Annotated in this window: 53 protein-coding genes (1 of these 53 running past the window's edge); 24 read left to right on the top strand and 29 right to left on the bottom strand. The window is 65.2% G+C overall.

Going from position 1 to position 56,853, the window contains the following annotated elements:
- From HG262_RS00535 to HG262_RS00485, 11 genes are all read left to right on the top strand, one after another.
- Positions 1-2 carry a 2-nt sliver of an AAA family ATPase gene (locus HG262_RS00535; RefSeq protein ID WP_169269161.1) on the top strand. Its footprint begins 1,135 nt before the window's first position, so just 2 of its 1,137 coding nucleotides fall inside the window; its start codon lies beyond the left edge, outside the window; the stop codon is cut by the window's left edge — 2 of its three bases fall inside, at positions 1-2.
- Between the two features lie 104 nt (positions 3-106).
- The gene (locus HG262_RS00530) at positions 107-1,546 is read left to right on the top strand and encodes an NAD-dependent succinate-semialdehyde dehydrogenase (protein ID WP_169269160.1); all 1,440 of its coding nucleotides are present in this window, start codon (positions 107-109) and stop codon (positions 1,544-1,546) included.
- A gap of 377 nt (positions 1,547-1,923) precedes the next feature.
- Positions 1,924-3,441 (top strand): amidohydrolase family protein, encoded by a 1,518-nt coding sequence (locus HG262_RS00525; protein WP_169269159.1) that lies wholly within the window; start codon positions 1,924-1,926, stop codon positions 3,439-3,441.
- A gap of 110 nt (positions 3,442-3,551) precedes the next feature.
- A complete protein-coding gene (locus HG262_RS00520) occupies positions 3,552-4,658 on the top strand; it encodes an ABC transporter substrate-binding protein (RefSeq protein WP_169269158.1) in 1,107 nt (368 codons plus the stop codon).
- 10 nt (positions 4,659-4,668) lie between these two features.
- On the top strand, positions 4,669-5,544 hold the full coding sequence (locus HG262_RS00515) for an ABC transporter permease (protein WP_169269157.1): 876 nt from the start codon (positions 4,669-4,671) through the stop codon (positions 5,542-5,544).
- Positions 5,541-6,359, top strand: a complete 819-nt coding sequence (locus HG262_RS00510) for an ABC transporter permease (RefSeq protein ID WP_248293181.1) — start codon at positions 5,541-5,543, stop codon at positions 6,357-6,359. Before HG262_RS00515 ends, HG262_RS00510 begins: the two co-directional genes overlap by 4 nt.
- Positions 6,360-6,375: 16 nt before the next feature.
- Positions 6,376-7,245: an ABC transporter ATP-binding protein gene (locus HG262_RS00505; protein ID WP_169269156.1), complete on the top strand. Its 870-nt coding sequence runs from the start codon at positions 6,376-6,378 to the stop codon at positions 7,243-7,245.
- Between the two features lie 34 nt (positions 7,246-7,279).
- Positions 7,280-8,638, top strand: coding sequence for an LLM class flavin-dependent oxidoreductase (locus HG262_RS00500; protein WP_169269155.1), 1,359 nt, complete (start codon positions 7,280-7,282; stop codon positions 8,636-8,638).
- 121 nt (positions 8,639-8,759) lie between these two features.
- Positions 8,760-9,581 (top strand): hydroxyethylthiazole kinase, encoded by an 822-nt coding sequence (gene thiM / locus HG262_RS00495; protein ID WP_169269154.1) that lies wholly within the window; start codon positions 8,760-8,762, stop codon positions 9,579-9,581.
- A gap of 135 nt (positions 9,582-9,716) precedes the next feature.
- Positions 9,717-11,837, top strand: coding sequence for a 5'-nucleotidase C-terminal domain-containing protein (locus HG262_RS00490; RefSeq protein ID WP_169269153.1), 2,121 nt, complete (start codon positions 9,717-9,719; stop codon positions 11,835-11,837).
- 138 nt (positions 11,838-11,975) lie between these two features.
- Positions 11,976-13,196 (top strand): MFS transporter, encoded by a 1,221-nt coding sequence (locus tag HG262_RS00485; RefSeq protein ID WP_169269152.1) that lies wholly within the window; start codon positions 11,976-11,978, stop codon positions 13,194-13,196.
- A gap of 40 nt (positions 13,197-13,236) precedes the next feature.
- Here the strand turns inward: HG262_RS00485 and HG262_RS00480 are convergent, their stop codons facing one another.
- From HG262_RS00480 to HG262_RS00460, 5 genes are read right to left on the bottom strand one after another with little or no spacing between them, the layout of a single operon-like run.
- Positions 13,237-13,995, bottom strand: coding sequence for an ABC transporter ATP-binding protein (locus HG262_RS00480; protein ID WP_169269151.1), 759 nt, complete (start codon positions 13,993-13,995; stop codon positions 13,237-13,239).
- On the bottom strand, positions 13,992-14,918 hold the full coding sequence (locus HG262_RS00475; protein ID WP_169269320.1) for an iron chelate uptake ABC transporter family permease subunit: 927 nt from the start codon (positions 14,916-14,918) through the stop codon (positions 13,992-13,994). Before HG262_RS00475 ends, HG262_RS00480 begins: the two co-directional genes overlap by 4 nt.
- A 58-nt stretch (positions 14,919-14,976) precedes the next feature.
- Positions 14,977-15,969, bottom strand: coding sequence for an iron chelate uptake ABC transporter family permease subunit (locus tag HG262_RS00470; RefSeq protein WP_169269150.1), 993 nt, complete (start codon positions 15,967-15,969; stop codon positions 14,977-14,979).
- 31 nt (positions 15,970-16,000) lie between these two features.
- Entirely contained in the window at positions 16,001-16,951 is a 951-nt protein-coding gene (locus tag HG262_RS00465) for a siderophore ABC transporter substrate-binding protein (RefSeq protein ID WP_169269149.1), read from the bottom strand.
- A 50-nt stretch (positions 16,952-17,001) separates the two neighbouring features.
- Positions 17,002-19,023 (bottom strand): ligand-gated channel protein, encoded by a 2,022-nt coding sequence (locus HG262_RS00460; protein ID WP_169269148.1) that lies wholly within the window; start codon positions 19,021-19,023, stop codon positions 17,002-17,004.
- Between the two features lie 212 nt (positions 19,024-19,235).
- On the opposite strand from HG262_RS00460, the gene HG262_RS00455 reads away from it, so the two are divergent.
- Together HG262_RS00455 and HG262_RS00450 are read left to right on the top strand one after the other, a co-directional pair.
- Positions 19,236-19,949, top strand: a complete 714-nt coding sequence (locus tag HG262_RS00455; RefSeq protein ID WP_169269147.1) for a response regulator transcription factor — start codon at positions 19,236-19,238, stop codon at positions 19,947-19,949.
- Positions 19,949-21,340: a HAMP domain-containing sensor histidine kinase gene (locus HG262_RS00450; protein WP_169269146.1), complete on the top strand. Its 1,392-nt coding sequence runs from the start codon at positions 19,949-19,951 to the stop codon at positions 21,338-21,340. Before HG262_RS00455 ends, HG262_RS00450 begins: the two co-directional genes overlap by 1 nt.
- A 76-nt stretch (positions 21,341-21,416) precedes the next feature.
- On the opposite strand, the gene HG262_RS00445 is transcribed toward HG262_RS00450, so the two are convergent.
- The 4 genes from HG262_RS00445 to HG262_RS00430 form a co-directional block, all read right to left on the bottom strand.
- Positions 21,417-23,669, bottom strand: coding sequence for a TonB-dependent receptor (locus HG262_RS00445; RefSeq protein WP_169269145.1), 2,253 nt, complete (start codon positions 23,667-23,669; stop codon positions 21,417-21,419).
- Positions 23,670-23,880: 211 nt separating this feature from the next.
- Positions 23,881-24,699 carry a TatD family hydrolase gene (locus tag HG262_RS00440; protein WP_169269144.1) on the bottom strand — a complete coding sequence of 273 codons (819 nt, stop codon included), beginning with the start codon at positions 24,697-24,699 and terminating at the stop codon, positions 23,881-23,883.
- Between the two features lie 40 nt (positions 24,700-24,739).
- The gene (locus HG262_RS00435; RefSeq protein WP_169269143.1) at positions 24,740-25,444 is read right to left on the bottom strand and encodes an ATP-binding cassette domain-containing protein; all 705 of its coding nucleotides are present in this window, start codon (positions 25,442-25,444) and stop codon (positions 24,740-24,742) included.
- On the bottom strand, positions 25,437-26,669 hold the full coding sequence (locus HG262_RS00430; protein ID WP_248293188.1) for a lipoprotein-releasing ABC transporter permease subunit: 1,233 nt from the start codon (positions 26,667-26,669) through the stop codon (positions 25,437-25,439). The genes HG262_RS00435 and HG262_RS00430 overlap by 8 nt, the downstream gene beginning before the upstream one ends.
- A 177-nt stretch (positions 26,670-26,846) precedes the next feature.
- Here HG262_RS00430 and HG262_RS00425 point away from each other — a divergent pair, with 177 nt between their 5' ends.
- Together HG262_RS00425 and recJ are read left to right on the top strand one after the other, a co-directional pair.
- Positions 26,847-27,791, top strand: coding sequence for a hypothetical protein (locus tag HG262_RS00425; protein WP_169269141.1), 945 nt, complete (start codon positions 26,847-26,849; stop codon positions 27,789-27,791).
- The gene (gene recJ / locus HG262_RS00420) at positions 27,773-29,473 is read left to right on the top strand and encodes a single-stranded-DNA-specific exonuclease RecJ (RefSeq protein WP_169269140.1); all 1,701 of its coding nucleotides are present in this window, start codon (positions 27,773-27,775) and stop codon (positions 29,471-29,473) included. The genes HG262_RS00425 and recJ overlap by 19 nt, the downstream gene beginning before the upstream one ends.
- 63 nt (positions 29,474-29,536) lie before the next feature.
- Here the strand turns inward: recJ and HG262_RS00415 are convergent, their stop codons facing one another.
- Positions 29,537-30,847, bottom strand: a complete 1,311-nt coding sequence (locus HG262_RS00415) for an MFS transporter (RefSeq protein ID WP_169269139.1) — start codon at positions 30,845-30,847, stop codon at positions 29,537-29,539.
- A gap of 253 nt (positions 30,848-31,100) precedes the next feature.
- On the opposite strand from HG262_RS00415, the gene prfB reads away from it, so the two are divergent.
- From prfB to HG262_RS00395, 4 genes are all read left to right on the top strand, one after another.
- Positions 31,101-32,205, top strand: a protein-coding gene (prfB, locus tag HG262_RS00410) for a peptide chain release factor 2 (RefSeq protein WP_100220410.1) whose coding sequence is annotated in 2 segments (ribosomal slippage) — positions 31,101-31,181 and positions 31,183-32,205 — 1,104 coding nt in all. Because the reading frame shifts where the segments join, the coding sequence is not laid out codon by codon here.
- Positions 32,206-32,249: 44 nt separating this feature from the next.
- The gene (locus tag HG262_RS00405) at positions 32,250-33,005 is read left to right on the top strand and encodes an SDR family oxidoreductase (RefSeq protein WP_169269138.1); all 756 of its coding nucleotides are present in this window, start codon (positions 32,250-32,252) and stop codon (positions 33,003-33,005) included.
- A gap of 10 nt (positions 33,006-33,015) precedes the next feature.
- Positions 33,016-34,539 carry a lysine--tRNA ligase gene (gene lysS / locus HG262_RS00400; RefSeq protein ID WP_169269137.1) on the top strand — a complete coding sequence of 508 codons (1,524 nt, stop codon included), beginning with the start codon at positions 33,016-33,018 and terminating at the stop codon, positions 34,537-34,539.
- A gap of 15 nt (positions 34,540-34,554) precedes the next feature.
- Complete coding sequence (locus HG262_RS00395; protein ID WP_169269136.1) at positions 34,555-34,875, top strand: preprotein translocase subunit TatB; 321 nt, start codon at positions 34,555-34,557, stop codon at positions 34,873-34,875.
- On the opposite strand, the gene HG262_RS00390 is transcribed toward HG262_RS00395, so the two are convergent.
- From HG262_RS00390 to HG262_RS00355, 8 genes are read right to left on the bottom strand one after another with little or no spacing between them, the layout of a single operon-like run.
- Positions 34,859-35,512, bottom strand: a complete 654-nt coding sequence (locus HG262_RS00390; protein ID WP_169269135.1) for a TetR/AcrR family transcriptional regulator — start codon at positions 35,510-35,512, stop codon at positions 34,859-34,861. The genes HG262_RS00395 and HG262_RS00390 overlap by 17 nt on opposite strands.
- Positions 35,513-35,518: 6 nt before the next feature.
- The gene (locus HG262_RS00385; protein ID WP_169269134.1) at positions 35,519-36,673 is read right to left on the bottom strand and encodes a thiolase family protein; all 1,155 of its coding nucleotides are present in this window, start codon (positions 36,671-36,673) and stop codon (positions 35,519-35,521) included.
- Entirely contained in the window at positions 36,670-38,526 is a 1,857-nt protein-coding gene (locus HG262_RS00380) for an AMP-binding protein (protein ID WP_169269133.1), read from the bottom strand. The genes HG262_RS00385 and HG262_RS00380 overlap by 4 nt, the downstream gene beginning before the upstream one ends.
- The gene (locus HG262_RS00375) at positions 38,523-39,341 is read right to left on the bottom strand and encodes an ABC transporter ATP-binding protein (protein WP_169269319.1); all 819 of its coding nucleotides are present in this window, start codon (positions 39,339-39,341) and stop codon (positions 38,523-38,525) included. The genes HG262_RS00380 and HG262_RS00375 overlap by 4 nt, the downstream gene beginning before the upstream one ends.
- A 34-nt stretch (positions 39,342-39,375) precedes the next feature.
- A complete protein-coding gene (locus tag HG262_RS00370) occupies positions 39,376-40,554 on the bottom strand; it encodes an ABC transporter substrate-binding protein (RefSeq protein ID WP_169269132.1) in 1,179 nt (392 codons plus the stop codon).
- Positions 40,555-40,602: 48 nt separating this feature from the next.
- Positions 40,603-41,640: a branched-chain amino acid ABC transporter permease gene (locus HG262_RS00365; RefSeq protein ID WP_169269131.1), complete on the bottom strand. Its 1,038-nt coding sequence runs from the start codon at positions 41,638-41,640 to the stop codon at positions 40,603-40,605.
- Positions 41,641-41,643: 3 nt separating this feature from the next.
- The gene (locus tag HG262_RS00360) at positions 41,644-42,522 is read right to left on the bottom strand and encodes a branched-chain amino acid ABC transporter permease (protein WP_169269130.1); all 879 of its coding nucleotides are present in this window, start codon (positions 42,520-42,522) and stop codon (positions 41,644-41,646) included.
- On the bottom strand, positions 42,522-43,346 hold the full coding sequence (locus HG262_RS00355; RefSeq protein ID WP_169269129.1) for an ABC transporter ATP-binding protein: 825 nt from the start codon (positions 43,344-43,346) through the stop codon (positions 42,522-42,524). Before HG262_RS00355 ends, HG262_RS00360 begins: the two co-directional genes overlap by 1 nt.
- 278 nt (positions 43,347-43,624) lie before the next feature.
- Between HG262_RS00355 and HG262_RS00350 the strand changes: the two genes are divergently transcribed.
- The 3 genes from HG262_RS00350 (at position 43,625) to HG262_RS30895 (ending at position 44,988) form a co-directional block, all read left to right on the top strand.
- Complete coding sequence (locus HG262_RS00350) at positions 43,625-44,428, top strand: enoyl-CoA hydratase-related protein (protein ID WP_169269128.1); 804 nt, start codon at positions 43,625-43,627, stop codon at positions 44,426-44,428.
- An 87-nt stretch (positions 44,429-44,515) separates the two neighbouring features.
- Positions 44,516-44,767 (top strand): hypothetical protein, encoded by a 252-nt coding sequence (locus HG262_RS30900; RefSeq protein WP_248293180.1) that lies wholly within the window; start codon positions 44,516-44,518, stop codon positions 44,765-44,767.
- Positions 44,764-44,988: a hypothetical protein gene (locus HG262_RS30895; protein ID WP_248293179.1), complete on the top strand. Its 225-nt coding sequence runs from the start codon at positions 44,764-44,766 to the stop codon at positions 44,986-44,988. The genes HG262_RS30900 and HG262_RS30895 overlap by 4 nt, the downstream gene beginning before the upstream one ends.
- 6 nt (positions 44,989-44,994) lie before the next feature.
- Here HG262_RS30895 and HG262_RS00340 read toward each other — a convergent pair whose 3' ends face one another.
- The 11 genes from HG262_RS00340 to uvrB form a co-directional block, all read right to left on the bottom strand.
- Positions 44,995-45,885 carry a methylglyoxal synthase gene (locus HG262_RS00340; protein ID WP_169269127.1) on the bottom strand — a complete coding sequence of 297 codons (891 nt, stop codon included), beginning with the start codon at positions 45,883-45,885 and terminating at the stop codon, positions 44,995-44,997.
- Between the two features lie 165 nt (positions 45,886-46,050).
- Positions 46,051-46,245 (bottom strand): Fe-S cluster assembly protein IscX, encoded by a 195-nt coding sequence (gene iscX / locus HG262_RS00335; RefSeq protein WP_006225292.1) that lies wholly within the window; start codon positions 46,243-46,245, stop codon positions 46,051-46,053.
- Positions 46,245-46,586 carry an ISC system 2Fe-2S type ferredoxin gene (gene fdx, locus HG262_RS00330; protein ID WP_006225293.1) on the bottom strand — a complete coding sequence of 114 codons (342 nt, stop codon included), beginning with the start codon at positions 46,584-46,586 and terminating at the stop codon, positions 46,245-46,247. The genes iscX and fdx overlap by 1 nt, the downstream gene beginning before the upstream one ends.
- Positions 46,587-46,594: 8 nt before the next feature.
- A complete protein-coding gene (gene hscA / locus HG262_RS00325) occupies positions 46,595-48,457 on the bottom strand; it encodes a Fe-S protein assembly chaperone HscA (RefSeq protein WP_169269126.1) in 1,863 nt (620 codons plus the stop codon).
- A gap of 72 nt (positions 48,458-48,529) precedes the next feature.
- A complete protein-coding gene (gene hscB / locus HG262_RS00320) occupies positions 48,530-49,042 on the bottom strand; it encodes a Fe-S protein assembly co-chaperone HscB (RefSeq protein ID WP_169269125.1) in 513 nt (170 codons plus the stop codon).
- Between the two features lie 3 nt (positions 49,043-49,045).
- Positions 49,046-49,369, bottom strand: a complete 324-nt coding sequence (iscA, locus tag HG262_RS00315) for an iron-sulfur cluster assembly protein IscA (RefSeq protein ID WP_006225296.1) — start codon at positions 49,367-49,369, stop codon at positions 49,046-49,048.
- Positions 49,370-49,371: 2 nt separating this feature from the next.
- The gene (iscU, locus tag HG262_RS00310; protein WP_169269124.1) at positions 49,372-49,776 is read right to left on the bottom strand and encodes a Fe-S cluster assembly scaffold IscU; all 405 of its coding nucleotides are present in this window, start codon (positions 49,774-49,776) and stop codon (positions 49,372-49,374) included.
- A 33-nt stretch (positions 49,777-49,809) separates the two neighbouring features.
- Positions 49,810-51,021 (bottom strand): IscS subfamily cysteine desulfurase, encoded by a 1,212-nt coding sequence (locus HG262_RS00305; RefSeq protein ID WP_169269123.1) that lies wholly within the window; start codon positions 51,019-51,021, stop codon positions 49,810-49,812.
- Positions 51,022-51,042: 21 nt separating this feature from the next.
- Entirely contained in the window at positions 51,043-51,585 is a 543-nt protein-coding gene (gene iscR, locus HG262_RS00300; RefSeq protein WP_035213312.1) for a Fe-S cluster assembly transcriptional regulator IscR, read from the bottom strand.
- 193 nt (positions 51,586-51,778) lie between these two features.
- A complete protein-coding gene (locus HG262_RS00295; RefSeq protein WP_006225301.1) occupies positions 51,779-52,270 on the bottom strand; it encodes a low molecular weight protein-tyrosine-phosphatase in 492 nt (163 codons plus the stop codon).
- Between the two features lie 245 nt (positions 52,271-52,515).
- On the bottom strand, positions 52,516-54,648 hold the full coding sequence (gene uvrB / locus HG262_RS00290; RefSeq protein ID WP_248293178.1) for an excinuclease ABC subunit UvrB: 2,133 nt from the start codon (positions 54,646-54,648) through the stop codon (positions 52,516-52,518).
- Positions 54,649-54,724: 76 nt separating this feature from the next.
- On the opposite strand from uvrB, the gene HG262_RS00285 reads away from it, so the two are divergent.
- Positions 54,725-55,924 (top strand): amino acid aminotransferase, encoded by a 1,200-nt coding sequence (locus HG262_RS00285; protein WP_169269122.1) that lies wholly within the window; start codon positions 54,725-54,727, stop codon positions 55,922-55,924.
- Between the two features lie 159 nt (positions 55,925-56,083).
- Positions 56,084-56,734: a transcriptional repressor LexA gene (gene lexA, locus HG262_RS00280; RefSeq protein WP_169269121.1), complete on the top strand. Its 651-nt coding sequence runs from the start codon at positions 56,084-56,086 to the stop codon at positions 56,732-56,734.
- The last annotated feature ends 119 nt before the right edge of the window (positions 56,735-56,853 follow it).

The raw sequence follows: 56,853 nt of genomic DNA, 5'->3' as shown, positions 1-56,853 counted from the left end.
AACCACCCGCCCAGGCGCCCGCCCCCCCCCCGGGGCGGTGGATTCGTCCGGAATTTCGGCGTAGAGTCATTGTTTCCCTACTGACCGGACGCGTTACGGAGACCCCATGGCCGATTACCCCAATACCCTTCTTTTGATCGACAACGAATGGCGCGAAGCGAAAGGCGGCGCGCGCATCGACGTCGTGAACCCCGCCACCGGCCAGAAGATCGGCCAGGTCGCCCACGCCAAGCGCGAAGACCTGGACCTGGCGCTGGCCGCCGCGCAGCGCGGGTTCGAGACCTGGCGCGACACCTCGGCCCATGAACGTTGCGCCGTCATGCGCCGCGCCGCCGCCCTGTTGCGCGAACGCGCCGACTCGGTGGCCCGCCTGCTGACCCAGGAACAGGGCAAGCCCCTGGCCGAAGCGCGTGGCGAAGTGCTGGCCGGCGCCGAAATCATCGACTGGTTCGCCAACGAAGCGCTGCGCGTCTATGGCCGCATTGTGCCGTCGCGCAACCCGCTGGCGCAGCAATTGGTCATCAAGGAGCCGGTCGGTCCGGTTGCCGCGTTCACGCCGTGGAACTTCCCGGTCAACCAGATCGTCCGCAAGCTGGGCGCCGCGCTGGCCACCGGTTGCTCCTTCCTGGTGAAGGCGCCCGAAGAAACCCCCGCGTCCCCCGCCGCCCTGCTCAACTGCTTTGTCGACGCCGGCATCCCCAAGGGCGTGCTGGGCCTGGTCTTCGGATCGCCCGCCGAGATTTCCAGCTACCTGATCCCGCATCCGGTGATCCGCAAGGTCACGTTCACCGGTTCGACCCCGGTCGGCAAGGAACTGGCCGCGCTGGCCGGCCTGCATATGAAGCGCGTCACGATGGAATTGGGCGGCCACGCCCCGGTGATCGTGGCCGAGGACGCCGACGTCGAACTGGCCGTCAAGGCTTCGGGCGGCGCCAAGTTCCGCAACGCGGGCCAAGTCTGCATTTCGCCCACGCGCTTCCTGGTCCACAAGAGCGTCAAGGCCGCATTCGAGAAGGCCTTCGTCGCCCACGCCGAAAAGCTCAAGCTGGGCGACGGCCTGACCGAAGGCACAACGCTTGGGCCCCTGGCCAACGACCGCCGCCTGACGGCGATGGACAAGATCGTCAAGAACGCCAGCGAAAAGGGCGCGCGCATCGCCACCGGTGGCGCACGGATCGGCGGCGCCGGCAATTTCTTTGCGCCCACCATCCTGACCGACGTCCCGCTTGACGCCGACATCTTCAATGAAGAACCGTTCGGCCCGATCGCGGCGATCCGCAGCTTCGAAACGCTGGACGAGGCCATCCGCGAAGCCAACCGCCTGCCGTTCGGCCTGTCCGCTTATGGCTTCACCAAGTCGATCAAGACGGTGCACGAGCTGTCGCGCCGCCTTGAAGTGGGCATGCTCTGGATCAACCAGCCCGCCACCCCGTCCGCCGAACTCCCGTTCGGCGGCGTGAAAGATTCGGGCTACGGCTCCGAAGGCGGCCCGGAAGCGCTGGAAGCCTATCTGGTGACGAAGGCGGTCTCCGTCGTCGGCGTCTGATACGGCCTGCGTGCCACCGGTTCGGCGCTGCGCCGGCCGGTGGTACGCGATCACCCATTCTTACCGGCCCGCAGGGCTGAGTAACGCACCATCAAGGACAAGCCCCGCATCGCGGGCCTTTCCCATTCCCTCCAGGCATTCGCCTACCTGTTCGGCCCACTGACGGCGCGCTGCCGCTGCTCACGCAAGCTGGGCGGGCCGCTTCGGCAGCCACGCTGCGCCTATTGCGCCCACGCCATAAGCACATCACTCAGAACGACATTTCGAATTCGTCGTTTGGCTGCACCCATCCCTCCCGTACTGTGATGTGTCCGTGCCGACCTTGCCGTTGTCGCAACGCGCAAGGCGCCGCTTTCGCTTCATTTTCGGAGACCTCCATGAATGACCGGCTGCACCGTACCCAGGCATCCCGCTCCGCCGCCATCAAGGCGAATCTGGACTACCCGGTGATCGATACCGATGTCCACGTGAACGACTACGCGCCCATCCTGGAGGACTACATCCAGCACTACGGCGGCGCCAAGCTGGTGGACATCCTGCGCAAGACCCAGGGGTCGCGCTTCGCCACCAAGGCCGAAGGCAAAGACTGGTACCAGCAGACGCCCGACGAAAGGCAGTACCACCGCACACTGCGTGCGCCGTGGTGGGCGCGCGTCACGCGCAACACGCTGGACCTGGCCACCGTCACCTTGCCGGAGTTGCTGTATGAACGCCTGGAAGAGCAAGGCTCGGACTACTCCATCCTGTTTCCAAACGATGTGCTGGCCCCGCTGGGCGCCGGCAATGAATTCCGCCAGCCGCTGCACCGCGCGATCAACCACTTCCACGCGGACCAATACCGCAAGTACAGCGACCGCCTGACGCCTGTCGCCGGCATCCCCATGTACAACCCTCAGGAAGCCATCGAAGAGCTCGAATTTGCAGTCAACACCTTGGGCTTGAAGGTGGCGAACATCCCCGGTGGCGTGCGCCGTCCGATCAAGGCCATCGCCGACAAGTATCCGCCCGCGCAATACCCCGACATTGCGCGCCATGCGTCGTACGTGGACTTCTTCGGTTTGGACAGCGAGTACGACTACGACCCGTTCTGGGCCAAGGCGGTGGAGCTGGGCGTGCCGCTGGCCACACACTACGGCAGCCAGGGCTGGACGGGGCGGCATTCCATCAGCAACTACATGTTCAATCACATCGGCCACTTTGCCGACGGCTCGCAGGCCTTTGCCAAAGCGCTGTTCTTCGGCGGCGTCACCCGGCGCTTTCCCGGCCTGCGCGTGGCGCTGCTGGAGGGCGGCGCGGACTGGGGCGCCCATGTGTACGCGCATCTGGTGGACCGCTGGGAAAAGCGCAACCGCAACGCCGTACAGAACTACAACCCCGCCAACGCGGACATCGACCTGCTGGCGGACCTGTTCGAACGGTATGGCGCCGAACTCCTCCAGGGGCGTCGCGTAGACAAGGCCACCCTGTTGCAGGATAGCCTTGGCGTCTCTGCCCTGCCCCACAGCCGCGATCCGCAGGGCGATGAGCTTGACGACTTCGCCGCCGCCGGCATCGAAAGCGTCGAGGACATCCGCGCGCGCTGGGTCGATAGCTTCTACTTCGGTTCCGAAGCCGATGACCGGACCGTCGGCGCCGCGTTCAACGACCGCGTGAATCCGCTGAATGTGAAGCTCAATGCCATCTGGTCATCCGATGTGGGCCACTGGGACGTTCCCGACCTGACCGAACCGCTGGCCGAAAGCTGGGACCTGGTCGAGCAAGGCGTGATCACGCAGGCGGACTTCAAAGCCCTGGTCTTCGATAACCCTCACCGCTTCTACACCCAGGCCCATCCGCAGTTCCTCAAGGGCACCCGCATCGAGAAGACACTGCAAAAGCAGGCACTCGCGGCCTGAGCCCCCCCTTTTCCGCTTTCCCGTCCGCTCCGGCGGGCGGCGGTCTGCGCGTTTCCGGCGCGGACCGGCTTCGCTCATCCCTGCTATTTCTCTCCCTCTACGGAACGACCATGTCTACCCTGCCTTACGCCCGTTTGATTTCACGCCTGTTGCTGGGCGTCGCCTTGTGCGCAGCCAGTGCCGTTGCGTCGGCCGCGCCCGATGTGATCCGGATCGGCGTGGCCACCGCCGGCGGCGGCGACCCGATCACCTGGGGCGGTTCTCCCGGCGGCGTCGCGCGCGCCAACAATTGGCTGGAAGACGCCTTCAAGGGCACGTCCACGCAGGTGCAATGGCTGTTCTTCAAGGGCGCAGGCCCCGCCGTCAACGAGGCCTTGTCGAACAAGCAGATCGACTTTGCCTACCAGGGCGACCTGCCTGCGGTGGTGGGTCGCTCCAACGGCCTGAAAACCCGCATCCTGCTTGGCAGCGGCGTGCGCAACAACCTGTACGTCTCCACGCCCAAGGACTCCACGCTCAACGGCCTGGAAGACTTGAAGAACCGCAAAGTCTCGATCTTCCGCGGCACGAACGGACACCTGGTGGCCATCAATGTGCTGGCCTCGAAGCACCTGACCGAACGCGACATCAAAGGCGTGAACCTGGACGGGGGTAGCGCGCAGGCCGCGCTGGTGTCCAACGGCGTGGACGCGGCGTTCGGCGGCTATGAATACTTCAAGCTGCGGGACCAGGGCCTGGCGCGCATCATCTACTCGACCAAGGGCCAGGATCCCTCTTTCACGCGCCAGGCAGCCTTGCTGGTCCGCGAAGACTTCGAAAAGGAAAACCCCGACGCAGTGCAACGGGTGGTCGACGTGTTCGTGCGCGCGGCACAGTGGTCATCGGACGAACAGAACCGCGACGCCCTGTTCAATATCTGGGCGCGCAGCGGGACGCCGTACGCCTCCTGGCAGGCGGAGTTCGACGGCGACACGCTGGCCGTGCGCAATTCGCCGCTGCTGGATGGATTCCTCACGGCGCGCTACCAGGCCGTGGCCGACGATGCGCTGAAGTTGAAGTTGATCCGCCGGCCGGTCAGCGTAGACGGCTGGTTCGAACCGCGCTACCTGAACGCCGCATTGCAGAAGGCCAACCTGACCGGCCGCTGGACCGCGTTCAACGCTCAGGGAGAACCGGCGACGGGCGAGCGCCAGGCCGCGGCCGCACCGGCGCGATAAGGAAAGTTCCATGGCAGAAAACACCCTGGACGCCCACGTCTCACCCTCGCCCGCCCCCGCGCTGCGCCACGCACGCCAGGGTCCGCAAGCCTGGCTGCGTCAAGCCGGCGGCAGCCTGCTGCCCTGGCTGCTGCCCGTCTCATTGCTCGCCTTATGGCAACTGGGCGCATCCCAGGGCTGGATTTCCGAGCAAGTGCTGCCGTCACCCCGCTTTGTCTGGCTGACGCTGCAGGACCTCTACACCAGCGGCGACCTCTGGTTGAACGTGCACGCCAGCCTGCAACGGGTGCTGGTCGGCTTCGCGGCAGGCAGCGTCCTGGGCCTGGCGCTGGGCGCCGCCATGGGGCTATGGCGTCCGCTGGAAGCCTATGTGCTGCCCACGTTCAACGCGCTGGTGCAGATCCCCGTGCTGGCCTGGTTGCCCTTCGTGCTCTTGCTGGTGGGCATCGGCGAACCGCTGAAATACATCCTCATCGCCAAGGCCGCGTTGGTACCGGTGACGCTTAACACGCTGCAAGGTTTCCGCCAGACGCCGGCAAGCCTGCTGGAAGTCGCCCGCGTCTATGGTTACACGCGCCGCCAGCAAGTGCTGGAAGTGGTGTTGCCGTATGCATTGCCGACGCTGTTCACCGGACTGCGGCTGGGCTTCACCAAGGCTTGGCTGTCGCTGGTCGTGGTCGAGCTGGTGGCATCCAGCGAGGGGCTGGGCTACCTGATCGTCTACGGCCGCCAACTGTTCCAGCTGGATCTGGTCATGGCCGCGGTGATCGTGGTGGGCGCCATCGGCTACGCCATCGACAAACTGCTGGATCTTGCCGAAACCCGCGTCGGGGCCGGCCAGGCCGCCACCCGCCTGGGTGCATCGAACGCCGGAGCCCGCTCATGACGGCCGCACCGAGCAGCCCAAACCGGCCACAACGCCGGCCCGCCGCATGGCGCACGTGGCTGGGCACCCGCTGGCGGGGTCTGGTGCTGCCCGCCGTGGCCATCGCGGCATGGTGGGCGCTTGCAAACCTGGGTTGGGTCTCGACGCCGCTGTTGGTGTCTCCGGCAAAAGTCCTGGACACCGCTGCCAGCCAGATCGCGTCGGGCCAGCTGTGGCGGGCGCTACGCGCAAGCCTGGCGCGTGAGCTGACGGGCTTTGCGATCGGCACCACGCTGGGCCTGGCGCTAGGCGCGCTGCTAGGCCTGTTGCCGCTGTTCAACCGGATCGTGGGCCCCAGCTTCAACACTTTCAAGCAGATATCGCTATTTGCCTGGATCCCGCTGATCTCCGTGTGGTTCGGCCTGGGCGACGTCGCCAAAGTGACGTTCCTGTCTCTGGCGGCGCTGGTGCCTGTCGTCGTCAATACCTGCGACGGCATCCGCAATACGCCGGCCTCGCTGCTGGAAGTGGCCCGCGTATTCGGCTATTCACGCTGGCAGACGCTGTGGCACGTCGTACTGCCGGCCGCGGCGCCGTCGATTTTCACCGGTGTGTATCTGGCGCTGATCTATTCCTGGCTGGCCACGATCGGCGCGGAGTATCTGCTGGTCGCGGGCCACGGCATCGGCAACACGCTGATCGAAGGCAGCGAGCATTTCCAGATGGACCTCGTGATCTTCGGCATGTTCGTGATCGGCGTGGTGGGATGGTCCATGAACGCATTGGCCCGCGCGCTGGAGCGCCGGGTGGCGCGGCACCGCTTCGGCGCCGCATGACATGACAAGGAAAGGAATGGCTGACACTTTCGGCAAGCAATTGAGTATCCGCGGCGTGGGCAAGCGCTATGCAGGCAGCGACGACGGCGCGCAGGCGTTGCAGGTCCTGCAGGACATCAACCTGGATGTGCCTGCCGGCCGCTTCGTCAGCATCGTGGGCGCCAGCGGCTGCGGCAAGTCCACCTTGCTGCGCCTGATCCTGGGGCTGGACGACGATTACTCGGGCCAGATCCTGCTGGATGGCGTCCCGGTGCAGGGCGCGGGGCTGGACCGCGGCATCGTCTTCCAGGACCACCGGCTTTTTCCCTGGCTCAACGTCGAGCGCAACATCGCGACAGGCCTGCGCAATGCGCCGCTTTCCAAGGCTGAGAAAAAAGAACTGGTGGCCGAGCATATCGCGCTGGTCGGATTGCAAGGCTTCGAAAAATCGTTCCCGCACCAGATCTCGGGCGGCATGGCGCAGCGCGTGGCCATCGCGCGAGGCCTGGTGAACCGGCCGCGCGTGCTGCTGCTTGACGAGCCGCTGGGCGCGCTGGACGCGTTGACCCGTTCGCGGCTGCAGAACGAGTTGCAACGCATCTGGGAAAAAGAACAGATCACGATGATCCTCGTCACCCATGACGTCGAAGAAGCCGTGTTCCTGGGAGACCGCGTGGTGGTGATGCAGCCGCGCCCGGGACGCATCCGCCGCATCGTGGATGTCGACCTGCCGCACCCGCGCAACCGCAGCGACCTGCGCTTCATCCGGCTGCGCGACGACGTCCTGGGCGACTTTCTCGACTCCGACGGCCGCATCGCTGACAGCGCCCCCCTGCCGCCTCCCGGCGCGCTGACGGCCACGGTGGGCACGCTGCCCGCGCTGGATCGCCTGCGCATGGCCTGGTAGTACCTCCCTCTTCTCGCATTGACCTGGAAACCCGATGAGCCATTCCTCCCGCCAAATCAAGCTGGGCGCCTTTCTGATGCAGACCGGCCACCACATCGCCGCGTGGCGCCACCCCGACGCCTTGGCCGACGCCGGCCAGAACTTCCGACACTACGTCGACCTGGCGCGCAAAGCCGAGGCCGCCAAATTCGATGCGGTCTTCTTCGCCGACTCGGTCGGCGTGCGCAACACGCACAGCGCTTCGCTCTCGCGCACCGCCCGCGCCGAGCATTTCGAGCCGCTCACGCTCCTGTCCGCGCTGGCCGCCGTCACGGAGCGCATCGGGTTGATCGCTACCGTCTCCACGACCTATAACGAGCCCTACCATGTAGCCCGCAAGTTCGCGTCGCTGGACCTGATCAGCGGCGGCCGATCCGGTTGGAACCTGGTGACATCCAGCGGCGAAGGCGAGGCGCAGAACTTCAATCTGGACACGCACGTGGCGCACCCGTTGCGCTACCAGCGCGCCGAGGAGTTCCACGACGTCGTGACGGGCTTGTGGGACACCTGGGAAGACGACGCGTTCATCCGGGACAAAGACACCGGCGAATTCTTTGATGCCGGCAAACACCACGCGCTTCATCACAAAGGCAAGCACTTCGCGGTCCGCGGCCCCTTGAACGTGGGGCGCTCGCCCCAAGGCCGCCCAGTCGTGGTGCAGGCTGGCGCGTCCGAGGCCGGCCGCGACCTGGCGGCGCGCACAGCCGAAGTCATCTTCGTGGCGCATCAAACGTTCGACCAGGCGCGCGAGTTCTACGGCGACATCCGGCATCGCGCGGCGCAACACGGCCGAGACCCCGACGGCATCAAGATCATGCCGGGCATCTTCCCCGTCGTCGGGCGCACGCAGGAAGAAGCCGAAGAGAAATTCCAGGCGCTCCAGGATCTGATCCATCCCGTCGTGGGCGTGTCGCTGCTGTCGAACATGATCGGGGGCATCGACCTGTCTTCCTACCCCGTGGATAAACCGCTCCCGCCCCTGCCCGAGACGAACGGCGGCAAGAGCCGCCAGCATTTGCTGATCGACCTGGCGCAACGCGAAAACCTGACCATCCGTGACCTTTACCTGCGCATCGCCGGCGCACGCGGCCACCAGCAAGTCGTCGGCACGCCGCAAACCATCGCCGACCAGTTGCAGCAGTGGTTCGAGGAAGGCGGCGCCGACGGTTTCAACATCATGGCGCCATGGCTCCCCGGCGGCCTGGACGATTTCATCGAACACGTGTTGCCAGAGCTGCGCCGTCGCGGCCTGTTCCGCACCGAATACCAGGGCGCCACACTGCGCGAACACCTGGGCTTGCAACGGCCGCCCAACCGCCACACGCTGGCACGCGAGCAACCACGGGCCGCATAAAGCGGCTTTGCGCGGCGGCGGGCGCCCACAAGGCAGACGCGTCCGGTGCGGACACCGCGCCCGGCTTGACAAGGCCGCCCGCCAGCCAGACCATACGCGGATCCCCTGATTCCCTTTGCGCATGGCTGATTCCCACTCCGACAACGCCGCCCTGGCCCGGGCGTCGCAAGACCTGTACGCGGCCGTCCGCCGCGATGCGCCGCTGGTGCAGTGCCTGACCAACTTCGTCTCCATGAACATCGCCGCCAACGTGCTGCTGGCGATGGGCGCATCGCCCGCCATGGTGCACGCCACGGACGAAGCGCCGGAATTCGCGCGCATCGCCGGCGCGGTGGTGATCAATATCGGCACCCTGTCCGCGCCCTGGCTGGAAAGCATGCTGCTGACCGCGGACGCCGCGCGCCAGACAGGCATCCCCTGGGTGCTGGATCCCGTCGCCCACCACGCTACTGCCTTCCGCCGCGACGCCGTGCAACGCCTGTTGGCCTTGCGCCCTGCCATCATCCGCGGCAACGCCTCGGAAATCATCGCGTTGGCGGGCGGCCAAAGCGCGGGCAAAGGCGTGGATGCGCGCGACGCCGTGGCGCAGGCCGAGCAATCCGCAACAGCCATCGCCACCAGGCATCAAACGGTCGTGGCGGTTACCGGCGAAACCGACTACGTCACGGACGGGCAACGCGCCGTGCGCATCACGGGCGGTGACGCGCTGATGCCGCGCGTCACCGCCACGGGCTGCGCGCTGACGGCGCTGGTCGGCGCTTTCGCGGCGGTGTCCAGGAACGACCCCTATACCGCCGCCGTCGCCGCGCTGTCCTGCTTCGGGATCGCGGGCCGGCGCGCCGGCGCCTTGGCCGACGGGCCGGGTTCCTTCGCCTGGCGATTCCTGGATGCGCTGGCGGCCTTGGAAACCGACAGCCTTACCCGGGAATCGCCCTTGCGCTGACGTACTTTCATCAACGCAGTTCCCCAGTGCCGGCCAGGCGCCCCCCGCCCCGTCGGCCGCCTGGGCGCCGGCATGTCACTCTCAGGTCACACACTGTCCCCAAAATCTATTTCCTTCGAACCTGGAGGAAAGACGGTGAAGCCCTACGTACGAAAACTCTTTGCGGTATCCGCCAGCCTGGTGCTTGCGGCCGGTCTGGCCGGCTGCGGCGGCGATGACGACGACGATGACAGCGGCTCGGTCACGCCCCCGCCCGAAACCAGCGTGCCGCAAGGCGCGGCAATCGACCTGGCGATTCTTGCCACCACCGACCTGCACGCCAATGTGCTGGGCTACGACTACTACAAGCTGGCCGAAGACAAAAGCTATGGCGTGGATCGGACGGCAACACTGATCGCCAACGCCCGCAAACAGTACGCCAACACGCTGCTGTTCGACAACGGCGACACCATCCAGGGCACCGCCTTGTCCGACTACCAGGCCCTGGTGTCGCCAGTGCAGTGCTCGGACATGATCGCCATCTACAAGCAGATGAAACTGCTGGCGTATGACGCGGGCACGATGGGAAACCACGAATTCAACTACGGCCTGCCCTTCCTGTCGCAGATCACGAACGTGGACTTCGGCCTGGCCGGAATCGGCAAGGGCACGGCCCAGACCAATCCCGCTGGCGCCAAGGAATGCGCGGCCCCGGGCTTTCCCTTCGTCTCGGCCAACGTCGTATCGGCTGCCAGCAAACAACCCATCTTCAAGCCCTGGGTGTTGCTGGAAAAGACCTTCAAGGCCACGGACGCCACGGGCAAGACGATCGAGGTGCCGTTGAAGGTGGGCGTCATCGGCTTTGCGCCGCCCCCCATCCTGCAATGGGACAAGACCAACCTGGAAGGCCACGTCGAAGTCACCGGCTGGAAGGAAACGGCGCAGCGCTTCGTGCCCGAGATGAAGGCTGCCGGCGCGGATCTGATCGTGGCGCTGGCGCACGGCGGCATCGACATGAAGACGGCCTACAGCCCATCGATGGAGAACGGCGCGGGCTATCTGAGCCAGGTCCCGGGCATCGACGCGCTGATCACCGGCCACCAGCATCTGCTGTTCCCCGACACCAGCGCCACATCCCCGTTCCGCGGCCAGCCCGGCATCGATCTGGAGAAAGGTCTGATCAACGGCGTGCCGGCAGTGCAAGCCGGCCAATGGGGCAACAACCTGGGCCAGATCACGCTGAAGCTGTCGTATGACAAGGGCTGGAAGGTGCAGAAGGACGCGACCACCGTCCAACGCGTGTCCACGCGCCTGACGGCGCAAAGCGGCGCCACGCCTGCCACCTATGTAGCCTCGGACACCGCCGTGCAGCAGTTGGTGCAGGCCGAACATGCCGCCACGATTGCCTACGTGAAAACGCCAATCGGCCAAAGCCAGTTCGACATGGCCACCTACTACGCGCTGGCGGGCGACGTGTCGGCCTTGCAGATCGTGAACATGGCGCAGATCGACTACCTGACGGACTACATCGCCAAGAACCGCCCGTCGTACGGCAACCTGCCCATCCTGTCGGCCGCCGCGCCCTTCAAGGGGGGCCGCAACGGTCCCGGCGACTTCACCTTCGTCAAGCAGGGCAATGTGGCGATCAACAACGCGGCCGACCTTTACCTGTACCCCAACACGCTGCAAGTCGTGCGGGTCACGGGCGACATCGTCCGCCTATGGCTGGAGAAAACGGCAGAACAGTTCAAGCAGATCGACCCCGCCCTGGTCGCCCCGCAAGATCTGGTCGACACCAACTTCCCCACGTTCAACTTCGACGTGCTGTACGCCGCCGGCAATGCGCTGAAGTATCAGATCGACGTCACCCAGCCCAAGGGTTCGCGCATCTCGGGGCTGACCTATCAGGGCGCGCCCCTGGATCCTGCCGCGCAGTTCCTGGTCGTCACCAACAACTACCGCGCCAGCGGCGGCGGCGACTTCCCGGGCCTGGCGGGCGGCAAGGGCGACATCGTGCTGCAAGCCCCGGACGCCAGCCGGGATGTGCTGATCAGCTACATCAAGAAGAACCCCACGCTGGACCTGGCCACCTACGGCCTGGACCGCAGCTGGCGCTTCAAGCAACTGGGCGCGTTGGCCGGCCCGGTCGTGTTCTGGTCGGTGCCCGGCACGGTGGCGATGGCTGCCGCGCACGGCGTGACGAACGTGTCGGTCTATGACGCCACGCCGGACGCGACGACCCAGTTGTCGCGCTACGCGGTGGATCTCGGCCAGTAAGCGCTGCGGCTGGCGAACAGGGGGCCCGTCCCCGGGGACGGGCCCCCTTTTACCTGGCAGACATTTAAATGACAGCTCAGGGTGCTTACAATGACAGTGTTGCGCCGCAACATTTCAGTGACTCCCCCTAGCAACCACATGTCTCACCCCTCTTCTACGCAGCACCGGCCCGCACTGGTGCTGCTTGCCCTTGCTGTCGGCAGCTTTGCCATCGGAACCACCGAGTTCGCGACGATGAGCCTGCTGCCCTATTTCTCCCAGTCGCTGGGCATCGATGCGCCCACCGCCGGCCACGTCATCAGCGCCTATGCGCTGGGCGTGGTGGTGGGCGCGCCCATTCTTGCCGTACTGGGCGCCAGAATGCCGCGCCGCCGGCTGCTCATCGCCCTGATGGGGCTGTTCGCCATCGGCAACGGCCTGAGCGCGATCGCGCCCGACTACCACTGGATGCTGATTTTCCGCTTCCTGAGCGGCCTGCCCCACGGCGCGTATTTCGGTATTGCGTCACTGGTGGCCAGTTCGCTCGTGCCCGCCAACCGGCGCACCATGGCCGTGGGCCGCGTGTTCCTGGGCTTGACGGTCGCCACCATCGTGGGCGTGCCGCTGGCCAACTGGCTGGGCCAGGTGATCGGCTGGCGCTGGAGCTTTGCCCTGGTATCGCTGCTGGCGGTGCTGACGATGGTCAGCGTGGCCATCTACGCGCCCGACACGCCCGCCGACCACAAGGCCAGCCCGCTGCGCGAACTGAGCGCGCTGGGCCGCGGCCAGGTCTGGATCACGCTGGCAATCGGCGCCGTCGGTTTCGGCGGCTTGTTCTCGGTCTACACGTATCTGGCCGACACGCTTGGTGCCGTCACGCAGGTGTCGCCGTCGGTCGTGCCGTTTGTACTCAGCGCGTTCGGCGTGGGCCTGACGGTCGGCAATATGGTGGTGCCGATCTTTGCCGACCGTGCGGTGATGCGCACCGCCGGCCTGCTGCTGCTGTGGTCGGCCGTGGTGCTGGCGCTATTCCCGCTGATGGCGCACAACGTCTGGCTGATCACGCTGAATGTGTTCCTGGTGGGCGTGGGCGGCGCGTTGGGCACCGTGTTGCAAACCCGCTTGATGGATGTCGCGGGCGATGCGCAAGGCCTGGCCGCGGCGCTGAACCATTCGGCCTTCAACACCGCCAACGCGCTGGGCCCCTTGTTCGGCGGGCTGGCGATTGCCGCCGGCTATGGCTGGACGTCGACGGGCTGGGTCGGCAGCCTGCTGGCGCTGGGCGCCATGCCTTTGTGGTTGTGGGCCGTCATGCTGGAACGCCGGCATCGGTCGGCGCGTCAGCGCAGCCTCGTCGCCAGCGCGGAATCGGCGCGCTGACGGCTTCCGGCGGGGCCGGCCTGTCAGGTCGAAGGCCGCCCTACCGGTAATACACGCAGATCCGCTTGCCGCCGATTTCGTGCACGTCGATCGGCAGTTCGTACAACGGACTCAACACCTCGGTCCGGATCAAATCCGCCGGCGCGCCCTGGTGCGCAATGCGCCCCTGCCGCATCGCCACGATGCGGTCCGCATAGCTGGAGGCGAAGTTGATGTCGTGCAGCACCAGCACCACTGTCTTGCCCAGTTCGTCGGCCGCGCGGCGCAAGGTGCCCATCATGGCGACTGCGTGCTTCATGTCCAGGCTGTTCAGCGGTTCGTCCAGCAACACATAGCGCGTGTCCTGGCACAGCACCATCGCCACGAACGCGCGCTGACGTTGCCCCCCGGACATCTCGTCCAGATAGCGGTCGGCCAAGGGTTCCAGGTCCAGGTAGGCGATGGCGCGGTCGATGTGCGCCTTGTCCTCCAGCGTCAACCGCCCCCCGGTATGCGGATAGCGGCCAAACGCGACCAGATCGTTCACGGTCAAGCGCAACGGCAAATGATTGTCCTGACGCAGGATGGACAGCCGGCGGGCCAGCTCGCGGCTATCGGCGCGGGTCACGTCCAGCCCATCCACCTTCACCTGCCCGGCCGACATCGGCAGCAAGCGGCTGATCATCGACAGCAAGGTCGATTTGCCCGCGCCGTTGGGGCCGATGATGGCGGTAACGCCATTGGCCGGCAGATCCAGATTGACGTCGTCGACCACCACGCTGTCGCCGTACCGCTTGCTCAGTTGTTGAATTTCGATCATCGGCGCCCCCTGCGCAGGATCAGGAAGAGGAACATCACGCCGCCCACGAATTCGATCACCACGCTGACCGTGGTGTTCAGACCCAGCACGCGCTCCAGCAGCGTCTGGCCACCCACCAGGAAAATCACGCTCAGGAGCGTCGCCGCAGGGATCGTGTACCGGTGCTTGTCGGAACCCATCGCCTGATAGGCCAGGTTGCTGACCAGCAGGCCGAAGAAGGTCACGGGCCCCACCAGCGCCGTCGACACGGACACCAGTACCGCGATCGCCGCCAGCGTCAGCATCAGGCTGCGCCGGTAATCGACCCCCAGGTTCACCGCGATCTCGCGGCCCAGGGCCAGCACGTCGTAGCGATGCCGCATACGCCAGATCAACAGGGTCGCCACGCACACGGCGGCCAGCGCGATGGGCAACAGCGCGACGCGCACGGAATTGAAACTGGCGAACATGCGGTCCTGCAATACCAGGAACTCGTTAGGGTCGGCCAGCCTCACCACGAAATTGGACAAGCTGCGGAACAGCAGCCCGAAGACGATGCCCACCAGCATCATCAGATGCAGGCTGCGCACCGCATCCGAAAACAACCAGCGAAACAGCAGGCAGGCAAACGCGGTCATGGCGCCGACTTCCAGCAGGAAGGCCGCCACCGGGTGGTTCGCCGCCGTCGCCGCCTGCCCGAAGCCGAACACGACCACCGCCTGTATCAGCAAGTACAGCGCATCGAAGCCCATGATCGCCGGCGTCAGGATGCGGTTGTGCGTGATGGTCTGAAACAGCACCGACGACACCGCCACGGCATACGCCACCAGCAGCATCGCGGCCAGCTTGCCGCCGCGAAACGGAATCACGAACGACCATTGGCCGTTGGCGCCCAGGGTCATGAACGCCACGACGCACACCAAGGCGGCCACGCCCAGCCACATCAGGCGCAGCGGCTGCGACGCGCGCCGGACCTGCTGGCGGGGGATGGCAAGCACGGTTTCAGCCAAGACGGTTCCTCCGTGTGCGCAACAGCCACAGGAACAGGATGCTGCCAAGCACGCCGACGACCGTGCCGATCGGGATTTCATAGGGATGGATGACCAGACGGCCGATGATGTCGCAAGCCAGAACGAACACGCCGCCCAGCGCGGCGACCCAAGGGATGGAGCGGCGCATGTTGTCGCCCAGCACCAGGCTGACGGCGTTGGGCACGATCAGGCCCAGGAACGGGATGCCGCCCGCCGTCACCACCACCACGGCCGAAATCGCGGACACGATCAACAGGCCGACGAACGTCAGGCGCGCATGGTTCAGCCCCAGGTTCGAGGCGAATTCACGGCCCATGCCGGCCACGGTATAGCGGTCGGCGGCGGCATAGGCCACGCACGCCAGCGCAAAGCCGATCCACAGCAATTCATAGCGGCCGCGCAGCACGCCCGAGAAGTCGCCCGTGGTCCACGCGTGCAGCGATTGCAACAAATCGAACCGGAACGCCACGAAGGTGGTCACCGCGTGGATCACGCCCCCCAGGATCAAGCCGATCAGCGGAACGATGAAGGGCGTGCGCAGCGGCACGCGGCGCAGCAGCGCCAGGAACAGCAAGGTGCCCGCCAGCGCAAAAGCCGTGGCCGTCAGCATCTTGCCGATCACCGGCGTGTCGGGCGCCAGCAAGGTGATGACCAGGATGCCCAGCGTCGCGGACTCGACGGTGCCTGCCGTGGTCGGTTCCACGAAGCGGTTGCGCACCAGCATCTGCATGATCAGGCCCGCCACCGCCAGCGACATGCCGGCCAGCAGCAACGCCACCGTGCGCGGCACGCGGCTGACCATCAGAAAACGCCAGGCGCGGTCGGCCTCGTCGCCTCCGCCCCATAGCGCCGCCAGAGACACCTGCCCCGCGCCCAGGCTGACGCTGGCCGCGCACAGCACCGCCAAGAGCACCAGCACGGCGGCCAGGCCGCCCCAACCGCTGATCGTCCGCCGCCAGTTCACCGGCGGCCTTTCCGCACAACAGCCATGCCGCTTACTTTCCTTGCGCCAGCGCCGCGGCAATTTCGTCCACGTTCTGTTGCATCGACGTCAGGCCGGCGCTGCCCAGCAGATACCAGTTAAAGCCGTTCAGGTACACCACGCGCTTGTTTTTCCACGCTTTGGTCGGACGCACCAGGTCATTGTCCAGCATGCGCTGGGCCGATACGCCTTCGCGGCCGATCGCGGCGTCGCGGTCAATCACGAACAACCAGTCGGGATCGGTCTGCGCGATGAATTCGAACGAGATGGCCTGGCCATGGTTGGACACGTTCAAGCCCACGACGGCAGGCTTCACGCCGAATGCGTCGTGGATCACACCAAAACGCGAACCCGGACCATAGGCGCTCATCTTGCCCCCCGTCGTCAGCACGATCAGCGCGGTACCGGCGGTAGCCGCCTGACCATGCAGCGCGGAAATGGACGCGCGCAACGCGTCCAGCTTTTCCTTGGCCTGCGGCTGCTTGCCATAAAGGGCCGCCAGGGTCTCGGTATTTCGTGTCACGCTGCCGACCAGATCCTTGGGGTCAACCGTCAGGTCGACGGTGGGAGCCAGCTTGGCCAATTCGTCGTACTTTGGCGCCGACCGTCCGGCCACGAAAATCACCTGCGGCTGAGCGGCATGGATAACCTCGTAATTCGGTTCGAACAGCGAGCCGACCTTCAAGTAGCGCGGGTCGGCGTACTGGGCCAATTGGGGCGGCCACTTGGCGACGGAAGGCACGCCCATTGCCTCGATTCCCAGCGCGTGCATCGTGTCCAGCACGGCCATGTCCATTACCACGGTCTTGGTCGGGTTGGCCGGCACGGCAGTCTGGCCGCGCGCATGCTTGACGGGTACCGTGGCCTGCGCCGCGCACACCGCCGTCGCCGCGCCCATCGCCAACGCGACGCCTGCCTGCAGCAACCAGCGGCGAGCACAGTTCGTGTTTCCTTGCATCGTCATACGCACCTCGTTGTGTTGCGGGGGACGCAAGCGCCCCCCTACTCTCAAGATCAGAACTTCACGCCCACGCCCAGCCAGTAGCGGCGGCCGTCTTCCACGAACTCGTAATCGTCGTAGGTGACCTGCTTGTCGAACAGGTTGTAGATGCCGGCATACACCGACACGGTCTTGTTCACGGCATACGATCCGCCCAGATCCACAAAGGTGTAAGACGGCGCGATGAACGAGGACGACGACGCGCTGGTGATGGGCTGGCTTTCTTTGCCGCGGTAGTTCAGGCGGGCCCACGCTTGCAGCGCATCGGACGCCTGCCAATTCACCGTGGTCGTGAACAAGTGCTTGGGCAACTGGTTCAGGGGCTGGCCCTGGTATTGACCCGACTTCTGCTCCGACTTGGTGAACGTGTAGCTGCTGGTCAGCGACCAGTCGCGGCCCAGCGGCAGCTTCAAATTGGCTTCCACGCCGCGCGACACCGCCTTGTCCACGTTCATGTAGGTGGTGGGGTTGGCGCCGAACTGGTTCGGGCCCTCGGTGCATTGCGAGGCCGGGCAGCCCACGCGGGTGATCTTGTCCTTGAAGTCGTTGTTGAACACGGTCAGGCCGGCATTGAAGCCCTCGCCGTCGTCATACAGGACGCCGATTTCCTCGGTTACCGACTTCTCGGGCGTCAGGTCCGGGTTGCCGTACATGTTGCCGCCGCGGCTGACCTGCCCCCATCCCGCCACCGTCTGGCGCAGATCCGGCGCCCGGAAGCCCGTGGACACGCCGCCCTTGAGCGTCCACCGCTCGGCCATCTGCCACACGCCGTACAGGCGCGGGCTGAAGTGCGTGCCGAAGTTCTCGTCTTCATCCATGCGCAGGCCGGCCGTGACGGCAAAGCTGTCGGTCAGGCGCCACTCGTCTTCGGCGAACAACGCCCATTGGTAGCGGTCGATCTTGCTGGGGCCGTTCGCCAGCTGGTTGCCGGTCTGGTCGTTCAGGCGCTGGCTAAGGTAGGTGCCGCCCAGTGTCAGCATGTGCGAACCCAGCGGCAGCGTCCAGCTGGTCTGCAGATTCAGGTTCTTGATCTTCATCTGCCGCGAACGGTTGTCGAACTCTTCCTGCTGCACATAGCTGTCCGACACCGCCCAGCCCCAACGGCCGGTATGCGACAAGGCCCACTTGTTGCTGCGGTAATCCGTCTCCGACGATGCCGGGCACCCTGTGCGCCCGCATGCCACCCCCGGCGGCTGCGGCGCGACCGTCTTGCCCAGCGTGTTCTCGTACTTCTGGCGCATGGTCGTGCCTTCCAGCACGATGTCGTGGTCACGGTTCGGCGTCAGCGCCAGCTTGGCCGTCACGCTGTCCGAATTGCGCTTGCGAAAGCCGTTGACGATGTTGTCTTCATCGCGTTGCGATGCCTGGCCATAGATCTGCAAGCCCAACAGGTCGGTCTTGATGGGCCCGGACAGGTAGAAGTTGCCCTGGTAGATATCGCCTGACTTGTTGCTTTCCTGGATGGTCGTGTCCAGGCGGATTTCGCCGCCCCATTCGTTGGGCACCTTGCGGGTGATGATGTTGATCACCCCGCCCATGGCGTCCGAGCCATACAGCGACGACATCGGGCCGCGCACGACTTCGATGCGCTCGATGGCGGCCAGCGGCGGCGTCCAGCCGCCTTCCACCCCCGAGGAATCCGAGTTGGTGCGGGTTTCACGCGAGCTTTGGCGCTTGCCGTCGATCAGGATCAGCGTGTACTGCGGGCCCATGCCGCGCAGGCTGATGTCCTGGCGGTCGCCCCCGCCTGTAATGATCACGCCCGGCACTTCCAACAGCGCGTCGTTCACGTCGCGGTAGAACTTCTTGTCCAGGTCTTCGCGGGTGATCACGCTGATCGACGCCGGGGCGTCCTTGATCTGCTGCTCGAACCCGCTGGCGGTCACCACGACGGTTTCCATCGTCTTCGGGGAGTCGCTCGCCTGCGCCCACGCCGCCGCTGGGCCCATGCCCACTCCTGCCGCGCATAGCGCCGCCGCCAACCGCGTGCGCGATACCCGAATATGGCCGCCCACGGCCAGATCGTTGCTGCTCATGATTCCGCTTTCTCCCGTACCGAACCCGCATCCCACCCTGTGTGTGACGCTAAGTCCGCCTCTCATTTCTTAATGAAAACTATTCTCATATTAGAATTGAGGCTGTCGGACCGGGGCAAACGCCTTTCCACAACTTTTACCTTCTTCGCACTTCTTGACACTCGACGGGACGGCCATACGCCACACTGCCGGGTGCGGGACACTTGATACGGATGCCTTTTTCTCACTCAGCGGTGGCGCACCGCATCCTGCTGATCGACGACGACGTCGAGCTTGCACAGATGTTGCGCGAATACCTCGAACCCAATCACTGCCTGCTTACGCTGGCCCATACTGGCGCCCAAGGCCTTGCCCTGCTGGCGCAAGACGGCTACGACCTGGTGCTGCTTGACCTGATGCTGCCGGACGGCAACGGGCTGGACCTGCTTAAGCACTACCGCCGGCGCTCGCGCCGCCCGGTCATCATGTTCACCGCCCACGGCGGCGAGACCGACCGCGTGCTGGGGCTGGAATTCGGCGCCGACGACTACCTGGCTAAGCCCTTCAGCCCGCGCGAACTCAAGGCCCGCATCACTGCGGTACTGCGGCGCTTCGAAGAGGTGCCGGAAGCCGCCACGCCCAGCCTGACACTGGGCGCATTGACGCTGGACCCCGCCACCGGACGAGTCCGGCTGGACGGCGAAGACATCCTGCTGACGGGCGCCGAACAACGCATCCTGGAACTGCTGATGCGCGCCCCGGGCCAAGTCATCGCCCGCGAGCAGATCGGCATGTACGCGCTGGGCCGCCGGCCCGAGCGCTACGACCGCAGCATCGACACCCACATCAGCACACTGCGCAAGAAGCTGCACCTGGATGCGACCGGCGACTCCCTGTCGATCCGCAATTTGCGCGGGCTGGGCTACGTGTTGGCAGGCGCGGCCTGATGCCCTGGCCACTGCCCACCCGGTCGCTCTTCTGGCGCGCGTTCCTGACCTTTTGGGGCGCAATGGCCATCATCCTGGTGTGCGGCATGCTGTTCACCGCGACGGTCGCCTGGTATCGCATCAACTCGCTGGACGGCCTGAATCCGGCCAGCCTCACCCACGACGCCCGGCAAGTCGCCCGCAACCATGGCATCGACGGCCTGCAACGCTGGGTCCAAGCCATGGACCAACGGTACTCGGCGCTGAAGATCTACGTGCTGGACGCCCGCGACGCCGAGATCCTGGGGCGCACCCTGCCCGCCCGCACGCACGACTGGCTGGCCGCCTACCGGGCGGCAACCGAACGAACTCCGCGCGCGGATTACCTGCAGCCCGACCCCGCCGGGGAACGCGTTTCCTGGTGGCAGCCGCAGTTGCTGCCGCTGCCCGACGGCTCCCGGTTGCTGATGCTATTCCTGCCCTTTGACTCGTCCCATTGGGAAGTGCTGGGCCTGTCGCCCGTGGCCCTGGCGCTGCTGCTGTTCGCACTGGCCGTCACGGCGCCCTTGTGCTGGGCCCTGACCCGGCACGTCACCGCGCCGTTGACGCAATTGCGGCAGGCCACGCACGCGCTGGCCGCCGGGCGTCTGGACGCCCAGACGCCGCCCAAACTTGCCGGACGCAAGGACGAGCTCGGCCTGCTGGCGCGCGACTTCAACGCCATGGCCGACCGGCTGAAAGCGTTGGTAGACACCCGCGAACAACTGCTGCACAACATCGCGCACGAGTTGCGCTCGCCCCTGGCAAGGTTGCGGCTGGCCGCCGAACTGGCGCGGCGCAAGGATGAGCGCCAGGACGTGCAGTTGGACCGCATCGAACGAGAGTGCGAGCGCCTGGACACGCTAGTCGGCAGCACGTTGCGGCTGGCCCGTCTGGGCGCCCAGCCGGAACCCAGCGACACGCTGGACCTGGCCGGCGTCGTATCCGCCGTCGTGGATGACGCCCGCTACGAAGCCGGCGAACAGCAAGTGCGCATTCTTTGGGACAGTCCGTCCTCGGTATGGATGACGGGCGATCGCGACAGTCTGGCCAGCGCCATCGAAAACGTATTGCGCAACGCCCTGCGCTTCGCGCCTGCGCACAGCGCAATCCGTGTCCGGCTGCTGATCGGCGTGCGCGAAGCCTGCCTGGAAATCGAAGACCGCGGCCCGGGCGTGCCCGCGGCTGACCTGGATTCCTTGTTTGAACCGTTCTTCCGCAGCGCCTCTGGCTCGCAGGTGCCGGGCTCCGGCGCCGGCCTGGGCCTGTCCATCGCGCAGGCCGCGATCGCCGCGCATAAAGGCCGCATATCGGCCCGCAATGTCTCTCCGCAGGGCCTGAGCGTGCGCATGGAACTGCCGCTTCTCATCTAGCGTCCTGAACGCGAAAGGCCCCGCACGCGGCGGGGGCCTGGGCAAGCTGCCCGGCAACAGCCGGGCGTCTGCGGGATCAGAAGGTGATGTTCGCCGACACCCACAAGCGGCGGCCTTCCAGCACCTGGCGGTACGAATTGCTCCAATTGGCATTGGCCGCCGGCGCGCTGGTGCCGGTCTTGGTCGGGCCGTAGTCCACGAAGTTCTTGTCGAACAGGTTGAACACCGAGGCCGACAGGGTCACGTTCTTGTTGACCACGTAAGAACCGCCCATGCTGGCGAGCCAGTACGGGTTGTAGAACACTTGTTCCTTCTCCCAGTTCATGTCGTTGAACTGCTTGGCGCGATATTCGCCGCGCACCCACGCATTGAACTGGTCGTTGATGCGCCAGTTCAGGCCCAGGTTCAACGCGTGGCGGGGTTGCGAACCGAGCGGTTGGCCTTCCTTCGCGCCCGACGTCACTTCGCTGGCCGTCAAGGTGTAGTTGCCGTTGAACGACACGCCGCCATACAGCGGAATGCGGCCGCCCAGTTCAAAGCCCTGAATCGTCGCGGTGTCGATATTCACGCGCTGTGAAAAATTCGCCACCGGGATGCCGTTGCGCTCCCACACGCCCAGGTCCAGGCAGCCCGGCGCCGGCCCACCCACGGCCAGGCAGTTCGGAATGTTCTGGCTGTCGATCTTGTCCTTGAACTTCGTATGGAAAGCGGTCAGGTTGCCCGACAGGCCCTCGCCGTCGTCAAACAACAGGCCCAGTTCGGACGAGGTGCTGCTTTCCGGCTTCAGTTGCGAATTGCCCAGCAGCGGCATGGTGCCTTGCGCACCCAAGCCAATGATCCCGTCCGTCATCAAGTTGATGTCCGGCGTCTTATAGCCCTTGCTCACGCCGCCCTTCACGGTCCACATCGGCGTGGCGTTCCACACCAGATAACCGCGCGGGCTCCACTTGCCGCCGAACTGTTCGTTGCGGTCGTAGCGCGCGCCCGCCGTCAACGCCAGGTCGTCGACGATGCGCCACTCGTCTTCCGCGAACAGTGCCCATTGGTACTGGCGCTGGTCCAGCGGCGCGGACACCAGCGTGTCCTTGAACTGCTGCTCGCGCCATTGCCCGCCCACCGTCAGGTTGTGGCGGTCGTTGAACAGCGGCATCGTCCACTTGGTGTCGAACACCCAGTTGTCGTATTCCAGATCGCGCTTTGCCCCGTCCGAAGGCCGGCGCGGTGAATTCATGGGGTTGGTGCGGCCGATGGTCTCGGTCGTGTCGTAGACCAGGCTGGTATCGGAGCTGATGGAACCGCTGTAGCGCCCCAGGTGCGTCAAGGCATAGCGCTGGCGGTTGAACTTCATTTCGGGCTCGTAGCCGCCGCCCTGGCGGTTGGGCGCGATGCTCGTGTTCAGCGTACCCAGTTCCCCATTGGCGTTGTCATACGTCTGCCAGTTGCTATCCACATCGAACAGGATGTCGTGGTTGCGGTTGGGGGTCAACGCCAGGCGCAAGCCCACGTTCTGCTGCTTGCTGTCGCCCAGGCCGGAAAAGCTGGCAAGGTCGCCCGTGTAATTGCCGCTGTTGAATTCGGCCTGGTTGACCGGGTAGTCGCCGTTCGCGCTCAAACGGCGGTACTGGCCGCCGCGCAAGGTCAGGCCCAGCTTGTCGGTCTTGATCGGGCCGCTCAGGTAGAACGCCGCACCGTAGTTGTTGCCGAAGGCGTTGTCCCCTTGCGCCGTGCCGTCCAGCGTGATCTGGCCCGTCCAATCCTGGCTGACCTTGCGCGTGATGATGTTGATCACCCCGCCCATCGCATCGGAACCGTACAAGGTGGACATGGGGCCGCGCACGACCTCGATGCGCTCGATGGCCGCCATCGGCGGAATGAAATTGGTGTCCACGTCGCCAAAACCATTGGGTCGCGCGCCGGAGCTGTTCTGATTCAGCCGCTTGCCGTCCACCAGCACCAGCGTGTAGTCGCTGGGCAAGCCGCGGATGCTGATGTTCATGCCACCGGCCTTGCCGCCCCGCTCCACGGTCACGCCCTCCACGTCCGCCACCGCGTCGGCCAGGTTGTGGAACGGTTTGGTTTCCAATTGCTCGCGGGTGATCACCGAGATGGACGCCGGCGCGTTCTTGATCTCTTGCTCGAAGCCGGCCGCTGTCACCACGACGGTATCCATCTGGGTAACACCCATGGTGTCTTCCTTCGCGCCGGCGGCGGATTGCGCATGGGCGCTGCCCACGGCGGCAATCGCCAGCACCAGCGGCAACACGCGGAAAGACGGGAAATGGTTAGGACGGGCTCCCCCGGAGCCATTGATGCTTTTCAGAGTCGACATGGGAATCAAATGAAACCGCCCCAGGCGGAGCGGCGCGCATTGCGCTGATTGAAATTTTCAATGAACGGCAATGATATGCATTCCCAATATTGTCTTCAACTTTTTGTCAGGTTTTATTCAGCAAAAAGCCAGTTTTCAGAAAATTCTGGGAAATATGAGGCATCCGCACGACAACTTCTGCTATCGCGCCGGATACATCAGGGGACGGAAGTCAGTCGGCGTCAGCCAAAATGGCAGCCGGCAAGCGAGGCAGGACGCGCATCGCATTGGCGGTGGTGGCGTGCGCCACCTGGGCGGGCGAGATGCCGCGCAACTCGGCCAGCACGCCGGCGATACGGGCCAATTCCCCCGGCCGGTTGCGACGCTGCGGGGCGTGCAGCCAGGCGGGCGGGATATCCGGCGCATCGGTCTCCAGCACCAGATGCGCCAAATCTACGTCCACCGCATGCCGCCGGATCTGCAAGGCGCGTTCGTACGTCATGGACCCGCCCAGCCCCAACGCGAAGCCCTGGTCGATGAAGGCCTGCGCCTGCTGTGCGCTGCCGTTGAAGGCGTGCGCGATCCCGCCGATGCGCCCATGCCGGCGCAGGTATTTCAAGAGGATATCCTGCGAGCGGCGCACATGCAGCAGCACTGGCAAGCGGAACTCCGCGGCCATCGCCAACTGCGCGGCATAGAAGCGTTCTTGGCGCTCGCGGGGTTCGCCCGACGATATCTCGGGCACGAAGAAATCCAGGCCGATCTCGCCAATGGCGACAAATCGAGGGTCGCCCAGCGACTGTTTGATGGTCTCGCGCAGCACGTCCAAGTCGGAATCGTCGGCGCGCTGCACGTACAGGGGATGGATGCCCAGCGCATACGCACCACCAGCAATCCGGCCGGCCAACTCCCGTACGATGGGGAAATTGGCGCGCTCGATGGCCGGGATCACGATGGATTGAACGCCAGCCTCGCAGGCATGGTCGGCCACCTGCTGGCGGTCGGCGTCAAACTCGGCGGCGTCCAGGTGGCAATGGGTGTCGATCAGCATGGGCGTGGTCTCCTTGTGGGAATTATCCACCCGTATCGACTTATCCCGATACCAGCCGGCCGTTTTCCATCAGCAATTGGCGGTCGGCGCGGGCCGCCAGTTCCGGGTCGTGCGTCACGATGGCGAACGCCGTGCCCGACTCCTGGTTCACGCGGGTCAGCAATTCGAACATCTTGTGTGCCGTGTTGCGGTCCAGGTTACCCGTGGGTTCGTCGGCCAGCACGCACACCGGCCGCGTCACCAGCGCGCGCGCCAGCGCCACACGCTGGCGTTCGCCGCCTGACAGTTGCCCCGGGAAGTGGTCTTCGCGGGCGGCAAGTCCCACCAGCGCCAGCACCTCGCGCGCGGCCTCGCGGGCCTTGTCGCGGTTTTCGCGCCGCACGATCAGCGGCATCGCCACATTGTCCAGCGCCGAAAACTCGGGCAACAGATGATGGAACTGATACACGAAGCCCAGGCTGCTGTTGCGCACCGCGCTCTTCTTGGCTTCGGACAAGCCGACCGCCAGATTTCCGTCGACCGACACCGAACCGCTGGTCGGCACATCCAACAGGCCCAGGATATGCAGCAACGTGCTCTTGCCCGAACCCGACGCGCCCACGATGGCGACCATTTCGCCGCGCGCCACGGACAGGCTGACGTTGCTGAGCACCTCGATGCGGGCCGGGCCCTCGTCGTAGACCTTGACGATGTTCTCCGCCTGCAGGGCAGGCGTCGAGGACGAGCGATTCGGGGCGTCAATCATGGCGCAGCACCTGTGCGGGTTGCAGGCGCGATGCGCGCCAGCTGGGATACAGCGTCGCCAACAGCGACAGCACCAGGGAAGTCAGGCCGATCGTGACGATATCGCCGATTTGCGGATCGGACGGCAAGGCGCTGATGAAATAGACTTCACGCGGCAGGAAATGCACGCCCAGCAGCCGTTCGATGAAGGGCACGATCACGTCAACGTTGTAAGCAATGACGATGCCACCCGCGACGCCCAGCAAGGTGCCGATGACGCCGATCAGCGCGCCCTGCACCAGGAAAATGCGGGCCACTTCGCCCGGCCCCGCGCCCAGCGTGCGCAAGATGGCGATGTCGGACTGCTTGTCCTTCACGGCCATCACCAGTGACGACAGCAGGTTGAACGCCGCCACCGCCACGATCAGCGCCAGGATCAGGAACATCATGCGCTTTTCGGTCTGCACGGCCGCGAACCAGGTGCGGTTGTTGCGCGACCAGTCGCTGGCCATCACATAAGGCGGCAGCACTTTCTTCAGTTCGCTGGCGACTTCGGGCGCCTTCTGCATGTCGGCGATGCGCAGGCGCACGCCGGCCGTGCCGCTTTCGCGGAACACGCGCGCGGCGTCTTCGTTGTCGACGAAAGCCAGCGAGGAATCGTATTCGTAGTGGCCGGAGGAGAACACGCCCACCACCGTGAACTGGCGCATGCGCGGCGCGAACCCGGCCGGGCTGATCGAACCTTGCGGCGCCATCATCAGCAGCGTATCGCCCAGTTTCACGCCCAGGCCGTCAGCCAGTTCATTGCCCAGCACCACGCCAAAGCCGCCTGGCTTCAGGTCAGTCAGTTTGCCTGACACCATCTGGCGCGGCAGGTCCGACACGTTGCCTTCGGTGGCCGGGTCGATGCCGCGCACCTGCACGCCTCGCAGCGCCTGGCCCCGCACCAGCATGCCCTGCGCAGCCACGAAGGGCGCGCCGGCCTTGACCTCGGGGTTCTGCTTGGCTGCGTCGGCAAACTGCTGCCATTGGTCCAGCACCCGCTCCGGCAAGCCCCCCGGGATGTAGAGTTCGATATGCGGCAGCACCGACAGCATGCGGTCGCGCACTTCTTTTTGAAACCCGTTCATCACGGACAGCACCACGATCAGGGCGGCGACGCCCAGCGCGATGCCCGCCATGGAACTGGCGGCGATGAAGGAGATGAAGCGATCGCGGCGCCCGCGTCGCTGGCGGATTCGGGCCAACCCGGCATAGCGGGCGCCTATCCAGAGTTCGTAGGGTATTTTCAGCACGTGCGCATTATGGCATTAACAGCCTGGAAATCGCGCCGCGGATGTGCGGTTCCACGACCAGGCGTGTCAACCTATGGCAGTCGCCGCCGCCGCTTAGTTCCCGGGCTCCGCGCGGACTACAATCCCGCCATGCTGATCGTCATTCCGGGTGCCCTGCCCGCCCTTCCCGTTGCCGCCGAACTGGCCAAGCTCCTGCCCGAACGTGCGCCCACGCTGCATAGCTGGCTGTTGGCTGGCGCCGCCCGGCCCGCCGCCTTCGACGCGCGTGCCCACGGCTGCACGGCCTTCGAATCCTGGCAACTGACCCGTGCGGGCTACACGCCCGAACCCGGCCTGCTGCAAGGCGCCGGCCTGGGACCGTTGCTGGCCGCCCGCCAGGCGCCCGCCGGCGAAGCCGTCTGGCTGGCGGAACTGGTCCACCTGGCGTTGGGGGCCGACCACGCCAACCTGCTGGACCCCGTCCAGATGGACCTCTTGCCCGCGGAAACCGCTGCGTTGCTGGACACGGCCCGCCCGCTGTTCGACGGCACCGGTTTTACCGTGGAGGCCTTGTCCCCTGAGCGGTGGCGCCTGCGGTTGCCCGACGGGCTGCGGCCGCAGACCGCGTCGCCGCTGGTGGTGGCCGGCCAGCGACTGAACGACTGGTGGCGCCAGGATACGGAAACGCGTCCGTGGCGGCGGCTGCTTAACGAAATACAGATGGCGTGGCACGAACACCCCGTCAACGATGCGCGGGCTGCTCGCGGCGTGGCGCCTGTCAACGCTTTGTGGCTGTATGGCGGCGGCACGCCCTGGCCCATCGCGCCAGCGGGCCCCGAACGCGTACTGACCGGGCTGGACGCGCCGCAACGCACGGGCGACTGGTCCGCCTGGCTGGACGCGCTTGCCGAACTGGATGCCCAGCATCTGCGGCCGCTGGCCGGCAAGAAAGGCGTGCCCGACACCGCCACGGAATTGCTGCTGCTGGGCGACGACCGCACGGTCGCCCTTACCCTGAAACCGCGCGGGGGCCTGCTTGGCTTGCTGCCCGCGCCCAAGAAAAACTGGAGCGCCTGGTGGTCACACCCCGCTTAACCATCCGTCCGGCCGACCTGGACGCCTGTCACATCCTGGAGGCCTCGGGCATCCACCCCCTGCTCGCCCGCCTGTGGGCCGCCCGCGGCGTCACCCACCCCGACCAGACCAAACTGGCCTGGCCGTCGCTGCTGCCGCCCGCCGGCCTGACGCACTCGGCGCATGCCGCCGGCGTGCTGGCCGACGCCCTGCAAGCCGGCAAGAAGCTGCTGATCGTGGCCGACTATGACTGCGACGGCGCCACCGCTTGCGCCGTCGGGCTGCGCGCCCTGTCCGCCATGGGCGCCGACGTCGACTTCCTGGTGCCCAACCGCTTCGAAACCGGCTATGGCCTGTCGCCCGCCGTGGTCGATCTGGCCGTCCGGCACCGCAGCGGCAAGCCCGACATCATCATCACGGTGGACAACGGCATCGCCAGCGTGGACGGGGTGGCGGCCGCCAACGCGGCCGGCATCGGGGTCGTCATCACCGACCACCACTTGCCGGGCGACACCCTGCCCGACGCGTTGGCCATCGTGAACCCCAACCAGCCGGGTTGCGGCTTTCCGTCCAAGAATCTGGCCGGCGTGGGCGTCATCTTCTACATGATGCTGGCGCTGCGCGCCGAGCTGCGCCGGCGCGGCGTCTATGCGGCGGACGGTGGCCCGCGCCTGGACACGCTATCCGACCTGGTCGCCCTCGGCACGGTGGCCGACGTGGTCAAGCTGGACGCCAACAACCGCCTGCTGGTCACGCAAGGCCTGCAGCGCATGCGCAGCGGCCGGCTGCAACCCGGCCTGCGCGCATTGTTCGCCGTGGCCGGCCGCGAGCCCCGCAGCGCCAACGGTTTCGACCTGGGCTTCGCGCTGGGCCCCCGCATCAACGCCGCCGGGCGCCTGGCCGACATGAGCCTGGGCATCGCCTGCCTGACCACCGATGACGAAGCCCAGGCGCTGGAAATGGCGCGCGAGCTCGACAACATCAACCGCGAACGCCGCACCATCGAAGCTGAAATGCGCGAGCAGGCGTTGGCCGCCATGGAAGAACCCAATGCCGCCTCGGGCGCCACGGTCTGCGTGTTCGACCCCGGCTGGCACCAAGGCGTAGTAGGCCTGGTGGCGTCGCGCCTGAAAGAAAAGTTCTGGCGTCCCACGCTGGCCTTCGCCCCGGCGGGCGACGACGAGATCCGCGGCTCCGGCCGTTCGATCCCTGACGTGCACCTGCGCGACGCACTGGACCTGGTGTCCAAACGCCACCCCAACCTGATCCGCAAGTTCGGCGGCCATGCGATGGCCGCGGGCCTGACCCTGGGCCGCGAGGACTTCCCGGCCTTCGCCCCCGCGTTCGACGCTGCCGTGCGCGAACTGACCGGGCGCGACACCTTCGAACCCGTCATCGAAACCGACGGGTCGCTGGAGTCCGGCTACGCCAATGCCGACGTCGCGGGCATGCTGCAGCAACAGGTCTGGGGCGCTGGCTTCGCCGCCCCGTTGTTCCTGGACGAGTTCACCGTGCGCAACCAGCGCCTGGTGGGGGAAAAACACCTGAAACTGTCGCTGGAACGCGGCCACCAGCGCTTTGACGCCATCTGGTTCGGCCACGACCAGTCGCTGCCCGAACAGATCCAGGCCGCCTACCGCCTGGAGCAGAACGTCTGGAACGGCATGGTGTCGGTGCAACTGGTCATCGAACACGCGGCATGACGCTAAACGGCGGGTGGCTCTTTCAAGCCCCCGCCGTCTGTACCGCCCCCAGGGCAGATCCGGTTATTTGTTGACCAGCCTGGCCGGCTGCGCCAGCGCCACCAGCGCGCCCACCACCAGGCAGCCCGACAGCATGTACAGCCCGGTATTGGTCGTGCCGGTCAGGTCCTTTAACCAGCCCACCAGATACGGGCTGACGAAGCCCGCCAGGTTGCCCACCGAGTTGATCAGCGCGATGCCCGCGGCGGCGGCCGTGCCGCCCAGCAACGCGGTCGGCAGGCTCCAGAACAGCGGCAACACCGTGCAGATGCCGATGTTGGCCACCGTCAGCGCCAGAATCGCCAGAACCGTATTGCCGCTCCAGACGGCCGAGAAGAACAGGCCCACCGCCCCGAACAACGCCGGCAGCGCCACATGCCAACGGCGTTCGCGCAACCGGTCGGAGTTGCGCGAAATCAAGATCATGCCGATCACGGCGAACAGGTTGGGGATCGCGGTCAACAGGCCGATCGCCAGCGGGCTTTGCACCCCCGTGCTCTTGATCAGGCTGGGCATCCAGAAGCCCACGCCATACAGCCCCATCACGAACGAAAAGTAGATCAGTGCCATGGCCCAGACGCGCGGACGGGTCAGCGCCGCGCGGATCGGCGGATCTTCCTTCTGCTGCTCTTCCGCTGCGATGTTGCGGATCAGCACAGCCTTTTCGGACGCCGTCAGCCACTTGGCCTTGTTGATGCGGTCATCCAGATAGATCAGCACCAGCACGCCGATCACCACCGACGGGATGCCTTCCAGCAGGAACAGCCACTGCCAGCCCGACAGGCCGTGGTCGCCATGGAACGTGGACATGATCCAGCCCGAGATCGGGCCGCCGATCAGGCCCGACATGGGCACGGCGGTCATGAAGAATGTCGTGATGCGCCCGCGCCGCGCCGCCGGATACCAGTAGGTCAGGTACAGGATGATGCCGGGGAAGAACCCGGCCTCGGCCGCGCCCAGCAGGAAACGCAGCGCGTAGAACATGTGCACGCTGGTCACGAACATCATGCAGGCCGAAATGATGCCCCAGGTGATCATGATCCGCGCAATCCAGATCCGTGCCCCCACCTTGTGCAGGATGATGTTGCTGGGGATCTCGAAGATGAAGTAGCCGATGAAGAATATGCCCGCGCCCAGCCCGTAGACCGTTTCGCTGAACTGAAGCTCCTGCAACATCTGCAGCTTGGCGAAGCCCACGTTCACCCGGTCCAGGTAGGCCACGACATAGCAAACCACCAATAACGGCACCAACCGCCAACCCACCTTGCGGTAGATGCGGTCCTCCTCACTCGCCGGGATCGCCGGCGTGACCCCGGGGGTCATCGTGTTTTCCATCTATGTCTCCTGTCCTCTGGCGGGATCTTCCGGCGGGTTGCCGGCTCGGCGGCACGTTCCCTGAACGGGGACGTAACAGCCGTCGAACCCAGCCTAGAGCGCGCACGGTGACAAAAAACTGAACAACTTGGCCCCGTACGCGCAAACCCCTAGAGACACATCCGTCCCCTTTCTTGCAACACACGCCCGCGCAGTTGGGCCAACCACGGTAAAATGCCAGGTTTCGCACAAAAGTCATCAGGACAGGATCATCATGGAAGCCGAACGTCAGAACCAGCTCGCAGCCCGCCTCGCCGATTACGCGGAGCGCGAACAGGCTCTACGGAGGTATCTTTGACTACGATGCCAAAGCTGAACGCCTGCAAGTCGTAAACGCCGAGCTCGAAGACCCGGCGGTCTGGAACGACCCCAAGCACGCCCAGGACCTGGGCCGTGAAAAGAAAGCGCTGGAAACCGTGGTGGAAACGCTCACGGGGCTGGGCACGGGCCTGGCGGACGCCAACGAACTGTTCGAAATGGCCAAGGCCGACGACGACGATTCCACGCTGGAATCCATCGAAGTGGACGCCGACGGCTACCAGGAAAAGCTCGAAGACCTGGAATTCCGCCGCATGTTCTCCAATCCGGCCGATCCGCTGAACTGCTTTGTGGACATCCAGGCAGGCGCGGGCGGCACGGAAGCGCAGGACTGGGCCTCGATGCTGTTGCGCCAGTACCTGAAGTACGCCGAACGCAAGGGCTTCAAGGCTGAAATCCTGGAAGAATCCGAAGGCGAAGTCGCGGGCCTGAAGTCCGCCACGATCAAGATCGAAGGCGAGTACGCGTTTGGCTACCTGCGTACCGAAACCGGCGTGCACCGCCTGGTCCGCAAGAGCCCGTTCGATTCGTCGGGCGGCCGCCACACGTCGTTCGCCAGCGTGTTCGTCTACCCCGAAGTCGATGATTCGTTCGAAGTCGATGTGAACCCCGCCGACCTGCGCGTGGACACCTACCGCGCGTCCGGCGCGGGCGGCCAGCACATCAACAAGACCGATTCCGCCGTGCGCCTGACCCACATTCCTACCGGGATCGTGGTGCAGTGCCAGAACGACCGCTCGCAGCACCGCAACCGCGCCGAAGCGATGCAGATGCTGAAGTCCAAGCTCTACGAATTGGAAATGCGCAACCGCATGGCCGAACAGCAGAAGCTGGAAGACTCCAAGACCGATGTGGGCTGGGGCCATCAGATCCGCTCCTACGTCCTGGACCAGAGCCGCATCAAGGACCTGCGCACGAACGTCGAAATCTCCAACACGCAGAAAGTGCTGGACGGCGACCTGGATCCTTTCATCCAGGCCAGCCTGAAGCAAGGCGTCTAAGTCTGTCGCGATACTTCCGCTAACCGCACTCCAGAGGTCCACGAATGTCTGACACCATCGCAATCCTGACCGGCGCATCGCGCGGCATCGGCGCCGCCATGGCGCGCGGTCTGGCCAAACCGGGCACCCGCCTGATCACGCTGGCCCGCCGCGAAGACCCTGAACTGACCGCCTACGCACGCTCGCAAGACGTGCAGCTGGAACAGTTGTCCGTGGACCTCTCGGACCTGAAAGCGGCCGAGGCCACTGCTGAACGCATCTGCGCCGCCCTGCCGCGCGACGCCCGCCGCTATCTGCTGATCAACAACGCCGGCACGGTCCACCCTGTCACCGGCACCGACGCGCTGATCGACAGCGCGGCAATCACCACGGCGTTCAACCTGAACGTCACCGCCGTCATGCTGCTGACCGCGCGCTTCCTGGCCGCCGTCGAAGACCTCGCGGCCGACCGCCGCGTGCTGAACATCTCCTCCGGCGCGGGCCGCAACCCGAACGCCGGCTGGGGCGTGTACTGCGCCACCAAGGCCGCGCTCGACATGTACTCGCGCGTAGTCAAGCAAGAACAAGGCGCCGACGGCGCGCGCATCGTCGCGCTGGCTCCCGGCATCGTCGACACCGACATGCAGGCGACCATCCGTTCCAGCGACCCGGAGAGCTTCCCGGCGCTGGCCAAATTCCAGGACTTCCACGCCACGGGCAAGCTGGCTTCGCCCGCCAATGTGGCCTCCCGCATCCTCGCCTACCTGGATCGCGAAGATTTCGGCACGACTGAAATCGACGACATCCGCAATTACGACTGATCCCCCGACCATGACCGACCACTCGACCACTCCGGCCCCCGCCCAGGATGAAAACCGCTTGATCGCCGAACGGCGCGCCAAGCTGGCCAAACTGCGCGAAACCGGGGTCGCGTACCCCAACGATTTCGTTCCGGACGCCCGCGCCGCGGCCCTGCATGACCAGTACGACGGCCAAGAGCAGGAAGCCCTGGCCGCCGCCGCCGTCACCGTCAAGGTCGCCGGCCGCATGATGCTCAAGCGCGTCATGGGCAAGGCCAGCTTCGCCACGCTGCAAGACAGCACCGGCCGCATCCAGATCTACCTGGACCGCGGCACGCTGGGCGAAGACAACTACGCCGCGTTCAAGCAATGGGACATCGGCGACATCATCGCGATCGAAGGGTCGGTCTTCAAGACGAACAAGGGCGAACTGTCGGTGCACGCTGCCACCGCCCGCCTGCTGTCGAAGTCGCTGCGCCCGCTGCCGGACAAGTTCCACGGCGTGGCCGACCAGGAACTGCGCTACCGCCAGCGCTACGTCGACCTGATCATGACGGACGCCACGCGCCGCACGTTCGAAGCGCGCAGCAAGGCCGTAGGCAGCATCCGCCAATTCATGCTGAACGCCGGCTTTCTCGAAGTGGAAACCCCCATGCTGCACCCGATCCCGGGCGGCGCGGCGGCCAAGCCCTTCGTGACGCACCACAACGCGCTGGACATGGAAATGTACCTGCGCATCGCGCCCGAGCTCTACCTGAAGCGGCTGATCGTCGGCGGCTTCGAACGCGTGTTCGAAGTCAACCGCAACTTCCGCAACGAAGGCGTCAGCCCGCGTCACAACCCTGAATTCACGATGATGGAGTTCTATGCGGCCTTCGCGGAATACCGCTGGCTCATGGATTTCACGGAAGAACTGATCCGCCAGGCCGCCATCTCGGCCACCGGCAGCGCCGTCCTCACCTACGGCGAACGCGAACTGGATCTGTCCAAGCCCTTCGACCGCCTGACGATCTGCGAAGCCATCCTCAAGTACGCGCCGGGCTACACCCAGGCGCAGCTGGATGACGCCGCCTTCGTGCGCGCCGAACTGAAGAAGCTGGGCGCGGACGCCGACGGCCCCGTGCTGTCGCGCGCCGGCCTGGGCGCGCTGCAATTGGCGCTGTTTGAAGAAACCGCCGAAGCCAAGCTCTGGAACCCGACCTACATCATCGACTACCCGGTCGAAGTGTCGCCGCTGGCGCGCGCCTCCGACACGCGCGAAGGCATCACCGAGCGTTTCGAGCTGTTCATGACGGGCCGCGAAATCGCCAACGGCTTCTCCGAGCTGAACGACCCGGAAGACCAGGCCGAACGCTTCCGCTCGCAGGTCGAAGCCAAGGACGCCGGCGACGAAGAAGCCATGTTCTACGATGCGGACTACATTCGCGCCCTGGAATACGGCATGCCTCCGACGGGCGGCTGCGGCATCGGCATCGACCGCCTGGTCATGCTGCTGACCGACAGCCCCAGCATCCGCGACGTCATCCTCTTCCCGCACCTGCGCCGTGAAGACTAAGCAGCGGACCGCATCATGATCTTCAAGATCCTGATGCTGCTGCTGGTCGTGGCGGGCCTGGTCTACTGGATCAAGCAACCCCGCCGCATCCAGCCGGCCTCGCCGTACCAGCCCGTGCGGCCCCGCCGGCCGGTTTTTATCGCCTTGTGCATCGCCGCCGCGATCTCGGTCGTCGCTTCGCTGCTGACCGCCCTGCTGTGGATGGGCGGCGTGGCGGGCGGCGTCACCGGCGGCGGTTATCACGGCGAGGCGGACTTCCTGCTTCCCGTGTCGGGCTCGCTGCTGGCGCTGGGCACTGCCTGCGCCGTCGGCGCATTCCTCAAGCGCCGCGGCTGACGGCTTCCACCGGCCACATCCCGACGCCTGACGGCAGGGTCGGCAAAGCCGCCAGCAACATCGCATCAATGAACTCGGCGGGCGCCAGCCGTCCCCCGGGCTTGTACCACTGCACCGTCAGGTTCATCGCCCCCAGCACGCAGCGTTTGATGACGCGCGCATCGCCCTTGACCAGCCTGGCGTTCACGGCATCCGACACGACCGATTGCCACATGGCCTCGTAGCGGTCGCTCAGCGCCTTCACGGCCGACTGGCTAGTTGCCGACAAGCTGCGCCATTCATACACCAGCGCATTCATCGCATCGCCGCCAGCGCCGTGCAGCATGCTCCACATGTGGACCCGGAACAGTGCCGCCAGCCGGTCGGCCGGCGCGTCGTACCGCGCCAGCGCCCGCTCTCCATCGTCGATCACTTCCTGGATGCCGTTGTTCATGACCGCCACCAGGATCTCTTCCTTGCTGCGGAAATGATGGAACAGGCTGCCCGACTGCAGGCCGACGGCGCGCGCCAATTCGCGCACCGTCGTGCGCTCGTAGCCGTGCTTGCAGAAGAGCCTGCCCGCCGCCAGCACCAGCTCGCGGCGACGTTCGGAATCCGCGCCCTCTTCTCGCGGCGCGGTGGCTTCTGTCTTTTCCATGTGCGCTCACAGCCTCTGGATGATGGTCGCCGTCGCCATGCCATGGCCGATGCACATGAGTTGCAAGCCGAACTCGCCTTCGGTTGCCTCCAGCCCGGTCAACATCTTGGCCATCAGCCCGGCGCCGGTCGCGCCCAGCGGATGTCCGTGCGCAATCGCGCCGCCCCACGGATTCACACGCGAAAGCTTGGCATCCAGTTCACGTTGCCAAGCCAGCACCACGCTGGCGAAGGCCTCATTGATCTCGATCCAGTCGATGTCCTCGAGCGCCAGGCCCGCGCGCGCCAGCGCGAGCCGAGTGGCCGGAATCACGCCGGTCAGCTGCATCACGGGATCCGATCCGACCACCACCCGCGCCAGGAATCGCGCACGTGGCCGCAAGCCGTCGGCCAGCGCGGTGTCACGGTCGGCCAGCAGGACCGCCGCCGCGCCGTCCGCCAATTGGCTGGCATTGGCGGCGGTCACGCCGCCTAGCCCCGGGGCACGCATCGCAGGCGCCATGGCCGCCATGCGGGCCGGGTCGGTCGTCTCGCGGACGCCTTCATCCCGCAGCCCAGCTCCTTGCGGACCCGGCAGCAATTCCGCATGCCTGCCGGCTTTCGCAGCCGCCCAGGCGCGCGCATGGCTTTCCCGCGCCCACTCGTCCATCGCCGCCTGCGACAGCTGCCAATGGTCGGCAATGCGCTCCGCGCTTTCGATCTGATGGATCAGCGGATAGCGCTCCAGCAACGCGGGGTTCAGCGACTCAAAGCCGCGGAACTCGCCTTGCCCCAACGTCACGTCCAGGAACATGGGCACGCGGCTCATGCTCTCCACGCCGCCCGCCACCACATACCCCATGTCGCCGGCGGCAATGGCCTGCGCACCGAAATGCACCGCCTGCTGGCTGGACCCGCACATGCGGTTCAGGGCCACGCCCGGCACGCTTTCCGGCAAGCCCGCCAGCATTGCCGCCAGGCGACCGATGTTGGCGCCCTGCTCGCCCGCCTGGCTGACGCAGCCGGCGATCAGGTCCTCGACCTTGGCGCCCGGCAGTCCAGCGCGCGCAAGCAGCCCCTGCACCGTCTGGGCCAGCAGCGTATCCGGGCGCGTGTCGGCCCACCACCCGCCGCGGCGGCCGAAGGGCGTGCGCACTGCTTCCACGATCACGGCTTCGTTCATGCCAGCGTCTCCTCAACGTACAGCGTTTCGATTTCGTTGGCGTAGGTGCGGTAGATGCTGGCGCGCCTGACCTTCATCGTCGCCGTCACCTCGCCGTCGTCGTGGTCCAGTTCCTTGGTCAGCAGATGAAAGCGCTTGATCTGCGCCACGGGTGCCAGGCCCGCATTGGCCCGCGACACCTCCTGCTGGACCAGCTCGCGCACCTGCGCGCATTCGGCCAGGGACCGGAAATGCGTAAACGCGATGCGGCGCGATTCCGCCCACTTGCCCACGGTGTCGAATTCCAGCTGGATCAGCGCCGACACGTACTTGCGGCCATCGGCGATCACGATGCACTCTTTCACGTAGGGGCTGCCCTTGACCGCGTTCTCGATCTCGGACGGCGTCAGGTTCTTACCCCCTGCGGTGATCATGATGTCCTTCAAGCGGTCGACGATACGGACGCGGCCGTCCTGCTCGGCCACCACGTCGCCCGTGTGCAGCCAGCCGTCCCGCACGGTGTCGGCGGTCGCCTCGGCGTGCTTGTAGTAGCCCTGGAACACCATGTCGCCGCGCACCAGCAGTTCGCCGGCTTCCCCCATCTTCCAATCCACGCCCAGGATCGGTTCGCCCACCGTGCCGACTTTCACGCGGTCGGGATGCTGACCGAAGATCATGCCGGCCGACTCCGTCAGCCCATAGACCTCCAGCAACGGCACGCCCAGAGTGCGGAAGTAGCGCACCACATCCGGCGGGATCGGCGCCGCGCCCGTCATCGCCACCCGGACGCGCCGCAAGCCGATGAAGTTCTGCAAGGCGCGCAGCACCAGCCAGTACCACAGCGCATGCGTCAGGCGTTCGCGCGCGGTGTACTGCGCAGGCGACTTCTCCAGGAACGGCGCGCACGCCGCCAACGCCCGGCGGTACAGCCATTGCTGCACGCGCCCGGCTTCCTGCATCTTGATCGATATCGACGCATGCAGCTTTTCCCAGATGCGCGGCACGCCCAGGAAAATGGTGGGCGCCACCTCGCGCAGGTCTTCCTGCACCGTGCGGATGGATTCGCCGAAGTTCACTTGCGAACCCAGGTAAAGCGGCACGAAGGTCGACAGCATCTGTTCGGCCACATGGCACAGCGGCAGGTACGACAGGTGCACGCTGCGCGCATCCATCGACAGCCGGTCCGCGATGCCCGGCGCCACACCGCGCATGTTGCGATAGCTCAGCATCGCCCCTTTGGGCTTGCCCGTGGAGCCCGACGTATAGATCATCAGGCCAGTGTCGTCCAGCCCCTGCGCGTCCAGCGCCGTATTCAATGCGGCCAGCTCCGCCGCTTCCCGCCCGGTGCCGTCGGCCTCGGTCTCGGCAAACGTCGTAATGCGCGCGCGATCGGCCGGCGCATACGAGCGCAGGCCCTTGGTCTCCACGATCACGATACGCCGCAACAACGGCAGGCGGCTGGCCACCTGCAACACCTTGTCGGTCTGCTCCTGGTCCTCGCACACCACCAGTTCCACGTCCGCATGCTCCAGCACGTAGCCCATCTCTTCGGCGGGGCTGGTGGGGTATACACCCACCGCCACGCCGCCAACAGTGCCCGCGCCCAATTGCGTCAGCAACCATTCCACGCGGTTCTCGGACACGATGGCCACCCGCCCGCCCCGGCTCAAGCCCAAGGCCCGCAAGCCCAGCCCGACGCGGCAGGCGCGCTGCCAATAGTCCGCCCACGTCAGCGGCTTCCATATACCGAAGTCCTTTTGCCGGATGGCGATGGCCGATGGCTGGCGCCGCGCCTGCTCGCGCAGCATCTGGGGCAAGGTCAGTCCGGGCCACACGGCCGTATCGAGAGAAGCGATCACGCTCTTGTCCTTCATGACAGCCAGCGCTTGCGGCGCTTGTAGTGCTTGATGTCGCGAAACCCGCGGGCCTCGCCCGTGCCGCCCACGCCCAGGTAGAACTCGCGCACGTCGGGATCCGCCGCCAGCTTGTCGGCGGTGCCGTCGATCACCACTTTGCCCGTCTCCATGATGTAGCCGTAGTGCGCCACGGCCAGCGCCACGGACGCGTTCTGCTCCACCAGCAGCATCGATACGCCCTGCTCGGCGTTGATGCGGGCAATGATGGAAAAGATGCTTTCGACCAGCATGGGCGACAGGCCCAGCGACGGCTCGTCCAGCAGCATCAGCCTGGGCTGCGCGATCAGCGCACGGCCGATGGCCAGCATCTGTTGTTCGCCGCCCGACAGATAACCTGCCAGGCCGCGGCGGCGTTCGAACAGGCGCGGAAAATAGCCGTAGACCAGGTCGAAATCCACTTTCGCGCCCGGCCGGCCGGTCAACGCATAGGTCGCCGCCACCAGGTTCTCTTCCACGGTCAGGTCCTCGAACACCCGCCGCCCTTCCATCACATGAGCCAGCCCCGACCGCACCAGGTTCTGCGGCTTGGCGCCCGCCGTATCGCCGCCGTTGAACACAATCTGCCCGCGCACCAGCGCGCCGTCCTCCAGGTCCAGCAACCCGGACACCGCCTTCAGCGTCGTGGACTTGCCGGCGCCGTTGCTGCCCAAGAGCGCCACGATGCTGCCGGCGGGCACGGACAGGGACAGGCCGCGCAACACCTGCACCGCCTTGTTGTAGACGACTTCGATATTGTTGATGTCCAGCACCGCCGCAGGCGGCGCCGTCGTCATGGCTTGCGCGTCAAGTCCCTGGCTCACAGTCGCCTCACTTCAGCACGATCCAATCGGACGCGGGCACCATCTGCTTCTGCTTCACGTCGGCGCGATAGATCCGGCCCACCGGGATGGAATTGCCCTTGATCGAAATCGGCACGCCGATCAGGCCGCCCGTGTCGAAGTCCTTGATGCCGTCCAGCGCAGCCTTCATGTTGGCACTGGTCAGCTCCTTGCCGGCGTCCAACGTGCGCTTGGCGACTTCCGTGAACAGCATGGCTGCCAGGAAGCCCTGCATGTAGCCGGTGCTCTGGTACTGCGGACGCATTTCGCGGATCTTCTTGAGCATCGGCGCATCGCCTTCCGTGTCGTAGTAGTAGCGGTACGGCATCACGCCCATGAAGCCCTCGGCATCCTCGCCCATCTGCATCACGGTAGAGTTGTCCATCGTCCAGAAGGTGCCCATGTAACGGGTCTTCAACCCCATGCGCTTGCCCTGCCCCACGAATTCCGGAATCGGCGCCAGCACGTAGCCATGGAAGATCGTGAAATCGGGATCGGCTCGGCGCAGCTTGATGACCTCGGTCGACACGTCCACGCTGCCCGGCGGCGTCATGATCTCGGTGGCGACTTTCAACCCCAGCTTTTCGGCCACGGCGCGCGAGCTGGCGATCGGATCGCGGCCGAATTCCGTATCGGAATATACGAACGCGACCTTCGCGCCGGGCTGCTCTTTGGCGATATAGCGCAACAGGATGCCGAACATCTCGGTGTAGTCCGGCCCCAGCATGAACTGCGCCGGATACTTGGCGGGATCGTTCAGCTCGGTGGCAAACGATGCCCCCGTCATCAGAATATCGCCGGTGCGGTTCAACTCGGCGTTGATGGTCTTGGAGAAGCCCGTCGAATCGCCGTAGTAGAAATTCACCTTGTTCTGGCTGGTGATCTTCTTGAACGCCGCCACCGACGCATCCACCTTGTACGCCGTGTCTTCCGGCACGTAGCGCAACTTGCGCCCCTTCACGCCGCCCTGATCGTTGACGATCTTCACGTAGTCGGTGATGCCCGCATGGATGCCCTGGCCGGCAAAGGCGAACACGCCGCTCAGCGGAATCGATCCGCCCAGCACCAGATCGTCCGCCGCCTGCGCCCCAGGCGCCGCCAATGCCGCCGCCAGGCCCAACGGGGCCAACAACCTCGATAAACCGCTGCCTAACCGGATGCGCTTCATGGTGTGTCTCCTTGGGTCTTATGGGTCATGCAAACGGCCAGTCGGCGCTCAGGTCCGGAATGGCCACAGGTGGAAGAAGCGACGCACGCGCCGCCAGATTTCCGCGAGCCCATGGGGCTCGAAGATCAGAAAGCCCACGATCAGCAGGCCGAAAACGATCGTGCGCACGGGCGACACCAGCCGCAACGCGTCGCCGCCCACCGGCAGCCAGCCCACGATCAGCTTGAGCAGTTCAGGCACCATCGTCATGAATACGGCGCCCAGGATGGAACCCAGGATCGACCCCATGCCGCCCACGATGATCGCGGCCAGGAAGAAGATCGACATGATCAGCGGGAAGCTCTCGGGGGTCACCACCCGGAAGAAGTACGCCCACAGGCCGCCCGCCACGCCCGCATAGAAGGACGACAGGCCGAATGACAACAGCTTGTAGCGAAGCAGCCGGATACCCAGGACTTCCGCCGAGATATCGCGGTCGCGGATGGCGATAAAGGCCCGGCCGATGCGCGTGCGGAACAGATTCGCCGCGCCCAGCACCATCAGCACCGTCACCGGCACAATCAGCCAATAGATCTTGAACGACGTATCCAGATCCACGCCCAGCAACCGTGCGGGCGGTACCTGCAGCCCGCTGGTCCCGCCCGTGAACTGCCAGTTCGCGAAAATGAAATGGGCGATGAACGACGCCGCGATCGTGGCGATCGCCAGGTACAGCCCTTTTACCCGCAGCGAGGGAATGCCCACCAGCAAACCGCCCAGCATCGCGACCACGCCGCCACCCAGCAGGTTGACCAGTACCGGCGTGCCCAGCCGCAACTCCATGACGGCCACCGTGTAGGCGCCCAGCCCCATGAAGGCCGCCTGCCCCAGGCTCACCAGCCCGGTATAGCCCGTCAAGATGTTCAGCCCCGTCGCGCTGGCGATATTGATGGCGACCAGGCACGCCAGGTACAGCCAGTATGCGTCGGCCACGAACGGGAACAGCACCAACGACGCCGCCAGCAACGCCAGCCATACATACTGGGTGCGCGTGTCGAACAGCGCTTCGTCGGCCAGGTAGGTCTGTTTCGCAGTCGCGATGCGCATGGGTCAGAGCCTCTCGATTTCACGGGTGCCGAACAGGCCGTAGGGCCTGACCATCAACACCACGACCAGCACGATGAAAGTGGCCAGCAACTTGTACTCGCCTCCTAGATAGGCGCCCGCCCAGGCCTCCAGCAAACCGATGAAAACGCCCCCGACCAGGGCGCCCGCCACGCTGTCCAGTCCGCCCACGATCACCACCACCAGCACCGACAGGCCGAAGACGCCCATCGACGAGGAGATGCCCCCGATGGCGCCCACGATCACGCCCGACACCGCCGCCAGCGCGCCCGCCGCCACCCAGGCCAGCGAAAACACGCGGGGCACGTTGATGCCCATGGCATAGGCGGCGCCCTGGTCCGACGCCGTGGCGCGCAAGGCCACGCCGCCGCGCCAGTAGCGGAACACCACCAGCACCAGCAGAGCCAGCACCACTGCCACCCAGAATCCATAGAACACCTTGGGCGCCACGAACGCCTCGCCCACCATCACCGGCGCGCGCGGCATGAACTCCGGCAAACGCCGCTGGTCGGCGGTCCAGATCAATTCCACGGCGCCGACCAGGATGGACGCCAGCCCCACGGTCACCATGAACACCGAGATCGGGGCCTCGCCCAGCATGGGTCGTATCGTCAGCCGCTCGACCAGCGCGCCCAAGGCGCCCGACACCACCACGGCGCCGATGATCGCCAGCCAGATCGGCCATTCCATGCCCGTCGCGAACGCATAGAACACGTAGGCGCCCAGCATCAGGAATTCGCCGATGGCGATGTTCACGACCCGCGTCGCCTTGTAGACGATCACGAAGGCCAGCGCAGCCAGCGCATACAGCCCGCCGCTGCCCAGCCCGGCCAGCGTCACTTCCAGGAAGAACAGCATGTCCATCAGGCCGCCTCCCTCAAGCGGCGGCGCAGGTCGCCTACATCGCCTGCCCCCAGATAGGCCTTGATGACCTCAGGATTGGCCTGCACCTCACCCGGCGTGCCGTCCGCGATCACTTGCCCGAAGTTCAGCACTACCACGTGGTCCGACAAGTCCATGACCATGCCCATGTCGTGCTCCACCATCAACACGGTCACGCCCCATTCGGACCGGGCGTCCAGGATGAAGCGCGCCATGTCGTCCGTCTCTTCGCGGTTCATGCCCGCCACGGGTTCGTCCAGCATCAGCACCTTGGGGTTCATGGCCAGCGCACGCGCCAGTTCCACGCGTTTTTGCAGGCCATAGGACAACGCCGACACCGGCGCGTGGCGGATGTGGTCGATCTCCAGGAAGTCGATGATGCGTTCTTCGATGTCGGCCCGCAGCGCCATCTCTTCACGGCGCGCCCGGCCCAGGTAGAACAAGGCGTCCAACACGTTGGTGCGCAGGTGCGCATGGCGGCCCAGCTTGATGTTGTCCAGCACCGTCATGCCGCGAAACAGCGCGATATTCTGGAAACTGCGCGCCAGCCCCAGCTTGGCGCGTTCGGGCGCGGCCACGCGCGTGATGTCGCGCCCATCGAACCGGATCTGCCCGGCCGCCGGCTTGTAGAAACCGGAAATGGTATTGAACAGCGAAGTCTTGCCGGCGCCGTTCGGGCCGATGACCGTAGTGATGGACCCCGGCGCCACGCGAAAGCCCACGCCGGTCAACGCCTTGACCCCGCCAAAAGCCAAGGTCACCCCATCCACCTCCAGCAAGGGAGGCTGCTCGGACTGATCCACCATTTGTCTCCTCGCTTTTTTTCGCGAAGTGCTTGCCGCCTGAGGCGGACATTTTTTAAGGCGATGAATCAGGCGACCCACGAGGCAGGAGATGCAACGAACCTGTCTTTACCTACGCCAGACCAGCGCCGGAAAATCGTTCAATGCGGCAGTTCCATGCAGTGCTTTCATGCAGTACGCTAAGCGTGCTTAAAACAAAACCAAGCAAGCGCTCGGTTCAGACCATAGCATCGCGGTTTTTGGATCGACAGTTGGTACTTACCCGATATCGGAGACACGCCATGACCCAAGGACTTCCCACGTTCCAGACGCTGCTGATCGAGGCCGAAGGCGCCCTCGCCACGCTGACGCTGAACCGTCCCGATGCAATGAACGCCATTGATGTCGCCATGGCCCGCGATCTTCAACAAGCCGCCCAGTGGCTGGAAGCACGCAAGGAAATCCGCGTGGTGCGCCTGCGCGCTGAGGGCAAGCTGTTTTGCGCCGGCGGCGACATCAGCATGTTCTCGGGCGAACCCGCCCAAGTGCGTGCCACGCTTCTTGACCTCTTCACGCCGCTCAATGATTTCATCTCCCGCATCGGGCGCATGGACAAGATCTGGCTGGCGCAGGCGCATGGCGTGGCGGCCGGCGCCGGGCTGTCGCTGGTGCTGGCGTGCGACCTCGCCATCGCCGACGCAGGCACCCGTTTCATGACTGCCTACCTGAAACTGGGCGCGACGCCCGACGCAGGCATGACGTACGGGCTGACGCGCGTACTGGGTTCCCGGCGTGCATTGGACCTGCTGTTGCGCCACGACGCCTTCACCGCCAGCGATGCGCTGGCCTGGGGCATCCTCACCCGCGTCGCGCCCGCAGGTGAACTGGACACTGCGGCAAAGGCCTACGCCGAAGCGCTTGCGCACCACGCGCCGCACGGCATCGCAGGCGCAAAGGACCTGCTGCGTTCGGCCGAGCATGCCTCACTGGAAACCCAACTCGCAGAAGAGACGGCGCGCTTCCTGGATTCGGCGTCGCGCGCCGATTTCGCCGAAGGCGTGCAGGCGTTTCTCGAAAAACGCGCGCCCGATTTCAAGGGCGAATGACGGATCAGGCCGGCGGGCCGCGCCAGACCGGCGCGCTTTTCCACGAAGGCGGCCAGGCCTTCGGCGGCGTCAGGCGTCGCCGCGGCATTGCAGAACACCTCGCTGGCGATGTCGATGTCCATGGTTCAGCATTTAATCGACGAGGGACGGGTGGCGGTGTCTCCGCCCTCACCCCGGAACCGCGCGAAGCCGCGCGCTGCAGATCTGCTGGCGCTGGCACGATCACCGCTGGTGCTGCCCCCCAACCCGCACAGCCTAGGCAGACTGCTGGACCATTATCAGCAACAGGAGCGCGCAGCTTTCCGCGTCATCGCCGAAGCCAACGCGACCCGCAATTGATAGAACGGGTTCAGGCAGGCCTGGCGCACACGATCCTGTCGTATGAGGCCGTGCGGGCGGAAGCGATGCGCGGGGACGTGGTGCTACACCGCACAAAGAAGCCCCGCATGACCCGCCCGGTCTATCTTTGCCGCTCGGACGCCTTGCCGCTGTCGATGGCGGCCTCGGCCGTGGCCGGTCAGGTTAGCCGGATCATCGTCGACGGCCGGCAGCCTGCATAACCGCTGTCAGATAAGGCCGGCGCGCTTTTCCACCGCCTGCGCCCAACGCCGCGCCACCGTTGGCGAGGTGGCGCAGGTGGCCGATTCCGTCACCACGCGCACGGCGCGTTCCAGTAGCTGGATGTCGGCCTCGTGCTGGCGTGCGACGTGCGGATCTTCGAAAAAGATCACACGCTGGCATTGATGCTCCAGCACCAGCTCCGCGATCTGCGCGTCGCCGCCCAGCGGCCCACTCAGGTAGCGGTGCACCCAAGGGGTGTCTTTGGGCCAGCCGCGCGACCACGCCAGTTCGTTCAGTCGGCCGCCGGTCGTGCCCGTGGCCACACGCCGCGCAAACTGCGACAGCACGTCGAAATGCTCGCTGGCGAACGCCACCATCTCGTCTTTCAACGCATCGTGGGCAATCATCGCCAAAGTCTGGCCCGTGAAGTTGAACAGGCGCGAAGCCGACATATCCGGCGCCAACCCGGCGTGCACGCGTTCGACTTCCATCCATTCGATCGCCCCGGCCAAGGTCGAAATAAACGGCCGGCCATGCGTGATGCATTGCCGCTTCAATGCCAGCGCCTCGGGAAAAATCGAAGACGGGTCCACCGGGTCGATCAGGTAGATCGCGCCGTCGAACGGCGCCTGCCCGTCACGCCCCTCGGTCACGCGGGCCACCAGCTTCATCAAGCCGCCCTCGCGCCCGTACGGGTAGCGGATCAAGCCGCTATAGCCCTGCAGCATGCCTTCGCGGACAATCGCATCATGCGTGCGGCCGACGGTGTGCAGTTGCACGCCCAGCTCGCGTATGGTGGAGGAACACGCGCGCAGCCAGGTAAACAAGGCGGCATCGGGGCTTTCGTGGTGCAGTCGATTGGCGGCCAGGCCAAAACGCAATTGGGCAGCGGGCATCGGTAGACTCAGGCTAATAGGATCAACGAGCAGAGCCTTGATGATACCGTGGCCGTCATGACCGCGGCCAGGCCGGCGCAAATCGAAGAGAGTCCCCACGCTTCGCAGCGTGCTGCCCCCAAGGAAAAAAAACGCTCCCAGGAGGGAGCGTTTCGGTGGCGTCGGTCAGTCCGCTTCGTCGATCCAGGCCATCTGGATGGCCTCCAGGATCTTCTCGCCGCAGTGGGCGGGGTCGTCGCTGAATTCAGGCAAGGCCATGACCCATTCGCGCAGTTGCGTGAAACGCAGCGTCTTGGGGTCCACGTCCGGATGCGCGTCGACCAGCGCGGCGGCGATATCGTAGGTGTCGGTCCACTTCATCAATGGCCCTCTTTCGCGTGGTTGATGGTGTACTTGGGGATCTCGACCGTCAGGTCGGTATCCGTCACCAGCGCCTGGCACGACAAGCGCGAGGTCGGCGTCAGGCCCCAGGCCTTGTCCAGCAGGTCCTCTTCGTCATCCGTCGCGTCTTCCAGCGCGGAATAGCCCTGCTTGATCACCACGTGACAGGTCGTGCACGCACACGACAGCTCGCATGCGTGTTCGATGTCGATGTGGTTGTCCAGCAAGACACGGCAGATCGACACGCCCTTGGGCGCGTCTTCGATCACGGCGCCCTCGGGGCAGTAATCGGGATGAGGCAATACAGTCAGTTTCGGCATACGTCTAATCAGGCGATCTCATCAAGTTTGCGGCCCGCCAGCGCGGCACGGATGCTGCGGTCCATTCGCCGCGCGGCAAAGTCGTCCGTCGCGGCCGACAGCGCTTGCACTGCGTCTTTCACGGTATCCGTATCTTGCGCGGACTGCGCGGCGATGGCGGCTTGCAGGCATTCGTCGACCTGCTTGCGTTCTTCCGCGTCCAGCAGGTCGCCGTCGGCGGCCAAGGCCGCTTGCACGGATTCCACCAACTGGCGCGCGTCCACTTGCTGCTCGCGCAGCATGCGGGCGCGTGCATCCGTGTCGGCCTGCGCGACGCTGTCGGCCAGCATCTGCGCAATCTCGTCGTCGGTCAGCCCATACGACGGCTTGACCGATACGGCGGCTTCGATGCCCGTGCTCTGTTCACGCGCCGTGACGCTCAGCAAGCCATCCGCGTCCACCTGGAAGGTCACGCGGATACGTGCGGCGCCCGCCACCATCGGAGGAATCCCGCGCAGTTCGAACCGGGCCAGCGAACGCGAATCCGCCACCAGGTCGCGCTCGCCCTGCACCACGTGGATGCTCATGGCCGTCTGGCCGTCCTTGAACGTCGTGAACTCCTGGGCGCGAGCCACGGGGATGGTGCTGTTGCGCGGAATCACGCGCTCGACCAGCCCACCCATCGTTTCCAGCCCCAACGACAAGGGAATCACGTCCAGCAGCAGCCAGTCTTCGCCCGGCGCGCGATTGCCCGCCAGCAGATTGGCCTGCAACGCCGCGCCCAGCGCCACCACCTGGTCGGGATCCAGATCAATCAACGGCTCTGTGCCGAACACGCGGCCAACGGCGGCGCGCACGACGGGCATGCGCGTCGCGCCCCCCACCATCACCACGCCACGTACATCGGCCGGCTTCAGCGACGCGTCACGCAGGGCGCGGCGCGCGCAATCCAGCGTGCGTTCCACCAGCGGCTGCGCCAGCGCTTCGAACTCTGCGCGCGTCAGGACCAGGTCCACGTCGCGCCCGTCCGACAGCGCCAGCTTCAGGCTGGTAGATTCGGCATCGGACAGCGCTTCACGCGCCGCACGCGCCGCCATCAGCAGCCCTCGGCGGTCGGCCGGCGAGAACTCGCCGGCAGCCAGCTTGGCCACGGCGTGGTCCGCGATCAGCGCGTCGAAATCGTCTCCGCCCAGCGCGGTGTCGCCGCCCGTGGAAATCACTTCGAACACGCCTTGGGTCAGGCGCAGGATGGAAATATCGAAGGTGCCGCCGCCCAGGTCATAAACGGCATAGACGCCTTCTGACGCGTGATCCAGGCCGTAGGCGATCGCGGCGGCCGTGGGCTCGTTCAGCAAGCGCAACACGTTCAGGCCCGCCAGGCGGGCCGCGTCGCGCGTCGCCTGCCGCTGGGCGTCGTCGAAGTACGCCGGCACGGTGATGACCGCGCCCACCAGGTCATCGCCCAGGACGTCTTCGGCGCGCTGGCGCAGCACCGCCAGAATCTGCGCCGACACTTCAACCGGGCTCAGATCGCCCTGCGCCGTGCGAATGCGCACCATGCCGGGCGCATCCACGAACTCATACGGGGCGCGCGTGGCGCGGGCCTCTTCCAGCGAACGGCCCATGAAACGCTTCACCGACACGACGGTGTTCAAGGGGTCCTCGGCCTGCTGGCCCAGGGGCTCGCGGCCGGTGGTGACTTTGCCGCCGGGGAAATAGCGCACCGCCGATGGCAGCAAGGCATGGCCTTCTGCATCAAGCAGCACTTCCGCGACGCTGCTGCGCACCGCCGCGACCAAGGAATTGGTAGTGCCCAGATCAATCCCGACCGCCAGCTTGCGCTGGTGCGGCGCGGGCGACTCGCCGGGCTCGGATATCTGCAATAAGGCCATGATTGTATTTTTCTGCTCAGTAGGCGGCGAAATCCAGGGCCCCGCGTCACGGGCGCCCCAGCGCGGCTTGGACTATCCAGCGGGCTGCGCGTGCGCCAGCTCTTGCGCCAGCTTTTCCACGAACATCCATTCCCGGACCTTCAGCCCGGCAGCCGCGTAGTCGCGCTCGTTGTCCAGCAGGCGCGTCAGCGTGGCGCGCATCTCGATGCGCGCGGCTTCCAACTCGGTCTGCAAGGCGGCCAGGGCATCGGCGTCGTCGCGCGCATCGTCCAGCATCTCGCGCCACGTCATCTGCTGCATCAGGAAAGCCGTGTCCATGGACGTGTTGCTCTCGGTCTGCAGGTCAATGCCCGCCTGTTCGCACAGGTAGCGCGCGCGAAGCAAAGGGTCCCGCAGCACGCGGTACGCTTCGTTGGCGCGTGCGGCCCATTGCATGGCCACGCGGCGCTCCGCGGGGCTGGCCGTGGCGTAGCGGTCGGGATGCACCTGCGCGGCGACTGCACGCCACGCGCTTTCCAACGCTTGCGCGTCCAGGTCGAAGCGTGCCGACAAGCCGAACAGGCTGAAGTGGTCGTCTCCAGCCAAGACTTACACCGTGAACGACTCGCCGCAGCCGCAGGTCGCCTTCTCGTTGGGGTTGCGGAACTTGAAACCTTCGTTCAGGCCTTCGCGGGCGTAATCCAGCTCGGTGCCGTCCAGGTAAGCCAGGCTCTTCGGGTCAATGAAGACCTTCACGCCAAAGCTCTCGAACACGGCGTCTTCCGGCGCCGAGTCGTCCACGTATTCCAACTTGTAGGCCATGCCGGAGCAGCCCGTCGTCCTAACGCCGAGCCGCAAGCCGATACCCTTTCCGCGCTTCTGCAAGTAGCGCCCGATATGGGTGGCAGCCTGTTGGGTCAGGGTAACGGACATGGTCAGCCTGCCACCGCTTCGGCCGGAACCGAATGCTTTTCTTTGTAGTTCTGCACCGCGGCCTTGATCGCGTCTTCGGCCAGGATCGAACAATGGACCTTCACGGGCGGCAATGCCAGTTCTTCGGCGATCTGCGTGTTGCGGATGTTCATCGCCTGGTCCAGCGTCTTGCCCTTGACCCATTCGGTCACCAGAGAGCTCGAGGCAATGGCCGAACCGCAACCGTAGGTCTTGAAGCGCGCATCTTCGATGACGCCGGCTTCATTCACCTTGATCTGCAGCTTCATGACGTCGCCACAGGCCGGCGCGCCGACCATGCCGGTACCCACCGAGTCGTCCGACTTGTCGAACGAACCGACGTTACGCGGGTTTTCGTAGTGATCCAGGACTTTAGTGCTGTAAGACATGTTATTTCTCCACGTATTTCTTGGCGCGGGCGCTTAGTGCGCGGCCCACTGCACGGTGTTCAAGTCAATGCCTTCCTTGGCCATTTCCCAAAGCGGCGACATGTCGCGCAGCTTGCCGACGCGGCTCTTGAGCAATTCAATGGCGAAGTCCACTTCCTTTTCGGTCGTGAAGCGGCCCAGGGTGAAACGGATGGAACTGTGCGCCAACTCGTCGTTGCGGCCCAGCGCCCGCAGCACGTAGGACGGCTCCAGGCTGGCCGACGTGCAGGCCGAACCGCTGGATACGGCCAGTTCCTTGATCGCCATGATCAGGGATTCGCCTTCGACATAGTTGAAGCTGACATTCAGGTTGTGCGGCACGCGCTGGTCCATGTCGCCGTTAAGGTAGACCTCTTCGATCTGCGACAGGCCATTCCAGAGGCGGTCACGCAACATGCGGATGCGCTCGTTTTCGGTGCCCATTTCTTCGCGGGCCAGGCGAAACGCTTCGCCCATGCCGACGATCTGGTGCGTGGCCAGCGTGCCCGAGCGGAAACCGCGCTCGTGGCCGCCGCCGTGCATTTGCGCTTCGATGCGGATGCGCGGCTTGCGGCGCACATACAACGCGCCGATGCCCTTCGGGCCGTACGTCTTGTGAGCCGAGAACGACATCAGGTCGACCTTCAGCTTTTGCAGGTCGATTTCCACCTTGCCGGTTGCCTGTGCGGCGTCCACGTGGAAGATGATGCCCTTTTCACGGCAGATCTCGCCCAGCGTTTCGATATCCTGGACCACGCCGATTTCGTTGTTCACCATCATCACGGACACCAGCACGGTGTCGGGGCGCAGCGCGGCCTTGAAGGTGTCCAGGTCGATCAGGCCGTCATCCTTCACATTCAGATACGTGACGTCGAAGCCTTGGCGCTCCAGCTCGCGACAGGTATCCAGCACCGCCTTGTGTTCGGTCTTGACGGTGATGATGTGCTTGCCGCGTTCCGCGTAGAAGTTCGCGGCGCCCTTGATGGCCAGGTTGTCGGATTCGGTCGCGCCGGAGGTCCAGACGATCTCGCGCGGGTCGGCGTTGACCAGCTTGGCGACTTCTTCGCGGGCGCGTTCGACGGCTTCTTCCGAATCCCAGCCAAACGAGTGGCTGCGCGATGCCGGGTTGCCGAAATTGTCATACAGCCAAGGCACCATCTTGTCCACGACGCGGGGGTCGACGGGCGTCGTGGCCGAATAGTCAAAATAAATCGGGCGGGTGGTCATTTCTACAACTCCTGATACTGCTTATACGGTGGCATTGGCGGCGACGGTCGTGGTCGGGGCATTCGCGGCGGCATTGGTGCCCCCCACCCGATTCACACGTACCGCGCAGGCCTGCGCTTGATTGTTGGCTTCCTGCAATTGGCGCACGCGCTGCTGATCAACCAGATCTTGCAGGGACACCGAATCCAGGTAATCGACCATCTTGCGATTCAACGTGGCCCAGAGCTCGTGCGTCATGCACTTGCCCGGCTTGCCGTCGTTGCCGCTCGTACAGTCTCGCTTGCCGCCACAGCTGGTGGCGTCCAGCGGTTCGTCGACCGCGAAGATGATGTCGGCGACGGTCACGTTGCGCGCCAGGCGCGCAAGCGAGTAACCGCCACCCGGGCCGCGCACGCTGTCCACGAGCTCGTGGCGGCGCAGCTTCCCGAAGAGCTGTTCCAGATAGGAAAGCGAAATATTCTGACGCTGGCTGATGGCCGCAAGAGTGACCGGGCCGCTATGCTGCCGCATAGCCAGATCGATCATGGCAGTCACGGCGAAACGCCCTTTGGTAGTTAGCCGCATGGTGGGTTCCCTGTGAATCGGCAATGGCCGCCAGCGAATCCAGCGGTCAATACCCGAGTAATTGGGTCAAGTATAGCCTATTCCCGACTAATTTGGTATGGCTCCCGGCTAGAAAAAACCGCGCATCTGCGCGGTTTTTTCACTGCCAAGTACCCCGAGAGCCGCACAATGGGCGGCTCTACGGAAAAAACGGTCAAGCCGCCTGGTACTGTGTAGCGCGCTTACGGACCAGTTCAAGAACACCCTGACAGGCGTCTTCCAGATAATCGAGCACCTTGCCGAAACCGTCGGCGCCGCCATAGTACGGATCGGGCACGGTGGCCTCCTCGAACTCATTGGCGAAGCGCATCAGCAGCATCAATTTGTGCTGATAGGTTTTGGGGCACTGCTGCTGCATGGCGGACAGATTGTCCCAGTCCATGGCGAGAATAAGATCAAAGTCGCGGAAATCTTCCGCGGTGACCTGACGCGCCTCACAGTGCGTGATCTCGTAGCCGCGCTTACGCGCCGCAGCCTGCGCCCGGGCATCAGGCGCCTCGCCGATATGAAACGCGTGCGTGCCCGCGGAGTCGATGCGAACTACATCGCCCAAACCCGCGTCGTTCACCAAATGGCGAAACACGCCCTCTGCGCTCGGCGAGCGACAGATATTGCCCATGCAAACGAAAAGTACCTTGGTCATCATGGGAGTAAGTGTGCGGGAAAACCCGAGATAAGGCAAGCTTTTTTTGCAATTACCCGATTGGATAAAGGCAAGCAGATCCGCACACTTTATTCTTATTAATCAATGACTTGAAAAATATCCGAACGCGGGAATCGAGCTTGATTTCGCAGGATCCGAGAAGATTGTTAAGCCGCGATTGCAACGGCGCGGGTTTTACATATTTTCAGCATCCTGTCAGCATAAAAACACATTTAGATACTTTCTCTCTACACTGCCCCGTCCAGAAGCACCCGCTGCTTCAATGCCGTCAGCGCATCGCGGGCGGCGGCGGCCTGCTCGAATTCCAGGTTTCGCGCATGATCCATCATCAGCTTTTCCAGGCGCTTGAGCTCGCGCGCCAAGGCCTTTTCATCTTTCAGGAATTCCGCCGGCACCGCGGCTTCAAGCGCATCGTGCTGGACCGGCGCGACGATACCGTCGATCAGCTCGCGCACCGCCTTCTGGACCCCTCGGGCCGTAATGCCGTTGTCGATGTTGAATTGCAGCTGTTTGGCACGGCGGCGGCTGGTTTCCTCCATGGCGCGCTGCATCGAATCCGTAATACGGTCCGCATACAGGATCGCGTGCCCATTCAGGTTGCGCGCCGCGCGGCCGATCGTCTGGATCAGGCTGCGCTCAGACCGCAGGAAGCCTTCCTTGTCGGCATCCAGGATGGCCACCAGCGACACTTCCGGGATGTCCAGCCCTTCGCGCAGCAGGTTGATCCCCACCAGCACGTCGAACGTGCCCAGACGCAGGTCGCGCAGGATTTCCACGCGCTCCACGGTGTCGATGTCGGAGTGCAGATAGCGCACCTTCACGCCGTGCTCGCTCAGGAAGTCCGTCAGGTCTTCCGCCATGCGCTTGGTCAGCGTCGTGACCAGCACACGTTCGCCCACCGTCACGCGCGCCTTGATCTGGCCAAGCAGGTCGTCCACCTGGGTACGGGCCGGCAGCACTTCGACCAGCGGGTCGACCAGACCGGTCGGCCGCACGACCTGCTCCACCACGTTGTCGGCGTGCTCCTTCTCGTAGGCGGCGGGCGTGGCCGACACGAAGACGCATTGGCGCATCCGTGTCTCGAATTCCTCAAGCTTGAGCGGCCGGTTGTCCAGCGCCGACGGCAAGCGGAATCCGTACTGCACCAGCGTTTCCTTGCGCGATCGGTCACCGCGGTACATGCCGCTCAGTTGCCCGATGGTGACGTGGCTCTCGTCGATGAACATCAGCGCATCCGACGGCAGGTAGTCGATCAGCGTAGGCGGGGGATCCCCGGGCGCCGCGCCGGACAGGTGCCGGGAGTAGTTCTCGATGCCTTTACAGAAGCCCAGCTCCTGCAGCATTTCCAGGTCGAACCGGGTGCGTTGCTCCAGCCGCTGCGCCTCGACCAGGTGGCCGTCATCGACGAAACGCTTGACGCGCTCGCGCAGTTCTTCCTTGATGGTCTCGATGGCGCGCAGAACGGTGTCGCGCGGCGTCACGTAGTGCGAGCCGGGATAGACGGTGAAGCGCGGCAGTTTCTGGCGGATGCGGCCGGTCAGCGGGTCGAAAAGCTCCAGGCTTTCAATCTCGTCGTCGAACAGCGTCAGGCGCAACGCCAGTTCGGCGCTTTCCGCCGGGAAGATGTCAATGCTTTCGCCGCGCACCCGGAACACCCCGCGGGTGAATTCCGCGTCATTGCGCGTGTACTGCATGGCGACCAGGCGGGCCAGGATCTCACGACGGGAGATCTGATCTCCACTGCGCAGGATCAGCACCATCGCGTGATAGTCGCCCGGATTGCCGATACCGTAGATGCACGAGACCGTGCCCACGATGATCGTGTCGCGCCGCTCGAGCAGGCTCTTGGTGGCCGACAACCGCATTTGCTCGATGTGCTCATTGATGGACGAGTCCTTTTCAATGAACAGGTCGCGCGTCGGCACGTAGGCCTCCGGCTGGTAGTAATCGTAGTAAGAGACGAAGTACTCGACCGCGTTCTTCGGGAAGAACTCGCGCATTTCGGCGTAGAGCTGCGCGGCCAGCGTCTTGTTGGGGGCCAGCACCAGCGCGGGGCGCCCCATCCGGGCGATCACGTTGGCCATGGTGAAGGTCTTGCCCGATCCTGTCACGCCCAGCAACGTCTGGAACATGAGGCCGTCTTCAACCCCCTGCGTCAGGCCGTCGATGGCGGCAGGCTGGTCGCCCGCGGGCGGATAAGGCTGATAAAGCTGAAACGGGCTGTCCGGATACTCGACGAATCTGGGCTTGGCATCCAGCCCCGCCAGGGACGCAGCCGATGCCGGCGCCGCCGTCAGATCCGCAGCGAGATCATCGTTCAGATCTCCCGCGCTGCTCGGGTCTATTGGGCTCTTTGGCATGCTAGACTGTTCCAGGGTAAACCCCCCATTATCCACAGCACACCGTACTGCGTCCACCCATCCTCATCAGAGTCCCATGAGCAACCTTTTCGATTCCGTCGAACTCGCGCCGCGCGACCCCATTCTTGGTCTGAACGAACAATTCAACGCGGATACGCGTCCCGGTAAAGTCAACCTGGGCGTGGGCGTGTACTACGACGATCAGGGACGGATCCCCCTGCTGGGCGCCGTACGCAAAGCCGAATCCGCCCGCATCGAGGCTGCCGCCGCACGCGGTTACCTGCCGATCGAAGGCATCGCCGGCTACAACCAGGGCGCCCAGGCGCTGTTGCTGGGCAAGGAATCCCCGTTGGCCGCCGCCGGCCGCGTACTGACCACCCAGGCTCTGGGCGGCACGGGCGCGCTGAAGATCGGCGCCGACTTCCTGCGCCAGCTGCTGCCGACCTCCAAGGTCCTGATCAGCAACCCCAGCTGGGAAAACCACCGCGCCCTGTTCGAGCGCGCCGGCTTTGAAGTCGGCACCTACTCGTACTACGACGCCGCCACCCGCGGCCTGAATTTCGACGCCATGCTGGCGGACCTGAAAGCCGCGCCGGCCAAGACCGTCGTCGTGCTGCACGCGTGCTGCCATAACCCGACCGGCGTAGACCCTACCGCCGACCAGTGGAAGCAGATCGCCGCCGTCGTGAAGGAAAACAATCTGGTCCCGTTCCTCGACATCGCCTACCAGGGCTTTGGCGACGGACTGACGGAAGACGCCTCGGTCGTGCGCATGTTCGCCGACCTGGACATGACCATGTTCATCAGCTCGTCTTTCTCCAAGTCGTTCTCGCTGTATGGCGAACGCGTGGGCGCCCTGACGGTCGTGGCCGGCAGCAAGGATGAAGCCACCCGGGTGCTCAGCCAGTTGAAGCGTGTGATCCGCACCAACTACTCCAACCCGCCCACCCACGGCGGCACGGTGGTATCGACGGTGCTGAACACGCCCGAACTCTTCGCCATGTGGGAAGAAGAGCTTGCCGGCATGCGCGACCGCATCCGACTGATGCGCAAGCAACTGGTCGAGAAGATCAAGGAACACGGCGGCAAGCAGGACTTCAGCTTCGTCCTGCAGCAACGCGGCATGTTCTCGTATTCGGGCCTGACCGCCGCGCAAGTGGACCGCTTGCGTGAAGAGCACGGCGTCTACGCCGTGTCCAGCGGCCGCATCTGCGTTGCCGCCCTGAACAGCGGCAACATCGACAAGGTCGCTGCCGGCATCGCCGCCGTGCTGTAACCAGCACACCAGAAGCGGGCCTTCGGGCCCAGCCGCTGAAAGACGGAGCCTTCGGGCTCCGTTTTGCGTTTACAGCCGGCGACTGGCTTGCTTTTTTGCGGTATGTCCCCCAGAATGGCGCTGTATATATGTACAGTCCGCTAACACCGGATCATCGCCATGGCCAGCAAACTCACCGATCGCCAGCAGCAAATCCTGGACCTCATCCGGCAAACCGTCATGCGCACCGGCTTCCCGCCGACGCGTGCCGAAATTGCCCAGGCCCTGGGTTTCCGTTCGCCCAACGCGGCGGAAGACCACCTCAAGGCATTGGCCCGCAAGGGCGCCATCGAGCTTACCGCCGGCGCCTCGCGGGGCATCCGCCTGAAAGACGGCGCACCCGCCTCCACGCAAGCTTCCTTGTCCATGCCCTCGCTGGCGCAGCTGCTGCTGCCGCTGGTAGGACGTGTAGCTGCCGGCAGCCCTATCCTGGCAGCAGAGCACGTTGAACGCGAAGTGGGCGTCGACCCCCACCTGTTCGCGCAAGCACCCGACTACCTCTTGAAAGTGCGCGGCATGAGCATGCGCGACGCTGGCATCCTCGAAGGGGACCTGCTGGCCGTGAAAAAGGCCTCTGAAGCCCGCAACGGCCAGATCGTCGTGGCCCGCCTGGGCGACGACGTCACCGTCAAGCGCCTTCAACGCACCAACGGGCATATCGAGCTTCTGCCCGAAAACCCGGACTTCCAGACCATCGTGGTTGAAGCTGACCAGGAATTCGCCCTGGAAGGCATCGCGGTCGGCCTGATCCGCACGCACGCGCTGCATTGAGCCAGTCCGCGACGCCTCCTCGGCGTCACGCCTGGCTCGCGTCAAACGTCAAAGCCTCCGAGCAATAAAAAACCCCGCCGCAGCGGGGTTTTTCATTGGGCGCCCTCTTTCGAAGGCGC

It is taken from the genome of Achromobacter sp. Bel (assembly GCF_012928505.1).
Classification (GTDB): Bacteria; Pseudomonadota; Gammaproteobacteria; order Burkholderiales; family Burkholderiaceae_B; genus Achromobacter.
The sequence above is the reverse complement of the archived record's forward strand: the minus strand, read 5'-3'. Positions and strand labels throughout refer to the sequence as shown.

What these genes read in the sequence shown, in the direction of transcription:
- HG262_RS00360 (WP_169269130.1), bottom strand. Translation starts at nt 42,522, where the DNA reads ATGGACATGCTGTTCTTCCTGGAAGTGACGCTGGCCGGGCTGGGCAGC.
- HG262_RS00485 (WP_169269152.1), top strand. Translation starts at nt 11,976, where the DNA reads ATGTCTCACCCCTCTTCTACGCAGCACCGGCCCGCACTGGTGCTGCTT.
- iscX (WP_006225292.1), bottom strand. Translation starts at nt 46,245, where the DNA reads ATGAAGTGGACCGACACCTACGATATCGCCGCCGCGCTGGTCGACGCG.
- fdx (WP_006225293.1), bottom strand. Translation starts at nt 46,586, where the DNA reads ATGCCGAAACTGACTGTATTGCCTCATCCCGATTACTGCCCCGAGGGC.
- HG262_RS00500 (WP_169269155.1), top strand. Translation starts at nt 7,280, where the DNA reads ATGAGCCATTCCTCCCGCCAAATCAAGCTGGGCGCCTTTCTGATGCAG.
- HG262_RS00530 (WP_169269160.1), top strand. Translation starts at nt 107, where the DNA reads ATGGCCGATTACCCCAATACCCTTCTTTTGATCGACAACGAATGGCGC.
- HG262_RS00390 (WP_169269135.1), bottom strand. Translation starts at nt 35,512, where the DNA reads ATGGAAAAGACAGAAGCCACCGCGCCGCGAGAAGAGGGCGCGGATTCC.
- HG262_RS00340 (WP_169269127.1), bottom strand. Translation starts at nt 45,885, where the DNA reads ATGCCCGCTGCCCAATTGCGTTTTGGCCTGGCCGCCAATCGACTGCAC.
- HG262_RS00380 (WP_169269133.1), bottom strand. Translation starts at nt 38,526, where the DNA reads ATGAAGGACAAGAGCGTGATCGCTTCTCTCGATACGGCCGTGTGGCCC.
- HG262_RS00475 (WP_169269320.1), bottom strand. Translation starts at nt 14,918, where the DNA reads ATGTGGCTGGGCGTGGCCGCCTTGGTGTGCGTCGTGGCGTTCATGACC.
- thiM (WP_169269154.1), top strand. Translation starts at nt 8,760, where the DNA reads ATGGCTGATTCCCACTCCGACAACGCCGCCCTGGCCCGGGCGTCGCAA.
- HG262_RS00385 (WP_169269134.1), bottom strand. Translation starts at nt 36,673, where the DNA reads ATGAACGAAGCCGTGATCGTGGAAGCAGTGCGCACGCCCTTCGGCCGC.
- HG262_RS00425 (WP_169269141.1), top strand. Translation starts at nt 26,847, where the DNA reads ATGCTGATCGTCATTCCGGGTGCCCTGCCCGCCCTTCCCGTTGCCGCC.
- HG262_RS00440 (WP_169269144.1), bottom strand. Translation starts at nt 24,699, where the DNA reads ATGCTGATCGACACCCATTGCCACCTGGACGCCGCCGAGTTTGACGCC.
- HG262_RS00395 (WP_169269136.1), top strand. Translation starts at nt 34,555, where the DNA reads ATGATCTTCAAGATCCTGATGCTGCTGCTGGTCGTGGCGGGCCTGGTC.
- hscA (WP_169269126.1), bottom strand. Translation starts at nt 48,457, where the DNA reads ATGGCCTTATTGCAGATATCCGAGCCCGGCGAGTCGCCCGCGCCGCAC.
- HG262_RS00520 (WP_169269158.1), top strand. Translation starts at nt 3,552, where the DNA reads ATGTCTACCCTGCCTTACGCCCGTTTGATTTCACGCCTGTTGCTGGGC.
- HG262_RS00445 (WP_169269145.1), bottom strand. Translation starts at nt 23,669, where the DNA reads ATGTCGACTCTGAAAAGCATCAATGGCTCCGGGGGAGCCCGTCCTAAC.
- HG262_RS00375 (WP_169269319.1), bottom strand. Translation starts at nt 39,341, where the DNA reads ATGACGACGGCGCCGCCTGCGGCGGTGCTGGACATCAACAATATCGAA.
- HG262_RS00285 (WP_169269122.1), top strand. Translation starts at nt 54,725, where the DNA reads ATGAGCAACCTTTTCGATTCCGTCGAACTCGCGCCGCGCGACCCCATT.
- HG262_RS00460 (WP_169269148.1), bottom strand. Translation starts at nt 19,023, where the DNA reads ATGAGCAGCAACGATCTGGCCGTGGGCGGCCATATTCGGGTATCGCGC.
- lysS (WP_169269137.1), top strand. Translation starts at nt 33,016, where the DNA reads ATGACCGACCACTCGACCACTCCGGCCCCCGCCCAGGATGAAAACCGC.
- HG262_RS00480 (WP_169269151.1), bottom strand. Translation starts at nt 13,995, where the DNA reads ATGATCGAAATTCAACAACTGAGCAAGCGGTACGGCGACAGCGTGGTG.
- HG262_RS00415 (WP_169269139.1), bottom strand. Translation starts at nt 30,847, where the DNA reads ATGGAAAACACGATGACCCCCGGGGTCACGCCGGCGATCCCGGCGAGT.
- HG262_RS00305 (WP_169269123.1), bottom strand. Translation starts at nt 51,021, where the DNA reads ATGACCACCCGCCCGATTTATTTTGACTATTCGGCCACGACGCCCGTC.
- lexA (WP_169269121.1), top strand. Translation starts at nt 56,084, where the DNA reads ATGGCCAGCAAACTCACCGATCGCCAGCAGCAAATCCTGGACCTCATC.
- iscA (WP_006225296.1), bottom strand. Translation starts at nt 49,369, where the DNA reads ATGTCCGTTACCCTGACCCAACAGGCTGCCACCCATATCGGGCGCTAC.
- HG262_RS00525 (WP_169269159.1), top strand. Translation starts at nt 1,924, where the DNA reads ATGAATGACCGGCTGCACCGTACCCAGGCATCCCGCTCCGCCGCCATC.
- HG262_RS00465 (WP_169269149.1), bottom strand. Translation starts at nt 16,951, where the DNA reads ATGACGATGCAAGGAAACACGAACTGTGCTCGCCGCTGGTTGCTGCAG.
- HG262_RS00405 (WP_169269138.1), top strand. Translation starts at nt 32,250, where the DNA reads ATGTCTGACACCATCGCAATCCTGACCGGCGCATCGCGCGGCATCGGC.
- HG262_RS00370 (WP_169269132.1), bottom strand. Translation starts at nt 40,554, where the DNA reads ATGAAGCGCATCCGGTTAGGCAGCGGTTTATCGAGGTTGTTGGCCCCG.
- HG262_RS00295 (WP_006225301.1), bottom strand. Translation starts at nt 52,270, where the DNA reads ATGATGACCAAGGTACTTTTCGTTTGCATGGGCAATATCTGTCGCTCG.
- HG262_RS00455 (WP_169269147.1), top strand. Translation starts at nt 19,236, where the DNA reads ATGCCTTTTTCTCACTCAGCGGTGGCGCACCGCATCCTGCTGATCGAC.
- HG262_RS00505 (WP_169269156.1), top strand. Translation starts at nt 6,376, where the DNA reads ATGGCTGACACTTTCGGCAAGCAATTGAGTATCCGCGGCGTGGGCAAG.
- HG262_RS00450 (WP_169269146.1), top strand. Translation starts at nt 19,949, where the DNA reads ATGCCCTGGCCACTGCCCACCCGGTCGCTCTTCTGGCGCGCGTTCCTG.
- HG262_RS00350 (WP_169269128.1), top strand. Translation starts at nt 43,625, where the DNA reads ATGACCCAAGGACTTCCCACGTTCCAGACGCTGCTGATCGAGGCCGAA.
- HG262_RS00515 (WP_169269157.1), top strand. Translation starts at nt 4,669, where the DNA reads ATGGCAGAAAACACCCTGGACGCCCACGTCTCACCCTCGCCCGCCCCC.
- HG262_RS00510 (WP_248293181.1), top strand. Translation starts at nt 5,541, where the DNA reads ATGACGGCCGCACCGAGCAGCCCAAACCGGCCACAACGCCGGCCCGCC.
- HG262_RS00365 (WP_169269131.1), bottom strand. Translation starts at nt 41,640, where the DNA reads ATGCGCATCGCGACTGCGAAACAGACCTACCTGGCCGACGAAGCGCTG.
- HG262_RS00355 (WP_169269129.1), bottom strand. Translation starts at nt 43,346, where the DNA reads ATGGTGGATCAGTCCGAGCAGCCTCCCTTGCTGGAGGTGGATGGGGTG.
- iscU (WP_169269124.1), bottom strand. Translation starts at nt 49,776, where the DNA reads ATGTCTTACAGCACTAAAGTCCTGGATCACTACGAAAACCCGCGTAAC.
- uvrB (WP_248293178.1), bottom strand. Translation starts at nt 54,648, where the DNA reads ATGCCAAAGAGCCCAATAGACCCGAGCAGCGCGGGAGATCTGAACGAT.
- iscR (WP_035213312.1), bottom strand. Translation starts at nt 51,585, where the DNA reads ATGCGGCTAACTACCAAAGGGCGTTTCGCCGTGACTGCCATGATCGAT.
- HG262_RS00435 (WP_169269143.1), bottom strand. Translation starts at nt 25,444, where the DNA reads ATGATTGACGCCCCGAATCGCTCGTCCTCGACGCCTGCCCTGCAGGCG.